The sequence below is a fragment of the Streptomyces sp. NPDC093260 genome (assembly GCF_040683715.1).
In the GTDB taxonomy this organism is placed as follows: Bacteria; Actinomycetota; Actinomycetes; order Streptomycetales; family Streptomycetaceae; genus Streptomyces; species Streptomyces sennicomposti.
Genome location: NZ_JBFBEK010000011.1, coordinates 114,015 through 169,556 on the forward strand (window position 1 = coordinate 114,015; position 55,542 = coordinate 169,556).

Annotated in this window: 54 protein-coding genes and 5 pseudogenes (2 of these 59 running past the window's edge); 33 read left to right on the forward strand and 26 right to left on the reverse strand. The window is 71.1% G+C overall.

Annotated features, from left to right (window positions below):
• Positions 1-142: the 5' portion of a CsbD family protein gene (locus tag AB0N63_RS16320; RefSeq protein ID WP_365529526.1), read on the reverse strand. It extends 32 nt beyond the left edge of the window; 142 of the gene's 174 nt are visible here — the first part of the coding sequence; its start codon is at positions 140-142; its stop codon lies beyond the left edge, outside the window.
• A 139-nt stretch (positions 143-281) separates the two neighbouring features.
• Between AB0N63_RS16320 and AB0N63_RS16325 the strand changes: the two genes are divergently transcribed.
• Entirely contained in the window at positions 282-452 is a 171-nt protein-coding gene (locus AB0N63_RS16325; RefSeq protein ID WP_027758556.1) for a hypothetical protein, read from the forward strand.
• A 432-nt stretch (positions 453-884) separates the two neighbouring features.
• Here AB0N63_RS16325 and abc-f read toward each other — a convergent pair whose 3' ends face one another.
• Entirely contained in the window at positions 885-2,504 is a 1,620-nt protein-coding gene (abc-f, locus tag AB0N63_RS16330; protein ID WP_365529528.1) for a ribosomal protection-like ABC-F family protein, read from the reverse strand.
• Between the two features lie 246 nt (positions 2,505-2,750).
• Here abc-f and AB0N63_RS16335 point away from each other — a divergent pair, with 246 nt between their 5' ends.
• Positions 2,751-3,320 carry a TetR/AcrR family transcriptional regulator gene (locus tag AB0N63_RS16335; protein ID WP_365529772.1) on the forward strand — a complete coding sequence of 190 codons (570 nt, stop codon included), beginning with the start codon at positions 2,751-2,753 and terminating at the stop codon, positions 3,318-3,320.
• A gap of 274 nt (positions 3,321-3,594) precedes the next feature.
• Here AB0N63_RS16335 and AB0N63_RS16340 read toward each other — a convergent pair whose 3' ends face one another.
• From AB0N63_RS16340 to AB0N63_RS16350, 3 genes are all read right to left on the reverse strand, one after another.
• Positions 3,595-4,011 carry a hypothetical protein gene (locus AB0N63_RS16340; protein WP_365529530.1) on the reverse strand — a complete coding sequence of 139 codons (417 nt, stop codon included), beginning with the start codon at positions 4,009-4,011 and terminating at the stop codon, positions 3,595-3,597.
• A gap of 503 nt (positions 4,012-4,514) precedes the next feature.
• Positions 4,515-5,939, reverse strand: coding sequence for an MFS transporter (locus tag AB0N63_RS16345; RefSeq protein WP_365529532.1), 1,425 nt, complete (start codon positions 5,937-5,939; stop codon positions 4,515-4,517).
• 80 nt (positions 5,940-6,019) lie between these two features.
• Positions 6,020-6,583, reverse strand: coding sequence for a helix-turn-helix domain-containing protein (locus AB0N63_RS16350; protein ID WP_365529534.1), 564 nt, complete (start codon positions 6,581-6,583; stop codon positions 6,020-6,022).
• 302 nt (positions 6,584-6,885) lie between these two features.
• On the opposite strand from AB0N63_RS16350, the gene AB0N63_RS16355 reads away from it, so the two are divergent.
• On the forward strand, positions 6,886-7,302 hold the full coding sequence (locus AB0N63_RS16355) for a GNAT family N-acetyltransferase (protein ID WP_365529536.1): 417 nt from the start codon (positions 6,886-6,888) through the stop codon (positions 7,300-7,302).
• 352 nt (positions 7,303-7,654) lie between these two features.
• Here AB0N63_RS16355 and AB0N63_RS16360 read toward each other — a convergent pair whose 3' ends face one another.
• A complete protein-coding gene (locus tag AB0N63_RS16360) occupies positions 7,655-8,881 on the reverse strand; it encodes an MFS transporter (protein WP_365529538.1) in 1,227 nt (408 codons plus the stop codon).
• A 54-nt stretch (positions 8,882-8,935) separates the two neighbouring features.
• Here AB0N63_RS16360 and AB0N63_RS16365 point away from each other — a divergent pair, with 54 nt between their 5' ends.
• The 3 genes from AB0N63_RS16365 (at position 8,936) to AB0N63_RS16375 (ending at position 10,915) form a co-directional block, all read left to right on the forward strand.
• Positions 8,936-9,298: a helix-turn-helix domain-containing protein gene (locus AB0N63_RS16365; protein ID WP_014670894.1), complete on the forward strand. Its 363-nt coding sequence runs from the start codon at positions 8,936-8,938 to the stop codon at positions 9,296-9,298.
• A gap of 178 nt (positions 9,299-9,476) precedes the next feature.
• Positions 9,477-9,623 (forward strand): hypothetical protein, encoded by a 147-nt coding sequence (locus AB0N63_RS16370; protein ID WP_365529540.1) that lies wholly within the window; start codon positions 9,477-9,479, stop codon positions 9,621-9,623.
• Between the two features lie 35 nt (positions 9,624-9,658).
• Entirely contained in the window at positions 9,659-10,915 is a 1,257-nt protein-coding gene (locus AB0N63_RS16375; protein ID WP_365529542.1) for an MFS transporter, read from the forward strand.
• Here AB0N63_RS16375 and AB0N63_RS16380 read toward each other — a convergent pair.
• Complete coding sequence (locus tag AB0N63_RS16380; protein ID WP_365529544.1) at positions 10,830-11,471, reverse strand: helix-turn-helix domain-containing protein; 642 nt, start codon at positions 11,469-11,471, stop codon at positions 10,830-10,832. The two genes, AB0N63_RS16375 and AB0N63_RS16380, sit on opposite strands and share 86 nt — an antisense overlap.
• A gap of 153 nt (positions 11,472-11,624) precedes the next feature.
• On the opposite strand from AB0N63_RS16380, the gene AB0N63_RS16385 reads away from it, so the two are divergent.
• Complete coding sequence (locus AB0N63_RS16385; protein ID WP_365529546.1) at positions 11,625-13,370, forward strand: MOSC and FAD-binding oxidoreductase domain-containing protein; 1,746 nt, start codon at positions 11,625-11,627, stop codon at positions 13,368-13,370.
• Between the two features lie 428 nt (positions 13,371-13,798).
• On the opposite strand, the gene AB0N63_RS16390 is transcribed toward AB0N63_RS16385, so the two are convergent.
• Positions 13,799-14,704 (reverse strand): helix-turn-helix transcriptional regulator, encoded by a 906-nt coding sequence (locus tag AB0N63_RS16390; protein WP_365529548.1) that lies wholly within the window; start codon positions 14,702-14,704, stop codon positions 13,799-13,801.
• 159 nt (positions 14,705-14,863) lie between these two features.
• Between AB0N63_RS16390 and AB0N63_RS16395 the strand changes: the two genes are divergently transcribed.
• The 4 genes from AB0N63_RS16395 to AB0N63_RS16410 all read left to right on the forward strand — a co-directional run bounded on the left by AB0N63_RS16395 (position 14,864) and on the right by AB0N63_RS16410 (position 18,239).
• Positions 14,864-15,646, forward strand: a complete 783-nt coding sequence (locus AB0N63_RS16395; RefSeq protein ID WP_365529550.1) for an SDR family oxidoreductase — start codon at positions 14,864-14,866, stop codon at positions 15,644-15,646.
• 42 nt (positions 15,647-15,688) lie between these two features.
• The gene (locus tag AB0N63_RS16400; protein WP_365529552.1) at positions 15,689-16,600 is read left to right on the forward strand and encodes an SDR family NAD(P)-dependent oxidoreductase; all 912 of its coding nucleotides are present in this window, start codon (positions 15,689-15,691) and stop codon (positions 16,598-16,600) included.
• A gap of 29 nt (positions 16,601-16,629) precedes the next feature.
• Positions 16,630-16,860, forward strand: a complete 231-nt coding sequence (locus AB0N63_RS16405; RefSeq protein WP_365529554.1) for a 4-oxalocrotonate tautomerase family protein — start codon at positions 16,630-16,632, stop codon at positions 16,858-16,860.
• Positions 16,861-17,447: 587 nt separating this feature from the next.
• A complete protein-coding gene (locus tag AB0N63_RS16410; protein ID WP_365529556.1) occupies positions 17,448-18,239 on the forward strand; it encodes a hypothetical protein in 792 nt (263 codons plus the stop codon).
• 25 nt (positions 18,240-18,264) lie between these two features.
• On the opposite strand, the gene AB0N63_RS16415 is transcribed toward AB0N63_RS16410, so the two are convergent.
• From AB0N63_RS16415 to AB0N63_RS16435, 5 genes are read right to left on the reverse strand one after another with little or no spacing between them, the layout of a single operon-like run.
• Positions 18,265-19,644: a HAMP domain-containing sensor histidine kinase gene (locus AB0N63_RS16415; protein ID WP_365529558.1), complete on the reverse strand. Its 1,380-nt coding sequence runs from the start codon at positions 19,642-19,644 to the stop codon at positions 18,265-18,267.
• Positions 19,641-20,303 (reverse strand): response regulator transcription factor, encoded by a 663-nt coding sequence (locus AB0N63_RS16420; RefSeq protein WP_365529560.1) that lies wholly within the window; start codon positions 20,301-20,303, stop codon positions 19,641-19,643. Before AB0N63_RS16420 ends, AB0N63_RS16415 begins: the two co-directional genes overlap by 4 nt.
• Positions 20,257-21,075, reverse strand: coding sequence for a phosphatase PAP2 family protein (locus tag AB0N63_RS16425; protein WP_365529562.1), 819 nt, complete (start codon positions 21,073-21,075; stop codon positions 20,257-20,259). The genes AB0N63_RS16420 and AB0N63_RS16425 overlap by 47 nt, the downstream gene beginning before the upstream one ends.
• The gene (locus AB0N63_RS16430) at positions 21,072-21,677 is read right to left on the reverse strand and encodes a phosphatase PAP2 family protein (protein ID WP_365529564.1); all 606 of its coding nucleotides are present in this window, start codon (positions 21,675-21,677) and stop codon (positions 21,072-21,074) included. Before AB0N63_RS16430 ends, AB0N63_RS16425 begins: the two co-directional genes overlap by 4 nt.
• Positions 21,674-22,342, reverse strand: coding sequence for a DedA family protein (locus AB0N63_RS16435; protein ID WP_365529566.1), 669 nt, complete (start codon positions 22,340-22,342; stop codon positions 21,674-21,676). The genes AB0N63_RS16430 and AB0N63_RS16435 overlap by 4 nt, the downstream gene beginning before the upstream one ends.
• A gap of 135 nt (positions 22,343-22,477) precedes the next feature.
• Between AB0N63_RS16435 and AB0N63_RS16440 the strand changes: the two genes are divergently transcribed.
• The 6 genes from AB0N63_RS16440 (at position 22,478) to AB0N63_RS16465 (ending at position 28,254) form a co-directional block, all read left to right on the forward strand.
• Positions 22,478-22,849, forward strand: a complete 372-nt coding sequence (locus AB0N63_RS16440; RefSeq protein ID WP_365529568.1) for a BlaI/MecI/CopY family transcriptional regulator — start codon at positions 22,478-22,480, stop codon at positions 22,847-22,849.
• The gene (locus tag AB0N63_RS16445) at positions 22,846-23,775 is read left to right on the forward strand and encodes a M48 family metalloprotease (protein ID WP_365529570.1); all 930 of its coding nucleotides are present in this window, start codon (positions 22,846-22,848) and stop codon (positions 23,773-23,775) included. The genes AB0N63_RS16440 and AB0N63_RS16445 overlap by 4 nt, the downstream gene beginning before the upstream one ends.
• A gap of 731 nt (positions 23,776-24,506) precedes the next feature.
• Positions 24,507-25,445: an ATP-binding cassette domain-containing protein gene (locus AB0N63_RS16450; protein ID WP_365529572.1), complete on the forward strand. Its 939-nt coding sequence runs from the start codon at positions 24,507-24,509 to the stop codon at positions 25,443-25,445.
• Positions 25,442-26,281, forward strand: a complete 840-nt coding sequence (locus AB0N63_RS16455) for an ABC transporter permease (RefSeq protein WP_365529574.1) — start codon at positions 25,442-25,444, stop codon at positions 26,279-26,281. The genes AB0N63_RS16450 and AB0N63_RS16455 overlap by 4 nt, the downstream gene beginning before the upstream one ends.
• A 27-nt stretch (positions 26,282-26,308) precedes the next feature.
• Entirely contained in the window at positions 26,309-27,589 is a 1,281-nt protein-coding gene (locus AB0N63_RS16460; protein ID WP_365529576.1) for a sensor histidine kinase, read from the forward strand.
• Positions 27,586-28,254, forward strand: coding sequence for a response regulator transcription factor (locus AB0N63_RS16465; protein ID WP_365529578.1), 669 nt, complete (start codon positions 27,586-27,588; stop codon positions 28,252-28,254). Before AB0N63_RS16460 ends, AB0N63_RS16465 begins: the two co-directional genes overlap by 4 nt.
• Positions 28,255-28,329: 75 nt before the next feature.
• Here AB0N63_RS16465 and AB0N63_RS16470 read toward each other — a convergent pair whose 3' ends face one another.
• Both AB0N63_RS16470 and AB0N63_RS16475 read right to left on the reverse strand, forming a co-directional pair.
• Positions 28,330-28,473, reverse strand: coding sequence for a hypothetical protein (locus AB0N63_RS16470; protein ID WP_365529580.1), 144 nt, complete (start codon positions 28,471-28,473; stop codon positions 28,330-28,332).
• Positions 28,474-28,696: 223 nt separating this feature from the next.
• Positions 28,697-29,731: a sodium-dependent transporter gene (locus AB0N63_RS16475; RefSeq protein WP_365529582.1), complete on the reverse strand. Its 1,035-nt coding sequence runs from the start codon at positions 29,729-29,731 to the stop codon at positions 28,697-28,699.
• Between the two features lie 91 nt (positions 29,732-29,822).
• On the opposite strand from AB0N63_RS16475, the gene AB0N63_RS16480 reads away from it, so the two are divergent.
• Entirely contained in the window at positions 29,823-30,662 is an 840-nt protein-coding gene (locus AB0N63_RS16480; protein ID WP_365529584.1) for a hypothetical protein, read from the forward strand.
• Positions 30,663-30,705: 43 nt separating this feature from the next.
• A pseudogene (locus tag AB0N63_RS16485) lies at positions 30,706-30,887 on the forward strand (hypothetical protein); the annotation flags it as partial.
• 34 nt (positions 30,888-30,921) lie between these two features.
• Here AB0N63_RS16485 and AB0N63_RS16490 read toward each other — a convergent pair.
• From AB0N63_RS16490 to AB0N63_RS16500, 3 genes are all read right to left on the reverse strand, one after another.
• Positions 30,922-31,389, reverse strand: a complete 468-nt coding sequence (locus tag AB0N63_RS16490) for an SRPBCC family protein (RefSeq protein WP_365529586.1) — start codon at positions 31,387-31,389, stop codon at positions 30,922-30,924.
• A 316-nt stretch (positions 31,390-31,705) separates the two neighbouring features.
• A complete protein-coding gene (locus tag AB0N63_RS16495) occupies positions 31,706-32,356 on the reverse strand; it encodes a response regulator transcription factor (protein ID WP_365529588.1) in 651 nt (216 codons plus the stop codon).
• The gene (locus AB0N63_RS16500; RefSeq protein WP_365529590.1) at positions 32,344-33,600 is read right to left on the reverse strand and encodes a histidine kinase; all 1,257 of its coding nucleotides are present in this window, start codon (positions 33,598-33,600) and stop codon (positions 32,344-32,346) included. Before AB0N63_RS16500 ends, AB0N63_RS16495 begins: the two co-directional genes overlap by 13 nt.
• 135 nt (positions 33,601-33,735) lie before the next feature.
• Between AB0N63_RS16500 and AB0N63_RS16505 the strand changes: the two genes are divergently transcribed.
• The 4 genes from AB0N63_RS16505 to AB0N63_RS16520 all read left to right on the forward strand — a co-directional run bounded on the left by AB0N63_RS16505 (position 33,736) and on the right by AB0N63_RS16520 (position 38,511).
• On the forward strand, positions 33,736-34,251 hold the full coding sequence (locus AB0N63_RS16505) for a hypothetical protein (protein WP_365529592.1): 516 nt from the start codon (positions 33,736-33,738) through the stop codon (positions 34,249-34,251).
• 343 nt (positions 34,252-34,594) lie between these two features.
• Positions 34,595-35,098 (forward strand): fasciclin domain-containing protein, encoded by a 504-nt coding sequence (locus AB0N63_RS16510; RefSeq protein ID WP_365529594.1) that lies wholly within the window; start codon positions 34,595-34,597, stop codon positions 35,096-35,098.
• 280 nt (positions 35,099-35,378) lie between these two features.
• Positions 35,379-35,810 carry a hypothetical protein gene (locus tag AB0N63_RS16515; protein WP_365529596.1) on the forward strand — a complete coding sequence of 144 codons (432 nt, stop codon included), beginning with the start codon at positions 35,379-35,381 and terminating at the stop codon, positions 35,808-35,810.
• A gap of 994 nt (positions 35,811-36,804) precedes the next feature.
• Positions 36,805-38,511: a TlrC/CarA/OleB/SrmB family ABC-F type ribosomal protection protein gene (locus AB0N63_RS16520; RefSeq protein WP_365529598.1), complete on the forward strand. Its 1,707-nt coding sequence runs from the start codon at positions 36,805-36,807 to the stop codon at positions 38,509-38,511.
• A gap of 122 nt (positions 38,512-38,633) precedes the next feature.
• On the opposite strand, the gene AB0N63_RS16525 is transcribed toward AB0N63_RS16520, so the two are convergent.
• A complete protein-coding gene (locus AB0N63_RS16525) occupies positions 38,634-40,106 on the reverse strand; it encodes an MFS transporter (RefSeq protein ID WP_365529600.1) in 1,473 nt (490 codons plus the stop codon).
• 118 nt (positions 40,107-40,224) lie between these two features.
• Here AB0N63_RS16525 and AB0N63_RS16530 point away from each other — a divergent pair, with 118 nt between their 5' ends.
• Positions 40,225-40,788 (forward strand): TetR/AcrR family transcriptional regulator, encoded by a 564-nt coding sequence (locus AB0N63_RS16530; RefSeq protein ID WP_365529602.1) that lies wholly within the window; start codon positions 40,225-40,227, stop codon positions 40,786-40,788.
• 650 nt (positions 40,789-41,438) lie between these two features.
• Here the strand turns inward: AB0N63_RS16530 and AB0N63_RS16535 are convergent.
• On the reverse strand, positions 41,439-42,899 hold the full coding sequence (locus tag AB0N63_RS16535; protein WP_365529604.1) for an MFS transporter: 1,461 nt from the start codon (positions 42,897-42,899) through the stop codon (positions 41,439-41,441).
• 175 nt (positions 42,900-43,074) lie between these two features.
• On the opposite strand from AB0N63_RS16535, the gene AB0N63_RS16540 reads away from it, so the two are divergent.
• The 7 genes and pseudogenes from AB0N63_RS16540 (at position 43,075) to AB0N63_RS16570 (ending at position 48,945) form a co-directional block, all read left to right on the forward strand.
• Positions 43,075-43,725: a helix-turn-helix domain-containing protein gene (locus AB0N63_RS16540; RefSeq protein WP_365529774.1), complete on the forward strand. Its 651-nt coding sequence runs from the start codon at positions 43,075-43,077 to the stop codon at positions 43,723-43,725.
• 222 nt (positions 43,726-43,947) lie between these two features.
• Positions 43,948-44,392: pseudogene (locus AB0N63_RS16545) on the forward strand (VOC family protein).
• 244 nt (positions 44,393-44,636) lie between these two features.
• The gene (locus AB0N63_RS16550; RefSeq protein ID WP_365529606.1) at positions 44,637-45,485 is read left to right on the forward strand and encodes an oxidoreductase; all 849 of its coding nucleotides are present in this window, start codon (positions 44,637-44,639) and stop codon (positions 45,483-45,485) included.
• Positions 45,485-46,099, forward strand: coding sequence for a TetR/AcrR family transcriptional regulator (locus tag AB0N63_RS16555; protein WP_365529608.1), 615 nt, complete (start codon positions 45,485-45,487; stop codon positions 46,097-46,099). Before AB0N63_RS16550 ends, AB0N63_RS16555 begins: the two co-directional genes overlap by 1 nt.
• Positions 46,100-46,118: 19 nt before the next feature.
• Positions 46,119-46,268: pseudogene (locus AB0N63_RS16560) on the forward strand (IS5/IS1182 family transposase); the annotation flags it as partial.
• A 265-nt stretch (positions 46,269-46,533) separates the two neighbouring features.
• The gene (locus tag AB0N63_RS16565) at positions 46,534-46,884 is read left to right on the forward strand and encodes a hypothetical protein (protein ID WP_365529610.1); all 351 of its coding nucleotides are present in this window, start codon (positions 46,534-46,536) and stop codon (positions 46,882-46,884) included.
• 435 nt (positions 46,885-47,319) lie between these two features.
• Positions 47,320-48,945 carry a multicopper oxidase family protein gene (locus AB0N63_RS16570; RefSeq protein ID WP_365529612.1) on the forward strand — a complete coding sequence of 542 codons (1,626 nt, stop codon included), beginning with the start codon at positions 47,320-47,322 and terminating at the stop codon, positions 48,943-48,945.
• A 147-nt stretch (positions 48,946-49,092) separates the two neighbouring features.
• On the opposite strand, the pseudogene AB0N63_RS16575 reads toward AB0N63_RS16570, so the two are convergent.
• Both AB0N63_RS16575 and AB0N63_RS16580 read right to left on the reverse strand, forming a co-directional pair.
• Positions 49,093-49,254, reverse strand: a pseudogene (locus AB0N63_RS16575) (IS5/IS1182 family transposase); the annotation flags it as partial.
• A gap of 429 nt (positions 49,255-49,683) precedes the next feature.
• Positions 49,684-49,920, reverse strand: a complete 237-nt coding sequence (locus AB0N63_RS16580; protein ID WP_365529614.1) for a hypothetical protein — start codon at positions 49,918-49,920, stop codon at positions 49,684-49,686.
• A gap of 80 nt (positions 49,921-50,000) precedes the next feature.
• Between AB0N63_RS16580 and AB0N63_RS16585 the strand changes: the two are divergent.
• Positions 50,001-50,159, forward strand: a pseudogene (locus AB0N63_RS16585) (IS5/IS1182 family transposase); the annotation flags it as partial.
• 75 nt (positions 50,160-50,234) lie between these two features.
• On the opposite strand, the gene AB0N63_RS16590 reads toward AB0N63_RS16585, so the two are convergent.
• The 4 genes from AB0N63_RS16590 to AB0N63_RS16605 form a co-directional block, all read right to left on the reverse strand.
• A complete protein-coding gene (locus AB0N63_RS16590; protein ID WP_365529616.1) occupies positions 50,235-51,323 on the reverse strand; it encodes a GDSL-type esterase/lipase family protein in 1,089 nt (362 codons plus the stop codon).
• A gap of 418 nt (positions 51,324-51,741) precedes the next feature.
• Complete coding sequence (locus AB0N63_RS16595) at positions 51,742-52,578, reverse strand: carbohydrate ABC transporter permease (RefSeq protein WP_365529618.1); 837 nt, start codon at positions 52,576-52,578, stop codon at positions 51,742-51,744.
• A 5-nt stretch (positions 52,579-52,583) separates the two neighbouring features.
• On the reverse strand, positions 52,584-53,531 hold the full coding sequence (locus AB0N63_RS16600; protein WP_365529620.1) for a sugar ABC transporter permease: 948 nt from the start codon (positions 53,529-53,531) through the stop codon (positions 52,584-52,586).
• A 10-nt stretch (positions 53,532-53,541) separates the two neighbouring features.
• Positions 53,542-54,804: a sugar ABC transporter substrate-binding protein gene (locus AB0N63_RS16605; protein WP_365529622.1), complete on the reverse strand. Its 1,263-nt coding sequence runs from the start codon at positions 54,802-54,804 to the stop codon at positions 53,542-53,544.
• Positions 54,805-55,507: 703 nt separating this feature from the next.
• Between AB0N63_RS16605 and yicI the strand changes: the two genes are divergently transcribed.
• A protein-coding gene (yicI, locus tag AB0N63_RS16610; protein WP_365529624.1) for an alpha-xylosidase crosses the window boundary here: on the forward strand, positions 55,508-55,542 show its start. It continues 2,236 nt past the right edge of the window; 35 of the gene's 2,271 nt are visible here — the first part of the coding sequence; the start codon lies at positions 55,508-55,510; its stop codon lies off the right edge, out of view.

Below are 55,542 nucleotides of genomic sequence, written 5' to 3' on the forward strand. Positions count from 1 at the left end.
TGGCTTCGCGGGCGTCGCCGGTGCTCTTGTCGGCCTGTCCCTCGGCGGCCATGCGGTCGTTGCCGAGGGCGCTGCCCGCGGCCTCCTTGGCCTTGCCCTTGGCCTGCTCGGTCTTCGCCTTGGCCTTCTCGCCGGCACTCATGAAAGACAGCCTCCTCGAAGTCTCCGCTGACTGTTGCGGTGAGCGCTCTCGTGCCCCGGCTTTCCCACCACAAACAAAGGCGCTGGGGGTGAATGCGCACAGCAATGCAGGGCACACGGCGGTCAGGAGGTTGATAACGATGGTTCCCCTTTTGCTCGTCCTGCTTCTGGCGCTCATCCTCTTCGGTGCGGGCTTCGCCCTGAAGATCCTGTGGTGGGTGGCGCTGATCGTTCTGGTGGTGTGGCTGCTCGGCTTCGTGATGCGTTCCACCAACGCGGGCGGCGGTCGCGGCCGCTGGTACCGATGGTGACCTGACACCGAACACACCCCTGGCAGGGCCCGGCCGAGACATCGGCCGGGCCCTGCCCGCTTGTCCGGCGGATTGCCGGGCGGCCGCACCGGGCGAACGCGTCCGGGACGGAATTCGGGACAGGTTCGGTGTCGCATAGCCAGCTTCCCGGGCCGACGGCGGACCCCGATGTCCCGAACCACGTCCGAAGTCCCGGCGTTCATGTCTTCGTCGCGGCCTGCTTCACCGCGACCGCACCTGTCACCCGAACCTGTGTCCGACCCAGTTCTGGCTGCGGGTTCACAGCGTGGCCGCACGCGTTCCCAGCACGATCGCCAGGTGTGCGCAGAGCGACGCGGTCCCCAGCAACCCGGCCCCGGCCGCGTGGTCGATCCACAGCGCCAGTCCGATGTGCTTCCTTCCTGAAGGGAGGTTCGCGGGTCTGCCGGGACCTCAGGCCCTGGCGGCGGACGTCACCGTCGCCCGCACGGCCAGGTGAGCGCCCTGCCAGCGCCGACGCAGTCGACGGTCGTGGCTGACGATGACGAGGGCGCCGTCGTACCCGGTCAGGGCAGTCTCCAGCTCTTCGACGAGCGCGGGCGACAGATGGTTGGTGGGTTCGTCGAGCAACAGGACGTCTGACGGCTCGCTGAGCAGCCGCGCCAGGGCCAGACGCTGCCGCTGCCCGGTGGACAGCCACCCGACCGGCACCGTGAGGTGGTCGCGGTCGAACAGGCCGAGAGACAGCAGCTGTTCGGCGTGTCCGGCGGCCTCACCCGCCCGTCCACGGGCGAAGGCGGCAAGAACGGTCTCGTCCGGCTCCCCGGGGCGCGGTTCCTGGGGGAGGTAGCCGGCCCTGCCGCGGCAGGTGACACGCCCGCTGTCGGGGGCGACCTCCCCGGCCAGGACGCGGAGCAAGGTGGTCTTGCCCGCTCCGTTCGGCCCGGTGATCAGCAGGCGCTCGCCCGCCGCGAGGCTCAGGCTCGTGGGGGCGAGCCGGTCCGTGACGGCGATGTCGACGGCGTCGAGTACGGCGCCCTGCCGGCCGCCGGTCCGCAGCACGGGAGCGAAGCGCAGCGGCTCCGGCGGGGGCGGGACCGGGGTGCCGAGGAGACGGCGCAGCCGTTCTTCGGCGTTGCGAACCCGGCTGGCCAGTGATTGCTGCACCCGGGCGCCCGCCCGGTCGTACGCCATCTTGTTGCCGTCCTTCATCGCACGGCCGGGGGCCACCTGACGGGCGGTGGTCGCGGCGGTTTCCCGGAGCCGGTCGACGTCGGCCCGCCACTGCTCGTGCGCCTGGACCCACCGCTGCCGGGCGGCCTTCTTCTCGGCGAGGTAGCCGGTGTAGCCGTTGCCGTACCGGACGACACCGCGCCGGTCGGCGTCCACCTCAAGGAGGCCGGTGGCGACGCGTTCGAGGAAGTCCCGGTCATGGGAGACCGCCACCGTGGTGCCCCGTCGGGTGCGCAGGTGTTCTTCCAGCCAGCTCAGGGCGCTGTCGTCGAGATGGTTGGTCGGCTCGTCAAGGAACAGCACCTCCGGCGCGGCCGCCAGGACGGCCGCGAGCCGCAACCTGACCCGCTCTCCACCGGACAGGCCGCCCACGGTGCGGTCGCGGCCCACCAGACCCAGGCCGAGACCGTGCAGGGCACGCTCCACGCGGGCGTCGGCGTCGTAGCCGCCGCGCAGTTCGAAGACGGTCATCAGTTCGCCGTACTCGGTCATGCCCGACTCGTCGCCGTCGGCCATCGCGGCCTCGAGACGGCGCATGCGCCGCTCGACGGTGCGTAGGTCACTCAGGGCACGGTCGATGACCTGCTGGACGGTCGCGCGCGGCTCCATCCGCTCGTCCTGGGCGAGATAGCCGACACCGCCGGGGGCCTGGACGACGACCTCGCCCTGATCGGGCCGTTCACGCCCGGCGAGCAGGCGCAGCAAGGTGGTCTTGCCCGATCCGTTCTCACCGACGATCCCGGTGCGCTCGCCCGGGGCGAGCGAGCAGGTCACCGAGTCAAGGACGAGCCTGCCGTCGAAGGACTTGCTGACAGCGAGCGCGGAGATCTGTGTGGGCATGCGGGGACTCCGAAGCATTCGAGAACGAGACGGCCGTCAAGGGCCGTGCGGCCGTGCGAACGCTTTGGATGAGCATCGATCACTCCACTAGTGCGACGGTTGCTGCTTTAAGATGGTGCCACAACGCTGTGCCCACGATCAATCGGACCACCTGTGACGACTCCCACACCCCCAGGACAAGAACAAGAGCCAGCAGGCGCCCGGCCGTCGCCGACCCGACGCCGCCCCGGGGGCCGCACCGCCCGTATTCGCACGCAGGTACTCGACGCGGTCCTCGCGGAACTCGGCGAACACGGCTATGACGCGCTCACCACCGACGCCGTCGCCGCTCGCGCCGGCGTGCACCGCACCACGGTGTACCGGCGCTGGGGGGACGTCGGCGGCCTGCTCGCCGACGTGCTCGACGCGGCGAGCGACGACGACTGGCAGCCGCCGGACACCGGCTCCCTGGAAGGCGACCTGGCAGCGCTCAACCGGGAGATCCAGACAGCCCTGACCGCAGAGCCCCCGATCGTGACGGCGCTCATCGCCGCCTCGTTCCGCTCCGAGAAGGCCGCCGACGCGCAACAGCGGCTCTGGGAGGACCGGTACGCCCGATGCGAGGTCGTCGTCAGCCGGGCTGTCCGGCGCGGCGAACTCCCCTCAGGCACCGACGCCCGGCGTCTGCTCCTCGCGGCCACCGCACCGCTGTACCACCAGCTGGTGCTCCTTCGCACGGCACCTGACCCGCAGCTGCCCGGCGACGCAGCCAGGACCGCCGCCCTCGCCGCGGCCGCCGGCGCCTTCGCCGAGACCCCGCCAGCAAGCGATGCCTGAGGTGTCGCTGACTGGGACGTCTGGAACGCCCTCATGAAATGGTCCGGGGCTGCGGGGACCGCCTTCACGCGCGTGGAGTCGCACGGCTGCCCGTGGCCGCGCTCGGCGGCAGAGGGTGCCCCGGGCGATGGCATGGGGGATCTCTCCCTGTCCCTGCGTCTGGTGGTGCAGGCGGACTTCGCGTGCCGGATCGGTGGTGTGGATGGGGCGTGGCGGCGTCCGGGCGCGGGTCCGCCCACGGGCTCGTGCCCGTGGGCGGTGGTACTGCCGCCGGTCACATCACGTGGACGGTGACGGTCCTGGAGTGCGTCGGGCCGGACACCACACGCAGGTGCTCGGTGCCCTTGGCGGCCAGCTTCGTGGTCACCGTGTAGGTGTCGCCCTTCTTGACCACGGTGGTGGCGCGCAGGGTGGTCCACTTGCCGTTGCGCAGGTGCTGGACGGTGAGTTTCGTTCCGGCCGCCAGGTGCGCGGTGCGCCCGGTGAGGGTCACGCTCTGTCCGGCCTTGACGCTGCTGTGGCTGGCCTTGACCGAGATGCTCTTGGTCATCGTGTGCGTGGTGTGCGTGGGGCTCGGCGTCGGTGCGGCGCCGGCGGCGAAGGCTGCGGCCGTTCCGGCCGACACCAGGGCGGCGGACAGGGCGCCCGCGGCGAGGGTGCGCACACAGCGGTGGCGGAGGTTGGCGTGCATGGTGGTCTCCCGTTGTCCGACGGATTTCCCCCTGCGAGGCGCGAGGCCACCCGATCGGGGGGACCTCGCGCCTCTCCAGGTTTGCCCGGACCGGCCCGCCCGGCGACCCGGAGAAGGTGAGAAGCACTGGCGAGGTCCCTGTGTTTGATGAGGAAAACGCAGGTCAGGGCGCCCAGAGTCGCTTACCTTTTTCTTACCTTGGTTGGGGTCGCTCACCTCAAGCCGCCACCCCGTACCCCCCCTGCTCACCGAAGGCGGCACCGGACGGCCCATGGGCAGCGCACGCATACGACTGCTACGAGCATGGTCTGGGGGCTCGGTGACGCGACGCGTGCGACTCCGAGAGGACTGTTGCCTGCCGCGTTACCGCGCATGGTCGATGAGGCGGTGAGGGGACTACGGGCCTCCCACTGCCCCGGCGGCGCTCAGACGGACCAGCAGCTGTCCGGGGCCGGTCACGGATCGGACGTTCACCGGGGACGGCCCGATCTCGGAGGTGGGGCTCAGTCGGTCTCCTTGCGCGGCACGTAGGCGATGCTGAGCCCGATGATGGCGACGAAGCACAGCGCCACCAGGACGACGCTCACGCGCAGGCCCAGCAGCGTGTCGTGCATGCCGATCAGGGAGCCGAGAAGCGCCACGCCCATCGCCATGCCGACCTGGCGGGCCGTGTTGAGGACGCCGGAGCCGAGACCGGCGTAGGCGGGGTCGATGGCCAGCAGGGCGGCGGCGTTCAGGCTTGGGGAGAACACCCCGCAACCCAGGCCGGCCAGGGCGGTGCCGGCGACGAACAGCGGCCAGGTGCCCCGGCCGTCGACGCCCAGGAGCAGGGCGGTGCCGACGAAGGAGGACAGCGCGCCGGTCCACAGCAGGAAGCGCGGCCCGCGGTGGACGAGGCGGCGGTTGAGGACGATGGTGCCGAACACCCAGGCGACGGAGAACGGCAGGAAGTAGACACCGGTCCTTTCGGCGCTCAGTCCCCATTGCTGCTGGAGGTAGATGGCGAGCATGAACTGCATGCCGTAGCCGCCGAACTGGAAGGCGAAGCCGTTGGTGACGGACGCGGAGAACGCGGCGCGGCGGAAGACGGCCAGGGGCAGCATCGGGTGGGAGGTGCGGGCCTCGACGGTGAGGAACACGGCTGCGGTGATGACCGCGAGCGCCAGCAGGCCGAGCGGGATCGGTGCGGTCCAACCGAGCGAGCCGCCCTCGATGAGGTAGGCGACCACGGCGGAGAGTGCGACGATGCCGGTCAGTTGGCCGGGCAGGTCGGGGTGGGCGGCGCGGCGCGGGGTCTCGGCGGCGTAGCGCCGGGCCAGGTGGAGGGTGATCAGGCCGACGGGCACGTTGATGAGGAAGATCGAGCGCCAGCCGAGCAGTTCGGTCAGGACACCGCCGCCGATCGGGCCGGCGACCAGGGCGAGTCCGCCGGTGGCGCCCCACACGGTGATGGCCTTGGCGCGCTCGATGGGGTCGGGGTGGGTGTGGGCGATGATCGCGAGGGTGGTGGGCAGCAGGCCGCCGGCCGCGACGCCCTGGAGGAAGCGGGCCGCCACCAGGACGCTCAGGTTCGGGCTGACCGCGCACAGCAGGGACGCCGCGGTGAAGCCGGCGAGGGAGCAGACGAACAGGCGGCGGGCGCCCCATCGGTCGCTGATGCTGCCGGCGGTCAGCAAGACGGCGGCCAGCGGGATGGTGTAGATGGTGACGACCCATTGGAGGGCCGCCAGGGAGCCGTGGACGTCCCGCTCGATGGCGGGCAGGGCTATGTTCAGCGCGCTGCCGTCCAGCAGGATCATGAAGAAGCCCAGGCAGACGGCGGCGAGGGCGAGTGCGGTATGGCGCGGGGAGCGCCTCGGCGCCGCTGGTGCGGACACCCCTGCGCTCTGGTACGCCCTGCTCGTCGACGTCTCGGGGACGGCGGTCATGGCGGGAACCTTCTTTCGGTCGCGGTGCGGAGGGTGGGTCCAGCGAGCAGAAAGGGTGGTGCGGTCACGGCGGAGGTCATTCAGACGGTGAGGCCGACCAGGGCGGCCTTGGCGGCCTCGGCGGCCCGGCGGAACGCCTCCTCGTCCTGCTGGGCGCGGGCGAGGACGTAGCCGCCCTGGACGGTGGCGATGACGAGCGCGGCCGTGGCCGCGACATCGGTGTCCTGGCGCAGTTCCCCGCTTCGTACTCCCTCGGCGAGCACGTCGGCGATGCGCCGCTCGAGCCACGTGAAGAACTCGGCGACGGGGGCGCCCAGTTCGTCGTCGGTGACGACATCGGGGTCCTGGGCGAGCCGGCCGACGCGGCAGCCGGCGAGCGGGCTGCGTTCCATGTCCAGATAGGCGCCGACGCGTTCCACCGCCGTGTCGCCACTGTCGAGCGCCGCCTCGACGGCGGCCTGCAACTGATGCGCGGAGTGCCGCATGGCGGCGACGGCCAGCTCCGTCTTTCCGGAGAAGTGGTGGTACATGCTGCCCTGTCCGGCATGGGAGCGCTTCTGGATCATCGCCGGGCTGGTCGCCGCGTAGCCGCGCTCCCACAGCAGTTCGGCGGCGGCTCTGACGAGTGCGTCCTTCGTAGTCACGCACATCACTGTACCTAATAGTAGGTACAGGCGCGATGGAAGCCCCCACCACGTTCCGGCCGGGGCTCCTGCAGGGGAGGGGTTCCGAGGGTCAGGCCGGGTCGGGTTGCCTGGTCAGCTCCTTGCGCAGCGCCGGCAGCGAAACCGTCCCGGCGCAGTCGCAGGGGACGCGGTCGGCCTCGGTGACACGGGTGGTGCCGGTGAACCGCCCGAGAACCTCCGGGCGGCACCGGGCAGTCGCACTGAGAGGGGCGGCGAGTCACGCTGCCGCCGTCGATGCCGAGACCTGACAGGATCCCCCCATGGAGATCCGCCGCATCACTCGCCCCGAGGCTGTCCAGGACGCCGGGCACCTCTTCGACGTGTCCCCTCTGCCGGAGGCGACTGAGAGGTTTCTGGCGGACGAGCGCCACCACCTCCTGATCGCCTATGTCGACGACGCCCCGGCAGGGATGGTCACCGGCGTCGAGATGACCCACCCGGACAAGGGCACCGAGATGTTCCTGTACGAGCTGGGTGTGGCCGAGCCGTTCCGTGGTCGCGGTGTTGGCAGGGCCCTGACGTCGGCGCTTGCGGACCTGGCGCGCGAACGGAACTGCTACGGCATGTGGGTGATCACGGACGAGGACAACGTGGCGGCACGGGCGACTTACTGTCGTGCCGGAGGCGTACCGGAAGAGAAGCAAGTGGTGCTCGTCTGGACCTTCGACCAGGCGTAGCGCCAGCCGCCACTTCTCGCGGTGCGCGACCTCGGGCGGAACACGGTGTGGTGCGGCGGTCGGTGTCGCGTCCCGCTCTCTGACCGGAAAGGCCGCCACTGCGGCGGACAGGAGGCGCTGTCGTCGGCGGGGTGGACGCTGACAGCGACCCGGCAGTCGACTTGCGGCGACCGTCCAGCATCCGTTCGGCACGTAGCACTCGCCCTTGGTCCGCTGGTCCTCGCGCGGCACCGAAGTGAGCACATCAGCCACGTACGACGCCAACTGCGCCCGGAAACAGTTCACTTCATGTGCTTCCGTCCGTCCAGCACGCCCAGGAACAGACGGAACTCGAAGACCGGACGGAGGCCTGTCAGACTCCTCCGATGCGGCTCCGCACCGCTGGCACCACCTTGCCGGACGTAGTGGCGAGCGTGGCTCCGACGACGCTGACGCTCACCAGGGTGAGCCAGAGCGAAGCCGCCCCGGTGGACAGCAACCCGGAGAGCGCGGCCGGAGCGACCGCTCCCGCGACGGTCACGGCGAGCTGGTTGAGGGCCAGGTACCGGCCGCGGAGAGCGTCTGGGGCGCTCTCCGCGGCGACAGTCGATGTGATGGGGCCGCCGAGGATTTCCCCGAAGGTGTAACTGCCCGCACCGAGCAGCACGACGCCGACCGCGAGGGCCGGCGCGGCCACACGGTCGGCGGCGAGGAAGAGGACGTAGCCGGCGGCGAAGCAGGCGTGCCCGGCGACGAGGACGCGGCTGCGGATCCGCCCGCTGAGCCGTCCGACGACGACGCCCTGGCCGAAGCCGACCATCAGGGTGTTGAGCGTGAAGACCGCGCCGGCTGTCCAGGCAGGCAGTCCCAGCACGTCCACGGCGTAGACCGGTATCGCGATGTTGAGGGCGAACAAGGAGATCGCGAAACACAGTTGATGCGCGACCAGTGACAGGTACCGCCGGTCCCGGAGCACGCGCATCCAGCCTCCAGCAGCGTCCTTGCCCGCCTGGGGACGGACGTCCGGCACGGCCCTCATCAGAAGGAAGGCGGCGACGTAGGACAAGGCGTTGACGACCACGATCGCGGTGTAGGCGCCGTGAGTACCGATACTGACGGCGACGGCGGAGAGGAGCCCGCCGAGCGCGTAACCGAGGTTGCGTGCCGACCCCAGCAGTGCGAACCAGCGCTCGCGTTGGCCGGGTGCGGCCAGCGCCGTGACGGTCACGCCGTAGCAGCTGAAGAACACTGCCCGCCCCGCACTGTTCAACCAGGCGCAGAGGGCGATCTGCCATGTCTGGCCCACGACGAGATACCCGGCGAAGCCGAGCGCCTGGGCCAGGTTGGCCGCCTGGAGCACCGGCTTGGCGCCGTACCGGTCGACCAGTCCTCCGGCCAGAGGGCCCGCTGGGAGCGCCAGCAGCCCGGCCGTCGTCAGTGCCGCGCCCACCTGCACCAGCGCCAGCGACGTCGTGGCCAGGAAATAGAGCATCGAAACGGGGATGAAGACACCGGTGCCGATCGAGTCGATGACGATCGCTGCGACGAAACGGCCGTGCGGAGCTGTCGAGGGACGGATCGTGTGATCGGGAATAGACACAGCCCGGACGGTATAGATTCGATACCGGTATCCACAACGCTACCGGGAGTCGTCATGGGTAAGGCCTACAACATCATGGCCGCGACCTGCCCCAGTCGCACCGTCCTGCACCGGATCGGGGCGCGCTGGACGGTGTTCATCGTCAACGCGCTGGACAACAGGCCGATGCGGTTCACCGAGCTCAAGGCCCACATCCGGGGGATCACACCGAAGGCGCTCACCGAGACGCTTCGCGCCATGGAGTACGACGGCCTGATCTCGCGCACGGAGATTCCCGCGAATCCCCCGCATGTCGAATACGCCCTCACCGACCTCGGCCGGTCACTGCTGACACCCCTGCGCGCCGTCCGGGAATGGGCCGAGAGCCACGTCCCGGACATCGAACGCGCCCGCGCACAAGCCGACGCGCAGCGGTGACCCCGTTCGCCGATCGGGCCACGAATCGCGCGGCGCGAGGCACATCCTGCGCACTACTTCCTGATCGGGCACAGCACTGCCGGACGCCGGGCGCTCGCAGCCACCGGCCGGTCACGAACTGTCCGTGATCCGAGAGTGAGCCCGGGGAGGAGAGGTACGCGACAGGAAGGCCGCACTGATGGAAGCCCTTCGGATCCTGCGCGAGAACCAGGAAGTCGCCCGGCTCGTACGGGCGCTGCTCGGCGTCCTGCGCGACACCGCACTCCGGGACGGCGTTCATGTCGTAGATCTGCCAGCCCTCTCCCCGCTGCGCCTGCTGAACTGATCAGGCAACGGCACGCCCAGCACAGGATGGAATCCATGGCTGCATCCACCACCGCCACCACGCGCGATACCGGCGGGACCGATTCACCGCACCGCTCCCCGGTGATCCGATGGCTGGCCGTCGTCGCGGTGATGCTGGGCATCTTCTCCATCGTCACCACGGAAATCCTCCCCATCGGACTTCTGACCGAGGTCGGTGCGAGCTTCACCATCTCCGACGGCATGGCCGGACTGATGATGACCATGCCCGGCTTCCTCGCGGCCATCGCCGCACCCGTCGTCACCGTCGCGACCGCGCGGATCGACCGCCGCCTGATGCTGTGCGCCTTCCTGGTCCTGCTCGCCGCGGCGAACTTCCTGGCGGCGGCAGCCCCCGCGTACTGGATGGTCCTGGTCTCCCGCGTCATCGTCGGCATCGTCATCGGCGGTTTCTGGTCCATCGGCGCCTCTCTGGCCGAGCGCCTGGTCCCCGCCGAATCCGTCGGCCGAGCCACAGCAGTGATCTTCTCTGCGGTGCCCCTGGGCTCCGTACTCGGCGTACCGGCCGGCACGTTCATCGGCGACCTGGCCGGATGGCGTACCGCGTTCATCGCCGTGGGCGGCCTCACCGTCGGCGTACTGATCCTGCTGCTGGTCGTCACGCCGCCACTGCCACCGCACCGGAGCACCCGCCTGGGCGTCCTGCAGGGCGCGCTCAACAGCGTCGCCACCCGCTTCGCCCTGCTCCTGACCGTTCTGGTCGTGCTGGCGCACTTCGGCACGTACACCTATGTCACACCGTTCCTCGAGCAGGTCACCGACGCGGGCTCCGGGCTCATCACCGTCTTCCTCCTGGTCTACGGCGCGGCGGGCATCCTCGGCAACTTCCTGGGCAGCTCCCTGGTCGCACGCCGTCCACGGGCCACCTTCGGCACCGCCGCCGGCCTGATCGCCGCCGCCACCCTGCTCCTGCCCGTTCTGGGGCAGTGGAAAGCCGGAGCGGTCGCTCTCCTGATCGTCTGGGGCGTGGCGTACGGGGCCGTGCCCGTCTCCTCCCAGACCTGGTTCATCAAGGCGAGTCCCGACACCCCCGAAGCCGCTTCCGTCATGTTCACCGCGTCGTTCCAGGCCACGATCTCCCTCGGTGCGCTGACCGGTGGAATCGTTGTCGACGCCAGCTCGCCCTCGACAGTCATGACCCTGGGCGGCATGACAGCCGTGCTCATGGTCATCGCCGTGCTCGCCGTACACCTCCAGGGCTCGGGCGCTCGCGCCGTCGACTCCGGTGGGCGTGGTCGGAAGCGTGCCCGGTAGGTTCCCGGCGTGATGCCGAGGTTGCGCGTGAAGGCCCGACGCAGGGACTCCGGTGACCCGAAGCCGGTGCGCCGGGGGCCACCGTGGCCATGGGGTCGTCGCTGTCTTCCGGCATCGCCTGCGCGGCCTCCATACGGACCTGCTCGACGTAGCGGGCCGGGGTCGTGTGCGTCTCGTTGTGGAACAGGCGTGTCATGTGGCGGGTGCTCACACCTGCCGGGCACGCCATGGCGGCAAGGGTGTGCGGGGCGGACGGGTCCTCGGCGACCGCGTCCAGGACCCGGCGCAGCATCTCCTGACCCGCGCGCGGGGTGTGGGTGCGGACGCTGAACTGGGACTGGCCGCCCGGCCGCTGCATGGACACGACCACGCGGCTGCCCCACGGCGTCCGTCTGCACCGGCGCCTTCCTCCTCGCCGCGGCCGTGCGCGGCGCAGACGCCTGTACTCCGGTGAGCGCTCGTCGGTGAATGCCCGATGCGGTCGGCGAGCCGGTCGTAGCAGGGGCCGGGCCGCCAACCGGCGCGGTTGAGCGTTCGCAGGCCGACCCGCACGCATGGGCACGGAGTGACGGATCCGCCTTCTGGCGGCCTGCCGTCAGAAGGCACGCATACGATGGGAGCGATGTGCGGCTGAGCGCGTTTCTCGGCGAGGCGGCGCGCAGCGTCATGAGGGGGGCTGTCCCGGCTACCACCGCGCAGGAGGTCGACCATGGCGACGCTGTTGTCCGTCAACGTAGGACTGCCCAAAGATGTGCCCTGGCAGGGAAGGACCGTGCACACCGGAGCCTGGAAGGCCCCTGTCCAGGGCTCCCGCATGGTCCGGCGGCTGAACGTCGACGGAGACGGTCAAGGAGATCTGGCCGGGCACGGCGGCGAGATGCGAGCCGTCCTCGTCTACCAGCTGCAGTCCTACCAGTACTGGCGGAATCAGCTCGGACGCGACGACCTGACCTTCGGGATCTTCGGGGAGAACTTCACGGTCGACGGACTGCCCGACGACGAAGTACGCATCGGCGACCGGTACCGCATCGGCGAAGCGGAATTCGAAGTCTCCCAGCCCCGCGTCACCTGCTACCGGGTCGGCATGCGCCTGGGCGAACCCACCATGGCCTCCTTGCTCGTCGCCCACCACCGGCCGGGCTTCTACCTCCGAGTGATCACCGAAGGCCGCGTCCGGGCCGGTGACGCCGTCACCCTCACCCGCAAGGGGCCGGAACAACTCAGCGTCGCCGACGCCGACGCACTGCTCTACCTCCCGGACCGCGACCCCGCGAAGCTGCGCAGAGCACTGAACATCCCCGCCCTCAGTCCCGGATGGCAGCAGTCCTTCCGCGAACTCGCCGCGCCCGAGCAGCCCGCGCAGGAGCCGGGACAGCCGGGCGAGCAGTCTGGCGAAGAACCGGGATGGCCGGGCTTCAAGCCCATGCGCGTCACCCGCATCGTCCCCGAGACCCCCACCGTCTCGTCCCTCTACCTCACCACCACCGACGGCACATCCCTGCCCGAGGCCCGCCCCGGCCAGTACCTCTCCATCCGCCTGGTCACCGACCACGCCGCCCCCGAAGTACGCAGCTACTCCCTGTCCTGCGCGTCCACAGCCGGCACCTACCGCATCAGCGTCAAGCGCGAACCCCATGGGAAAGTCAGCGGTTACATTCATGCGAGGCTCCACCCCGGCGACCTCGTGGACATCGCCAGCCCCCGCGGAACCTTCGTACTGCAAGAGCGCCCCGGCCCGACCGTGCTGATCTCCGCGGGGATCGGTGCCACACCCGTGCTCGCCATGCTCCACCGACTCGCCGCCGCGCGAGATCCGCGCGCCGTCTGGTGGATCCACACCGCCCACGACCGCGCCCACCACGCTTTCGCGGACGAGACCCGTACCCTTCTGGCCCGACTTCCGGGCGCCGGCGAGTACATCTACTACACCGGGGAAACCCCACTCCCCGACGAGCCCCACATCACTCACGGCCGCCCGACCGCTGCCTCCCTCAGGGCCATGGGCATCCCCGCCGAGGCCAACGCCTACCTGTGCGGCCCACCCGCCTTCATGGACGACCTCGCGGGCTTCCTGCGCGATCTGGGTCTGCGCCCACAGCAGATCCACACGGAACGGTTCACCGCTCTGCCCGCCGTCACTCCGGGCGTGACCGCCACCGCCGTGATCCGGCCGCACCAGCCACCCGGTCCCACCGCAACCGGGCCCCTCATCACCTTCGCCCGCAGCGGCATCTCCACCCCATGGTCACCCGCTCACGCGACCCTCCTCGATCTTGCCGAAGCCTGTGACATCCCCACCCGCTGGTCCTGCCGCACCGGCGTGTGCCACACCTGCGTCACCCACCTCGTCGCAGGCGACATCACCTACACCACGCCGCCCCTCGAACTCCCCGAGCCCGGGACCGTCCTGGTCTGCTGCAGCAGGCCGACCACCGAGGTCGTCCTCGATCTGTGAGCGGCCGACGAAGCGGGTGAGGAGCCGGCTGACCAGCCACGCAGCCGTGGTGGATCGCACGCCGGACCTGGTGCAGGAGGTGCGGGCACGGGCCGCTCGCGGGGCGGGCGCGTCACGTGGACTGGATCCCGGTGCCCGTGACGAACGAGAACGCCCACGGGTTGAGGTCCGTCACGGCGGTGGAGAGGCAGTTGAGTCGGGGCGGGCGCAGTCAGCCGCACCCGTAAGCGGGCGGAGTGGACCGGGGTGAGTTCCCGATGGGCGACATGCTCACCCGCCGACTTCACGATGCGCCCCCGACAGGAGCGGTAGCCCAAACAAAGCGACACGCGCGGGGCGCAAGCCGGCAGGTCGCACCGGCCATCGGCGTGATCCTGGACGATGGGCCCGGCTTCGCCCGTCGGGGCCCTCACCCCCTGCGGCGCGGGTCAGCGCTGCGATCCGGATTCCGCCGCGGACGACCTCTCCGGTGCCATGCCCTCCGGGACGCTCAGCTCCTGGGTCCCCACGACAGAGAGCAGTTCCAGCTGCTCGGCTCCCGGGCTTCCGGGCGGGGCGGTGAGCCACAGCAGGCGCTGCCGTCCGTCCTCGCTGAGGAGGTTGTAGCAGTCGAGTTCGATGACGCCGAGCAGAGGGTGGACGATCCTCTTGTGGTCCATGCGGCGCACCGCGACGTCGTGGGTGTCCCAGAGGGCCGCGAACTCCTGGCTGCGGCGGCGTAGCGCGGCGACCATCTTGGTGGCCTCCGCGTCCCGACCGCGCCGGGCGGCCGCCGCCTGGAGGTCGGCCACGAACACCCGGGAGTGGTGCGGGTGGTCCTCGGGCGGGTAGATCTCGCGCGCCTGCGGGTCGGTGAACCAGCGGTACACGAAGCTCGCCGACGGGCCGCCGTGTGCCGGGGACTTGCCGAACAGGGCCAGGGCCAGGTCGTTTTCCACCAGGGTTTCGTGCAGGTCGGTGATGACGCGCGCGGGGGTGTTGGACAGCCGGTCCAGGAGTCCGAGGAGCGCGGGCTGCACGTGTGCCGAGGGTCCGTGGACCGACGGGGGGACCGGCCGTTCGGCCAGGTGGAACAGGTGGTCGCGCTCGTCGCCGTTCAGGCGCAGGGCTCGGGCGAGGGCGGCGAGGGTCTGGGTCGAGGGCTGCACGCCGTTCTTCGCGCTGCCGCGTTCCAGCTCGGTGTAGTAGTCGGCTGACAGTCCTGCCAGCTGGGCGACTTCCTCGCGGCGCAGCCCGGGGACGCGCCGGCGCGGGCCTTGGGGGAGACCGACCTCGGTGGGGCGGATGCGGTCGCGGCGTGTCCTGAGGAAGGCGCCGAGTTCTGGAAGGTTCACCGCTCCATGGTCCCTCGTACGCCGGAGCGCAGCCAGGGGGTGGCGTCCCCTGGGTGAACACAGCCCTGGCCGGGGATGGGGGACCGGCCGATCGTGGGAGGGCGCAGCAGGGCGACGGCAAGGCCGCGGCCCGACCCATATCCACCACAGGAGTCAGCTATGCCCAGCCCCACTGCCCTCGACGGGACCGCTGCCCCGGTCCAGTCCTCCGCCTCGGCCCGTGTCGCGATCGTCACCGGCGGCTCTCGCGGCATCGGCCGCCGGACCGTCGGCCGGCTGGCCGCCGACGGATACGCCGTCGTGGTCGGCTATGCCGGTAACAAGGACGAGGCCGAGGCAGCCGTGAAGGAGGCTGTCACCGACGGTGGCCGGGCGATCGCAGTACGCGCAGACGTCGCCGACGAACACGCCGTCGCGGCCTTGTTCGACGCGGCCGAAGACGAGTTCGGCGGCGTCGACGTGGTCGTGCACGCGGCCGGACGGATGCACCTGGCTCCGATCGCCGAGCTGGACCTGGCCGCGCTGGACGACCTGCACCGCACCAACGTCCGCGGCACGTTCGTCGTCGTCCAGCAGGCCGCCCGTCGTGTGCGCCCCGGCGGCGCGATCGTGACGTTCTCCACGTCCGTGGTGGGGCTGGCCTTCCCGGGCTACGGCGCGTACGCCGCCGGCAAGGGCGCGGTCGAGGCGCTGACGCTGATCCTGGCCCGGGAACTGCGGGGCCGGGACGTCACCGCCAACACCGTCGCGCCCGGCCCCACGGCCACCGCCCTGTTCCTTGACGGCAAGGACGAGGAGACCATCGCCCGCCTGGCTGCCCAGCCCCCTCTGGAGCGTCTCGGAACCCCGGCCGACATCGGCGAGGTCGTCGCGTTCCTGGCCTCCCCGGCCGGCCACTGGATCAACGGGCAGGTCATCCGCGCCAACGGCGGAATCATCTGAACCGCCCGCAGCCACCCGTATCGATCGACGAAAGGCCCTGTCATGAGGAACGACGAAACAGGGAAGGTCATCCTCGTCACCGGGGCCTCCAGCGGCATCGGGGCACTGTCCGTGCGTGCTCTGGCCCTCGCCGGTCACACCGTGTACGCGGGTATCCGCCAGATCGCGACCCGCAACGCGACCGCAGCGGCCGACCTGATGCGCTACGGCGCCACTCACCGGATCGAGGTGCACGCCGTCGAGCTGGACGTCACCTCCCAGGCCTCCGCCGACGCGGCAGCCGACCGGGTCCTCGCCGAGTGCGGCCGGCTGGATGTGGTCGTGCACAACGCCGGGCACATGGTCCTCGGCGCCGCCGAGGCGTTCACCGCGGAGCAGTTCGCGGACCTGTACGACGTGAATGTTCTGGGCGCCCAGCGCGTCAACCGCGCCGCCCTGCCGAAGATGCGTGAGCAGGGATCAGGGCTGCTGGTGTGGATCGGCAGCTCCAGCACCCGCGGCGGTTGCCCCCCGTTCCTGGCCCCGTACTTCGCGGCCAAGGCAGCGATGGACGCCCTGGCCGTCAGTTACGCCGCCGAGGTGCTCCCGTTCGGCATCGACAGCGCGATCGTCGTGCCCGGCGCGTTCACCACCGGCACCAACCACTTCGCCCACGCAGGCGCCCCCGCCGACGTCGACTGCGCGGAAGCCTACGACCAGCGTCACCGACGCCTCATGGGCGATCTGGGCAAGCGCCTGGCCGCGCTCATCCCTTCGGACGCCGATGTGACCGAGGTCGCTGAAGCCGTCGCGCGGCTGGTCGCCATGCAGCATGGCACTCGGCCGCTGCGCACCCACATAGACCCCAGCCGGGACGGCAGCGAAGTCGTCTCCGCGGTCGCCGACCGCGTCCGCGCCGACTTCTTCCGCCGCATCGGACTGGACAGCCTGCTCACCGCGGGCAGCTCCCTTTGACGCCCCACTGAGAGAAGGAACGACCAGCTATGCCTTTCGCGAACTTCAAGGTCCCCGAGAAGACCCTCACCCCGAAGCAGAAGGAGGAGATCGTCACCCGCACCACCGAGCTGTATGTCGAGATCTACGGCGAGCGCGCCCGCAACAACACCATGGTTCTGGTCGAAGAGGTCGCCGACGGCGGCTGGGGCATCTCCGGCAACGTGCTGACCCTCGCCATGCTCGGCGAGGCGACACCGGCCGACACCGGCGGCGCCTGACCGCACCGGCCGTCATTCGGCCGAGACAGCACCTGGAAGCCGAGGACCCCCGGGTCGAGCGTCCGCCGACACGGTCTCGTTCGCCCGGGGGTCGACGAGATCAGCGAAGCCCTTCATCGCTTCCCCGCACTCGATCGATCGGCTGTGTCCATCGGGGCACGGCACGGTCACCCCCGGGTCGAGCCGCTCGTCCACGTGTGGGCGGAAGGCGCCGTACGGGTTGATGTCCGACCGGAACAGCGCGGTCGGGGCCGCGCCGTCCCGGCGGTCAGCTTCCAGAACGCCGGCGTCACCGTGCTTGTCCTCGTCGTCCGTCGACGACCGTCCCGTCGTCCTTGCCCAGCGGCGTTCAGACGCACCTGGACGGACTGCGCCGGCCGACGGGCTCGTCCTGCTTCTCAGTCGCCGGACCGATGCCTGCAGCCAGCCGATATCACTGGCCGCACGCTGCTGACCAGCGCATCGGCCTCTGCGTTCAGGTCGCGTTCAGGTTCGGCCCGGCCTCGGGCAACTCCCGTACCGGAAGCGCCAAAGCTCTGGCAAAGGGGTCTGGAGCGAGGGCCGGGCACCATGTCATGGTGCCTGCCATGTCGACTGATCACCTCACTCACAACCGGCCCGCGGGCCACATCCGTCACGCGGCGAGCAAGGTGCCGGAGGTGACCGTCTACTTCTGGATCATCAAGGTGCTGACCACCGGGATGGGCGAGACGGCGTCCGACTTCCTGGCCCACCTGCTCGGCCCGATCCCCGCCGTCGGCCTCGGCGGCATCGCCCTGGTGGCCGCTCTGGCGGTGCAGTTCGCCGTCCGCCGGTACGTGGCCTGGATCTACTGGACGGCGATCGTCATGGTCAGCGTGTTCGGCACGATGGCCGCCGACGTCCTGCACGTCGGCCTCGGCGTGCCGTACACGCTCTCGACTCCGTTCTTCATGGCCGCGCTGGCCGCCGTCTTCGCCCTCTGGCACCGCAGCGAGGGCACCCTGTCCATCCACAGCATCCACACCCGGCGCCGCGAGGCCTTCTACTGGGCCGCCGTACTGGCCACGTTCGCGCTGGGCACCGCGGCGGGCGACCTCACCGCCACGATCGGCCTCGGCTACCTGGGCTCCGCCGTGCTGTACGCCGCCGCTATCGCTGTCCCGGCCCTCGCTCACCGGCGGGGGAGCCTGAACGCGGTGGCCGCGTTCTGGGCCGCGTACGTCATCACCCGCCCGCTCGGCGCCTCCGTCGCCGACTGGATGGCCGTCGGCCGCGGCAGGGGCGGACTCGACCTGGGCCTGGGGCCGGTCACGCTGTCCTGGACGGTGGCGATCCTCGGCTTCGTCGGTTACCTGGCCGTCTCCCGCAAGGACGTCCGACGCGACGTCACGCCGTGATACGCCGGTGGCGAGTGCGGCGGGGTCACCCGGCAGGCAGGCTGACCACGAACCGTGCCCCGGGAGTGTGTCCGGGGTCGTACGCCACCTCGCCACCGGCGGAGCGGGCCAGGCGTCGTGCCAGCGGCAGGCCCAGGCCCGCTCCGCTGTGCCCGTCGCCGGGATCCGCGCGCCGGCCCGGCTCGAAGAGCTGTCCGGTGAACGGGGGCGGTACGCCGGGGCCGTCGTCGATGACGTCGATGCGTACGCCGTCGGGTGCGCGGTAGGCGCGGACGGCGACCTTGGAGCGGGCGTAACGGCAGGCGTTGGTCACGAGCGGGCTGACGATGCGTTCGAGGAGGGCGGGTGGGACTCCGGCCGTCAGAGTCGGGCTGTCAGCGGCGACCGTCAAGTGATGCGACGCGTCGAGGGCTTCGGCGAGGCGTCGCAGCGTGGGGAGGACCTCGGCGGTGCCGGGAGCGGTGAGTGTGCCGTCGCGGGCGTGGTCGAGGAGGGTGTCGCAGATGGTGCGCATGGACTGGGCGGCTTCCGCGATGACCTGGTGGGTGGCGTGGGTCTGGTCGGCGGTGCGGGGGTGGGTCCGCCACCAGTCGAGTTCGGCGGTGATCCGGCTGAGGGGTGTGCGCAGCTCGTGCGAGAGTTCCCCGGTGAGCTGGCGTTCGTGGCGCAGGAGGGTGCGGATGCGGTCGAGCAGGGCGTCCAGCGAGGTGCCGAGGCGCGCGAGTTCGGCCGGGTGCCGCGTATGGCCGAAGCGTTCTTCGGAGGCGACGGCGCTCCACTGGGTGGCCTGGTCGGTCATCGTGCGGACCGGGCGCAGCGCGCGGCCTACTGCCAGCCGGGTCAGGGCGTAGGTGCAGGCGAGCATCATGACGTCCAGCGCGAGCGATCCCAGGAGCAGGGTGGCGGCCGAACTCCGGTAGGGGGAGAGGTCGAGCGCGGTGACCACCCGGGCACCGCTCCTGTCCGCGGACACCGGCTGCGAGCACAGCCGGAGAGGGCCGTCCACGTCGGTGGTGACGCACTGCCGCCCGCCGCGCCCGGCGAGGGCGTCGGCGACGCGGGTCAGGGACCCGGCGTTCGGCGGCTCTTCCAGCAGGCGTCGGCCGGCGTAGATCCAGACGTTGGCGTCGAGGAGGGCGTCGTTGGGGGTATCCAGGACGCGTACCGTCCTGCGGCTGGTGTCGATGGTCGTCGCGACGGCGGCGGCGCGGGTGCGCAGTTCGTCGTCCGCCTGGTGCTGGAGACGGTGCTGGACCACGGCGTTGAAGGCGACGGTGAGGACCAGCATCAGCAGCGCGGCCGTGGTGAGGGCCACTAGGGAGAGCCGGCCGCGCAGCGTGCGGGGGGCCAGACGGTGGAGGAAGGCGGTCACAGCGGGCCGCAGCGGGTGGCGGGTGCCGCTCATGACAGCCGGTGGCCGATCCCGCGGGCCGTGCCGATCGTCCGGTCGCTGCCCGCCTCGCGCAGCTTGCGCCGCAGGCGGGTCAGATACTGGTCGAGGGTGTTGTCGTGGACCTGGGCGCCCTCGGGCCAGGCCGCCCGGACCAGCTCGCGACGGCGCACGATGTCGCCGGAAGCCGCCATGAGGGCGGCCAGGAGACGGAACTCGGTCGGTGTCAGGTCGACTCGGGTGCCTCGGACGCTGACCACGTGCCGGACCGCGTCCAGTGCCAGGTCTCCCGCGGTCGCGGCACGCGGTGGTGCGGCCCGTTTGAGGGACACCCGCAGGCGGGCCGCGAGTTCGGTGAGGTGGAACGGCTTGGGCAGGTAGTCGTCGCCTCCGGCCGAGAACCCGGACAGCCGGTCGCTCAGCCGGTGGTGGGCGGTCAGGAAGATGACGGGGAAGAGGAACCCGTTCGCGCGCATCGCCTGGCACACGTCCCTCCCGTCGGCATCGGGCAGCCCGATGTCGAGCACGGCGGCGCAGATGTCGGGGGTGGCCAGTCGCAGGGCGGTGGCGCCGTCCGGTGCGGGCACGGGGTCGAAGTCCTCGTCGCGCAGTCCGCGGATCAGCACGTCACGCAGGGCGTGATCGTCCTCGACGACCAGGATCGTCTGGTGCATGGCCCTCCCTCTGCTCTCGTGCCACGTCCGTCTGTGCCGGTGCCGTGTGCCGTCGGCCTCCTGCCGTGCCGCCCGTCGGCTCTGCCGTCCCGCGCGCCGAGCCGGTGTCCGGGGCCGCCGCGCCGGCGGTCAGTCGCTCGGGAAGCCAGTGGGCCACGGCCCACAGGCACAGGCCGAGCCACCCGAGGGCGAACAGCCAACCGCCGACGACGTCGGTGAACCAGTGCACTCCGAGGTAGACGCGGGTCAGGCCGACCGACGCCCCCCAGACGCCGATGACCAGGGTGAGCGGGGTCGCGCCGCGCGGACCGCGCACGCGGACGGCGATGATCAGCAGTCCCGCGGTGAGGGCGGCCGTGGTGGTGTGACCGGACGGGAACGACCATCCCGAGGCATGCGTCGCCCAGTCCGTCAGGGGTGGTCGCGGCCGGGCGACCTGTGCCATCACCACGTACCGCAGCGCCTGGCCCGCCCCGAGGCAGCCCAGACAGAGCGCGACGGCGAGCGCGCGCTGCCGTGGGGTGCGCCCCGCGATGAGCGCGGCCAGCACCGCCAGTGCGTACGGGATGACACCGGTCCCGGTGTCGGTCAGCCCGCGGGCGAGCGCCACCGCCACGTCGGGCCGGTGGCCGACGGACCAGGAGAGGGAGTCGGCGTCCGCGAACAGCGGTATGCCGTCGTGGCCCACCACGACCATGGTCAGCACGCCGAACGCCGTCCACGCCCCGAGCCCGCAGCTGCCGGCCAGTTCGGCGACCTCGTCGCGCTTCACGACACCACCAGCAGCGGACGCAGACGGGTGGCCGTGAGCCGCAGGGCCGCGGCCTCCGCACGCCTGCGCAGTGCCGACATGGCGAGCAGGGCGGCCACGGCGCCCACCACGACTCCGGCCAGCACGTCGTGGGGGTAGTGCGCCCCCACCCAGACCCGCGAGACGGCCATCGCGCAGGCGGCCACCACGGCGACCGCGCCGAGTCGGCGGGAGACGAACAGCAGGGCGACAGCCGCCGCGGCGGCGATGGCCGCGTGGTTGCTGGGGAAGGACCAGTCGCCGGGCGCCGGACACGCCTCCAGCGTGGTCACCCGCAGGCTCTGGCAGGGCCGGTCCTCGCGCACCAGCAGCTTCAGCACCGCGTCCACGCCGAAGGCCACGACCACGACGAACGGCACGGCGAGCGCCGTCACGGACGCGGTGGCGCCCACACGCCGGGCGTGCCACCAGCCGACGGCCACGAGCACCGCGAACAGGACGAGCCCGTACGTCGACCAGGCCGACACCGTGTCGTCCAGCCAGACGGGGGAGCGCCGGGCGAGGTTCACCACGGCGGTGTAGGCCGAGCCGTCGACCGGCGAGCCGTCAAGGGCGATGATCATCCGCGTGCCTCCTTCGTCTTCGCGTCCCGGCGCGAGCGGTACACCTCGGAGGCGACCGGAATCAGCGACAGGGCCACGATCACCGCGACCATCGGCAGCAGATAGCGGTCCACGTTCGGCACGGAGGAGCCCAGCGCGTAGCCCGCCAGGGTGAGCCCGAGGCTCCACACCAGCCCGCCGGTCACCTGCCAGAGGGTGAACGTGCGCACCGGCACCCGCAGGGCGCCCGCCATCGGGTTCAGGACCGTGCGCACCACCGGGACGAAGCGGGCCAGGACGATCGCCTTCGCGTACCCGTAGCGTTCCAGCAACTCCTCCGCGCGTCTGGCCCCCTCGTGCAGGCGGGCCGAGCGGCTCCGGGCGAGCAGGGCGCCGCCCGCTCGACGGCCCAGGAGGTACCCGCACTGTGAGCCGGCCAGCGCCCCCACCGCCGCGGCGACCAGGAGCGGGCCGAGCGACAGCTTCAGGCCGCTCCCGGCGGTGCCGGTGCACAGCAGACCGGCCGTGAACAGCAGGGAATCACCCGGCAGGAAGAAGCCGATCAGCAGCCCGGTCTCGGCGAACAGCACCACCCCCACGCCCAGCACGCCGAAGGCGGCCAGCAGCGACCGGGCGTCCAGCACATTGACGGCGAGCTGCGACGATAGGTGCATGGCTGTGGTCATCGTCGGGAGCCCCTTCATCGTTCTTCCGGACTGTCGGATGCGGCGGAACGCTGGCGTGGCGTCATCCGGCGTCCGACTACAATCTTGTAGACGGTCTACTGAACTGTAGACGATGGCGGAGTGAGGAACGTTCCCATGAAGGACGCGAGGGACGAGAGGCGGCCGGCCGGCGAACTCGAGGCCGCCGTCATGGCCGCGCTGTGGGCCGCCGGGGCCCCGCTCACGCCAGGGCGGGTGCAGGCCGAGCTCGATTCAGGCCTGGCCCGGACGACGGTCGCGACGATACTGACCCGGCTGCACGAGAAGGGCGTCGTCGACCGGGAGCGGCAGGGCCGCGGCTACGCCTACTTCCCCGTCCAGGACGCACCCGGCCTGACCGCCCGGCGCATGCACACCGAACTCGACCGGGACGCCGACCGGGAGACGGTCCTGGCCCGCTTCGTGGCCCAGCTCAGCCCCGGTGACGAGCAGCACCTGCGCCGACTCCTGGAGGGTGACGAGCGATGACCGCTCTGCTGCTCCTACCGCTGATCCTGCCCTTCCTCGCGCCGACGCTGGCCCGCCGAACCCTTCACCGGCTGGCTCCCGCCACCGCGCTGCGGGTCCTCACCGCCTCGACCCTGGCGCTGGCGGGAGCCTGTATGGCCGCACTCGGGGCGCTGGTCCTGACCGGACTGCTCAAACTCCCCGCCTTCGCCGCCCTCGGCGAACTCGTCCACCCCCTGCGGACCCCCTCGGACTACGTCGTCCTCCCCGCCGCCATGGCGGCCACCGGGGTGCTCACCCTCAGCGTCTGGACTCTCGCACGCTCGGCCTTCCGGCAGACCCGGGCCTTCCGGACCGCCCGCACGCAGGCCGACCGCCGTCCCGCCGCAGGTGACCTGTGCGTGATCGAATCGCCCGATCCGGACGCGTACGCTCTGCCCGGCCGGCCCCACCGCATCGTCGTCACCACCGCCATGCTGCGGAGTCTGGGACCTGCCGAGCGTGAGGCCCTCTTCGCCCATGAGCGCGCCCACAACCGGGCCGGGCACCACTACTTCCTGGCCGCCGCCGAACTCGCCGCCCACTGCCACCCCGCCCTGCGCGCCACCCGCGCCACCATCCGGTTCGCCGCCGAGCGGGCCGCCGACGAGGCCGCCGCCGAGGTCACCGGAGACCGGCGGCTGATCGCCACGGCCATCGCCCGCGCCGCCCTCGCCGCGAACGCCTCCCCCTCCACCCGACCGGACTTCGCACCCGCGGCGACGACCGGACCGGTGCCGCAACGCGTCGCGGCGCTTCTCGCACCCACCCGGCCGCGCCCGCGCACCACCCGCCGTACCGCGTTCCTCCTCGTGGTCTGCACGGTCCTGTCCGTCGCCGCCGGAGCGGCAGGTGTCGTGGACTTCCACCACGAGGTCGAGGTCGCCCAGGGCGAGGAGACGCCCTGACCGGTTCGGCCCCGGCCCACCGCCGGATGCATGACCGGGCCGCCGCGTGATCGTCCTCGGACGAGGACCGGCTCCAGCAGCCGGAGCGGGTCGCAGGCTGCGTCGGCGGCGCCCAGCGCGGTGCGGGCGCCAAACGCCGGAACGGTCATCTCCAGCGGCCTCGGGCGTGGGAGTCGGGCGGCCTGGAGGGCGGCGACACGGCGGGAGGCCCGGTCGCTGAAGCCGAGTCCGTGCGGCAGCTTCCGGCCGGCCGCGAGCGCTGCCCGAGCGAGGGCACGGGCGGTGGACGCGCGGTCCCCGACCGCCGCGGCCGCCCGTGCCCCTCCTTGCCGGCGGCACCGCCGTACTGGTGCCCACCCCCGGGGGCCGGGCTCGCCGGCGCGAGCGCGGGGCCCGCTGGTCCCGCTTCCCCGCGCCGCACACCGCACGTCATGACGAGCGCATTCCCGGATCCCTGTGAGACGCGGATACCGGCCGACGCCGCCTCGGACCGTCGCGAGCCTGGTCGAGGGCGGGCCCGGGACGCAGCAGGCGCCGGCAGGACGCCTGCTGTGACGGCCGTGGAGCTGACGAACACGGAACGCGGGGCAGGTGAACGCGTAGTACCGCGGTACTACGCGTTCACCGCGGTTCAGCCTCCGGGTACCACCGGATCCGGGTGACTCGGCACCTAGCGTTGCCGGTGAGGCGTCCGAAGTGACGGACGCCGAAGCCCGACAGGGAGAACGCGAATGATCGACGCACGGCGACTGACCAAGAGGTACGGCGAGAAGACGGCCGTCGACGGGCTGGACTTCGTGGTGAAGCCCGGCACGGTGACCGGCTTCCTGGGGCCCAACGGCGCGGGCAAGTCCACGACCATGCGCATGATCGTCGGCCTCGACGCCCCGACCAGCGGCTCCGTCACCGTGAACGGCCACCGCTACGCTCACCACCGGGCGCCGCTGCAGGAGGTCGGCGCCCTGCTGGAGGCGAAGTCGATCCACCCGGGCCGCTCGGCGTACCACCACCTCAAAGCGCTCGCGCTCACCCACGGCATCCCCGGCAGCCGCGTCGACGAGGTCATCGGCCTCGCCGGACTCGACAGCGTGGCGAGGAAGCGGGCCGGCGCCTTCTCCCTCGGGATGGGCCAGCGGCTGGGCATCGCGGCGGCGCTGCTGGGCGATCCGCAGACGGTGATGCTCGATGAGCCGGTCAACGGGCTGGACCCGGAAGGGGTGCTCTGGATCCGCAACCTTCTGAAAGGGCTCGCCGACGAGGGGCGGACGGTGTTCGTGTCCTCCCACCTGATGAGCGAGATGGCCCTGGTGGCGGACCACCTGATCATCGTGGGGCGCGGGCGGCTGCTGGCCGACACGACCGTGGCGGACCTGATCCGCGAGGCGGGCGGCGACACCGTGAAGGTCGCCACGCAGGACCCGGCGAGGCTGCGCGACGTGCTCGCCGGACCCGGCGTCGACGTCACCGGCCGGATCGGCTCCGAGGAGCTCCAGGTGACCGGCCTGACCGCCCGCGAGATCGGACTCAGGGCCGCCGAACACGGCATCGCGTTGTTCGAGCTGAGCGCGCGAAGCGTGTCGCTGGAGGAGGCGTTCATGGACCTGACCAGGGATGCCGTGGAGTACCACGGCACCACGACCGGCATCGACACCCTCGGGAGGCCCGCATGAGCACCCTCACCGCAACCGCAGAGGAACCCAGGACCACTCCCGCCCGCCCCGCGTACCGGGTGACCGGACGGCGCGTGCTCGCCTCCGAGTGGGCCAAGCTCTGGTCCCTGCGCTCGACCTGGATCACCCTCGGCCTCGGCCTGCTGTTCCTGGTGGCCTTCGGCCTGATCTCCGCGAGTCGCTACAAGTCGGGGATCGACTCCGGCCACATGGACCGGGACTTCGCCGATTCGACGGCCGTCAGCCTGTCCCTCTTCGGCACGAACTTCGCCCAGCTGGCCCTGGGCGTGCTCGGCGTGCTGGTCACGGCGGGCGAGTACTCGACCGGCATGATCCGTTCCACGCTCGCGGCGGTGCCCCGCCGGCTGCCCGTGCTGTGGTCCAAGGCGGCTGTCTTCGGACTGGTCGCACTGGTCGTGGGGACGGTGGGTGGGTTCGTCGCCTTCCTGTTCGGCAGTGGAATCATCGCGGGCACGCCCGCGGCCATGAGCCTCTCGCACGCCGGTGTACTGCGGAGCCTGCTGGGCGCCGGGCTCTACCTCGGCCTCGTCGGCGTGGTCGGCGCCGCGCTGGGCGCGCTGCTGCGGTCGGTGGCCGGGGGGATCTCGGTGCTGGTGGCCGCCCTGATGCTGATCCCAGGGCTGATCTCCCTGCTGCCGAGTTCCTGGCGGGACGACATCAGTCCCTACCTGCCGTCCAACGCGGGGGAGTCGATGTTCGCGCTGACCCACGGCTCGACGACCCTGTCGCCGGGCACCGGACTGCTGGTCTTCCTGTGCTGGACGGCGCTTGCGCTGGGCGGCGCGGCGTACCGGCTCGCGCGCACCGACGTCTGACGCCCGCACCATGGACAGGTGACGTCCTTGACCACCGATGACCTCAGCGGGATGGGACCGCTGGTCGCCCGGCTGTCCCGGGGCGGCCAGCGGTTGCGGCAGGCCGACCGGACACATCCCTGGGTGCTGGACACCGCGGTCGTGATCGTGGTCTTCCTCATGTTCTGCCTGCCCGACCTGCTGCGCGGCGGTGTGCACGACGGCGACGGCCCGCGCCGCTTCCGGCTCGCCTTCACCGAGCTGCCCGTCGCGGGGATGCTGGCACTGCAGGCGGGACTGGTGCTGCCCCTGCTGTGGCGGCGGCGCAAGCCCATGGCGACCTTCGGCGTCATCGCCGCGGTGTTCGTCCTCCAATGGTCCCTGGGGGCGGCGCTGCGCGCGGACATCGCCCTCTTCATCGCCCTGTACAGCCTGGCCCTGCACGGGCGGCTGCGACAGCTGCCGTGGGCCGGTGCGGTCATGGCGGGCGCCATGCTGCTGGTCGCGGTCCGCGCGTCCTCGGCCGTCTCCGTCTGGGACGCCCTGTTCTTCCTGCTGAGCACGGCCACGGCAGCCCTCGCGGTCGGCCTGATGATCCGGATCCGACGCGCCCAGCTGGCCGGACTGCGGGAGAAGGCGACCCGGCTGGAGATCGAGCGCGACCAGCGCAGCAGACTGGCCACGGCCACCGAACGCACCCGGGTCGCCCGCGAGATGCACGACATCGTCGGCCACAACCTGGCCGTCATCATCACGCTCGCCGACGCCGGCGCCTACGCCACGGACATCGCCCCCGAACGGGGCGAGGAAGCACTGCGGCTCATCGGCGACACCGGCCGGCAGGCCCTCGGCGAACTGCGGCGCGTGCTCGGCGTACTGCGCGACGCCGGGGACACCCCGGCCGGCGGGCCCGAACTCAGCCCGCAGCCCGGCATCGCGGACATCGGTGCCCTGTGCGCCACCGTGCGCGCCGCCGGACTGGAGGTCGTCTACCGGACCTCCGGCGACGTCGAGGCCCTGGACGGCGGGGTCCAGCTGACGGTGTACCGCATCGTCCAGGAAGCCCTCACCAACACCATGAAGCACGCCGCCGACGACGCCCGGGTGCACCTGGCGGTCGTCGTGACGGGCGCCCGGCTGAGCATCCGGGTCCAGGACACCGGCCCGGCCACACCGTCGGGACCGCCGAACGAGGAAGGACACGGCCTGGTGGGCATGCGGGAGAGAGCGGCTCTGTACGGCGGAACCGTCAGCGCGGGGCCGACGGGTGGCGGAGGATGGAGCGTCGAAGCCGTCCTCGACCTCACGCCCCGGGACGGTGACCGGTGACCACCGTTCTCATCGTGGACGACCAGCCTCTGCAGCGCTACGGCTTCCACCTGCTCCTGGACTCCGTCCCCGAGACCGACGTCGTGGGGGAGGCCGCGCACGGCGCCGAGGCCGTCCGCAAGGCCGCCGAACTGCGCCCGGACGTCGTCCTGATGGACGTCCGCATGCCCGGCATGGACGGCATCGAGGCCACCCGCCGCATCGTCGCCGCCGGTGGCCGCTCACGCGTCCTCGTGCTCACGACGTTCGACCTCGACGAATACGTCCACGCCGCGCTGCGGGCCGGCGCGAGCGGCTTCCTGCTCAAGGACGCACGCCCCGAGGAACTGCTCGCCGGGATCCGCGCGGTGGCCTCGGGCGACGCCGTCATCGCACCGGCCCTCACCCGCCGTCTGCTGGAGGAGTACGCCCGCTACGTCCCCGCCCACCGGAGCGACTCCGCCGAGGACCCGAGGCTCGGCTCGCTCACCGACCGCGAGCGGGAGATCCTCGTCGCCGTCGGCAAGGGCTGGACCAACGGTGAGATCGCCGCCCGGTTCGTGCTCTCCGAGTCGACCGTCAAGACCCACGTCGGCCGCGTCCTCGCGAAGATCGGCGCCCGCGACCGCGTCCAGGCCGTGATCTTCGCCTACGACATCGGCCTGGCCCGGCCCGGCGTGGACTGAACCGGGCGGCGGCCGGCAAGACCGGCGGCCTGGTCGCTGCCGGCGTGCCGCGGGGCCCGTGAGAGTTCCGGGCGGTTAGCCGCGCCCGCGCGGGGTGGTGACGCGCAGCCGGCTGCCGGAGCGGACCGAGGCGTCGGCGGCCCGCGTGAGGCGGCGGCGCAGGCCGGCCATGGTGACGTCGAGGATCTTGGTGGAGCCGGACCAGTTCCCGTCCCGCACCCCGGCCCCGCCGTCTCCCGGGAGACGGCCTCCCCGCACGCCGGGCCAGGACGGCCAGCGGGTCGAACTCCTCGACTCCGCCCGCCGGGACGCCTCTACGCCCAGATCCTCTTCCTCGGCGTCCCCGGCGCCCGCGCCGGGCAGCCGTACGCCGATGGTGTCGCCGGGGGCGGCGTGCAGGTTGGAGGGTGTGCTGGGCCCCGGGGCGGCGGCTGAGGACCGCTCAGGCGCCTGCCGCGGTGGGAGCCGGTCGCAGCCGGGTGACGATCCGGTTCGCGGTGGTCTTCTGCAGCAGCCCGTAGGCGAGGACCGGCAGCAGCAGGTGCGGTTTGTCGGGCAGGGACGCGGTGATCAGCACCGCGCTCGCGCTGCTGTTGTTCATGCCGCAGGCGAGCGTCAGCGACGAGGCGGGGCCCGCCTCCAGGCGCAGCAGGCGGGCGGCGACCCGGCCGAGGACGAAGGAGAGCAGGCAGACCAGGGCGGCCACTGCCAGGGCGGCGGCGCACAGCAGCGGGCGCGGCCGGGTGAGGACGGATCCCAGGGCCCCGCTGGCGTTGACGTAGGTCAGGACCAGCGAACCGGCCATGGCCGACGGCGCCACCGTCGTGACCAGGCGGCCCAGCCATCGCCCGGACAGGACGAGGGCGCCCAGCAGGCCCGCCGCGCACGGAAGGACCACGGCGGTGAGGGCGAATCCGCCCTGGGCCAGCCGGCCGGCGCCGGCGAGGGTGCGCGCGTAGCCGCCGCTGAGCAGCGGCGACAGCGTTGCCAGCAGCAGGGGAGTGGTCAGTGGGCTGAGGAGGGTGGAGGCCAGGACGAGGCCCACCATGGTCGGCTGGTCGCCGTCGCCCTTGTCGGTCCACACGGTCGCCCCGGCGGCGACGGGCATCGCGACGACGAGGATCACCGCGGTGAGCAGTCCGCTGCCGCCGTCGGTGTCCGGGGTGCGCCGCAGCAGGAAGGCGACGAGCGGCACGACGGTCAGCGGGATCGCCAGGTGCAGCACGAGGCCGGCGAGCAGGGCCTTCGGACGCCGCAGCAGGGCGCCCAGCGCGCGGACGGGGACCTGGAGCCCGGCCGAGAACAGCACCAGGGACAGCAGGAACGGTGCGGTGTGCAGGGTCAGGTGCGTCGGCGGCAGGGGATGGGGGCGGCGCAGCCACTGGCCGGGGGCGGGCAGGACCAGGGCGAGGGCGTAGGACAGGACGACGGCGCGGCCGAGCCGGTGCCGCAGCCAGGACGCGGCGCGGGTGTGCATGTCCCCATCGTGATCAGGCCGGACCCGGCGGGCCGGCAAAGCCGCGCGGCAGTCAGGATGCGTTCAGGTAACCGCTGGCAACGTCCTGCGCATGACCTACGAACTCTCCGAGACGCCCGGGGCCGAACCGGGCACGAGTGACTCCGCTCGCCCGTCCCACCGTCTGCGCTGGAACAAGGTCCCCGAGGTCACCGCCTACTTCTGGATCATCAAGGTGCTGTGCACGACGGTCGGCGAGACCGCTGCCGATCTGCTCGACGAGAAGGCCGGTCTGGGCCTGACCGGCGTGTCCGTGCTCATGAGCGCGCTGCTCGCAGTGGTCCTCGTCGTCCAGTTCCGCACCAAGGCGTACCGCGCGGGCGTGTACTGGCTCGCCGTCGCCCTCATCAGCGTCGTCGGCACGCTGATCAGCGACAACCTGACCGACAACATGGGCGTGCCGCTGGAGACGACCACCGTCGTGTTCGCCGTCCTCCTCGCCGTCGCGTTCGCCGTCTGGTACCGGCGCGAGCGCACCCTCTCCATCCACAGCATCGACACCACCAGCCGCGAGGCGTACTACTGGCTGGCCGTACTGTTCACCTTCGCCCTCGGAACGGCGGGCGGCGATCTGCTCTCCGAGCGCATGGACCTCGGCTACTGGCTCTCGGCGGTCCTGTTCGCCCTGGCCATCGCCGCCGTGGCGATCGCGCACTTCGCCCTGGGCCTGGACGCAGTGTGGAGCTTCTGGATCGCCTACATACTCACCCGCCCGCTCGGCGCCTCGATCGGCGACTACCTGTCCCAGCCGACCGGCGACGGCGGCCTCGGGTTCGGCACCGTCGTCACCAGCGGGCTCTTCCTGGCCGTCATCCTCGGCCTGGTGGTGTACCTGGCCGTGACCCGCAAGGACGTCGCGGAGCCCGCGCGCGTCGCCCGGCAGGCGGCCTGAACGGCTGGGCAGGCCTTGAGGAAGCGTCAGCGCCGGGATCCAGCAGGCGGAGCTGGCCAGACTCGGCCCCGTCGCCGACTTCCTCCAGGTGGTGCTGCGTGACTCGGCCAACCCGACCATGTTCTCGGCCGGCTACCGGACCGACGTGTTCCGGGCCGGTCCACCGCCCGCGTCGACGGCCGTTTCCCGCCGGGTCACGAACGGGAGCTGATCGACACCGTCGACGACGTGGCCGACCCAGCGCAACGGCCGAACTGAGTCAGTCGGCCGCTTCGAGGTAGGACGCCAGGTTGGCCAGCGAGGAGGCGATCCCGGCCTCGTGGTCCGCTTGGTTGATGCCGGGTGGCACGTCCGTGGCGGTGACGGTCACCTCGGTCCCCTCACCGGCGGCAGTGAGATGCCAAGTCATCGTCATGGTGCCCGCGTACGATGGGTCGTCAGCCTGGAACACCGCCCGCTGCACCACGCGCTCCGGTGGTACCAGAGCGGCGAACCCGACGTCGACGACATCCGTCGCATCTGACGTCTTGCCGGGGCTGTCGGCGGCCTCGAGATAGGTGAGGACCATCCGGAACCCGCCACCAGGCCGGGGATCCCACCGCTCGACCCGACCACGCATGCCGTCCGGCGGCAGCCAGGCCTCGAGGGACTTCCGGTCGAGGAGGGCTCCGTAGACGGTCGCCGGTGGCGCGGCGATCACCCGGCTGGCGCGATCTGTCCTACCCATGGCCCGATTCTAGGACCGAGGCTCCGCCAGTCCGTCCTCATCGACCAACCCGCCGGAGGAACCGTCCAGGAACCAGGACACGACCAACACGTCGCATGACACGACGCTCCGCAGGCCTTGACTGTTCGTCCCGCTCCTGAGTCCGCGACGTCCTCGTGACCGGCCCCGCACATGCCATGCCCTGCGCACGACCGCCCCCGCCTTCGACTCCCAGTGCGGGAAAGCCTGGTGAAGAGCACCTGTCCGCAGGTGCCGCGTTCCCCACCGAACGGCGATCAGCACGGTTGTCGACTGGGCGTACGGGCAGGATCGCGTACTACGCGGTCGCGACGCCCAGGAAGCGCAACACCGCCAGGACGCGGCGGTGGTCGGCGTCGGCCTTGGGCAGGTCGAGCTTGGTGAAGATGCTGTTGATGTGCTTGGCGACAGCGCTCTCGCTCACCACCAGCTCGGCGGCGACGCCGGAGTTGGACCGGCCGCCCGCCATCAGCTCCAGCACCTCCCGCTCGCGCGGTGTGAGCCGGTCGAGTGGATCGCTGTGCCGGCGCACCAGCAGCTGCGCGACGACCTGCGGGTCGAGCGCGGTGCCGCCGGCCGCGACCCGGCGTACCGCCACGGCGAACTCCTCTACGTCGGCGACGCGTTGCTTGAGCAGATAGCCGACGCCCGAGGTGTTGGCGGCGAGCAGATCGGCGGCGTACCGCTCCTCCACGTACTGCGACAGCAGGAGCACGGCGGTACGCGGGTACTGGCGGCGGATCACCAGCGCAGCGCGTACTCCCTCGTCGGTGAAGCCGGGCGGCATGCGCACGTCGACCACGGCGATGTCGGGCCGGTGCTCCTCGACGGCCGCCAGCAGCCCTTCTGCGTCGGTGACCTGCGCGCACATCTCGAAACCGGCCGCCTCCAGCACCTTGACCACGCCGATGCGCAGCAGGAGGGAATCCTCGGCGATCACGGCGCGCACGGCAGCTCCACGGTGATGACGGTCGGGCCTCCGGCGGAGCTGCGGCAGGTGAACGTGCCGTCGACGGACGCGACGCGCTTGGCGAGCCCGGCGAGCCCGGTGCCGTCGGCCGCCGCGGGATCCGCGCCGCCCGCTCCGTCGTCCGCGACGACCACCAGCAGTGTCTCCCCGATCCGCTCCACGGTCACGTCCGCCCGGGTCGCCTGGGCGTGTTTGACCACGTTCGTCAGGGCTTCGGAGACCACGAAGTACGCGACGGCCTCGACCGTGGGCGAGGGGCGCTGCGACAGGTCCACCGCCACGCGCACCGGGATCGGCAGGCGGGCGGCGACCCCGGACAGCGCGGCGTCGAGGCCGCGGTCCTCAAGGACGGCCGGATGCAGGCCGCGCACCAGGTCGTTCAGCTCGGCGATCGCCTCCTTCGCCTCGCGGTGCGCCTCGTCGATCACCTTGCGGGCATCCGTCGGCAGGTCGCCGAGGGTGGCCCTGGCCAGGCCCAGGTTGACGGCGAGTGAGACGAGGCGCTGCTGCGCGCCGTCGTGCAGGTCGCGCTCGATCCGCCGCCGCTCGGCGTCGACGGCGTCGAGCACGCCGGCCCGGCTCTCGGCGAGGTCGGCGACCCGGCGGGCCAGCTTCTCCGTGCGGCTGGGGCCGAGCAGGACCTCGGCCGCACGGGTCTCCAGCCGCACCAGAGCGCCGGTCAGCCGGGGCCCGAGGAGGAGCAGGGCGAGACCGCCGGCGGTGATGTAGGCGGCCTGCGTGGTGTACCCGAGGTCGGTGACGCGCCACTGCGGGGGCAGCGCCCAGATCCACACGTAGATGGAGGCGCCCACGAGAGCGCAGACCCAGACGGCGAGGACGGCGAGGTCCAGGACGGCGAGCAGCGGACCCGCCACGGCGTGGTAGCAGGCCTGCCGCCACAAGGTGCGGCCCGTCAGCCGGCGCACCGCCGACTTCCAGCTGCGTCCCGGCCCGGGTACGTCGGGGCGCGGGAGGTCCTTGCCGACGAGCGCCCGGTAGCGCAGCCGCTGCCCGACGGTCAGCAGAGGTGTCACCACGAGCGTGAGCAGCACGGGCAGCGGAGTCAAGGCCGGTACCAACGCCGCCAGCGTGCCGAGCAGCCAGAGCCACAGTGGCACCACGGCGAGGTGGAGCGGCAGGCCGGCGGCGACGAGCGCGGTCCGGTGTCCCGCCCTGCGGAACGGGCGGCCCAGCACCGGCTGCGGCCACGTCGTGAGTTGCATGCGTCAAACGGTAGAGCCGCGGGCCGTCCCCGTGCCATGACGTTCCCGCCCGGCTCGGGGCTGTACTTGTCTCCACCCCGGGTCGGAACCCTGCGTGACTGACGGCGCCCTGGTGCGCGGCGGAGGGTGGAGCACGTGAAGGAGACAGCTGACGGGAAGCGGGGGAAGACGATGCGTCAACCGGTCTTGTGCGATGAGGAAGTGGCCGGTGCCGGGGGCTTCGACCGCGCCGAGGTCATTGCGCTCCACGAAGAGGCGGAGGAGCCGCGCCCGGCGCGGGGCATGCGGCGGGCCGGGTGGCTGCTGGTCGCCTGCGGGCTCGCCCTGCTGCCGTGGCTGTGCGTGCTGGCCACCGGCCTGCCGGCCACCGCGACCGCGGAGCACTGGCCGGTCGCCTGGGTCGGGCTCGACGCGCTGGAGGCGCTCGGCCTGATCACCACCGGCCTCCTCGCCGCCCGCGGCGACCGGCGGCACGCCCTGACAGCCGCCGCGACCGCGACGCTGCTCGGGGTGGACGCCTGGTTCGACACCACGACCGCGGCCCCGGGCGGCGACTTCGCCACCGCGGTCGCCATGGCGCTCGGCGCCGAGTTGCCGCTCGCCGCGCTGTGCGGTCGGCTGGCGCTGCGGACGCTGAGCCGGTCCGCGTGACGCCGACCGCCCGACCACGTGACCGGTCCCGGCGCGGCGACCGGGCGTCGGACCCGTCAAGCACGCGTGCTCCGGCGCTGCCTCCGGCGGGCGGAGCGGATGCGGTCATCGGGACGCCTGGATACGCTGGGGGAGTGGGACGGGAACGAAGGCCCTCGCACCTGCCGTGTCCCACCCGGCCCGAAGCGGCGATTCCCGCGGTCACAGAGCTATGACTCCCGCGGTGCAGACCCACAGCGTTCACCTCTCGACGGAAAGACGGTATGTCATGAGGTCCACTGGTGTCCGAACGGCGAAAGCGGCCACGGCGACCGCTCTCGCGGTGCCCCTGATGTTGGGTGGTGTGGCGACGCAGAGCCACGCCCTGAGCCCGTCGCCCAGTCCCTCGGGACCGTTCGGGCCCGGGTGCTCGGCCCTGTCCCAGAAGGCCGACACGGCCAAGGACAAGGTGGTCGAGGCGGCGGCCGCGTATCCGCAGCTCAGCCAGTTCGTCGCGGCCTCGGTCAGGGCGAGGCTGAACGGCACCCTGGACGGGAAGCCCAGCATCACCGTGTTCGTACCCAACAACCAGGCCTTCCAGCAGGTCGACAAGGCCCAGCTCGCTTCCCTGCTCGGCAACGACGGGCAACTGAAGAAGGTGCTCACTTACCACGTCGTGGACAAGCGCATCACACCCGACGAGCTGTCCAAGGGTTCGTTCAAGACGGTCGAGGGAGGCAAACTGACCACCTCGGGATCGGGCACCGACTTCACGGTCAACGGCAAGGCGCACATCGTCTGCGGGAACATCAAGGTCGCGAACGCCACCGTGTACGTCATCGACTCCGTGCTCCGACCGCCCTCCTGACACGCCCTTCGACCTGCCCCGCGGACGGGGCAGGTCGCCTCGGCGTGAGAGCCCCGGCAGACGGTCTTCGAACAGCGGATCCGTGTCCGTCGAGGGCTTCGTCCGCCGCCCCGCCGAAGCCGCGGGCACCTCGGCGCGCGGTCACCGCACCGGCCGCATGCTGAGGCGCCGCTCGTGAACGGCCGTCGCAGCACGGGGAGTCCGCCTCGGGGCCCCCTGGCGGAAGGGCCCTGACCGCGACCTGTCGTGCCGGTGTGGACGGAAGAGGGGACACCACCGCATGTCGGACCACGCTGTGGAACCGCCCGGGGCCGGTTGGGCGGCCAGGTGGGCGGGAGCGCTGCTGTGCCTGGTGGTGGCCGGGGTCCATGTCGTGGACCAGGGCGGCATCACCGCCACCAGGGACCCCTACTACATCGGCATCGCCTACCACGTCCTCGAGATCGCGGCCGTGGTCGCCGCGGTGCTGCTCCTGGCCGGTCGTGTCCGGGCGGGATGGCTGCTGGCGGCCGGAATCGCCGCCGGTCCCATACTGGGTTACGTCCTCTCCAGGGGGCCTGGCCTGCCCGATTACCGGGACGACGTCGGCAATTGGACCGAGCCGCTCGGACTGGCCAGCCTCGCCGTCGAAGGCGCTCTGTTCCTCCTGGCCGTTCCGCTTCTCGTCCACAGCCCGCGCCGCAGGCCCCGACGACACACTGCTCGTCCATAGCCGTGTGACCGCGCCGCCTCGCCACGCGCGGTACGGAACCGCTTCTGGGGATCGAAGGCGATGATGCCTGCTCCGTGCGAGGGCGGGGACGCGGTGCCGAACTGGTCCGACACCGGCTTCCTGGCCCTCGTCCAGGGGTACTTCCACGTCCGCGAAGTGCTGGAACGGGTCCCGAGGCCTTCGTTGCGTGTGGCGGTCGCGTCGTGCATCCGCCCTGGCCGGCGTCGGTCAGAGAGTGCGGCCCTGATGGTCGGCGACGAGGTGCCGCCTGAGCGGGCAGGCGCGAGGGGGCGGGCGCGGGCTACCAGGGTGGCCAGACACGGGACCTGGGTGAGGCCGACGGTGGCCTCCTCCCTGCCCCGCGCCGTCTGCCACCGAGGTCGCCAGCGGCACGGTGCGCGCCAACCACCTCACCGCGCTGTCTCACACCCTCGTCGTGGTGCGGTGATCAGGCGGAGGTCGCCGGCGAAGTCGGCGAAGAAGCCACGCGTCGGTGCGCCCCCTCCGGGCAGTGCGCCGCACCGCTCGAAGGGGGGCGGACACGGCGAACGATGAGCCGTGCACCGGGACTTCGCGGTTCGGCTTTAAGGAACACACCGGCGCGGGCGAGCCGGCCCACGTTCTCTTCAGCGCGCTGGTCGTCGTGCCCCGTGGCGGTTCACCGGCCCATCCGGCGCCCCTCCTGCCCGCCGCCGGGGACTGGGTCCCGCACGTAGCGGCGGCCCCTGTGGCTCTCCGTCCCCGATCAGGCCGGGACCGGCCGTCGGTGCGCTTGCTCGCGGCTTCGGGCGCGTGCCACCCCACCCGAAACGAGGCGAGACGTATCGTCTTGCCGGATCGCCTGTTCTGACGTAGCCTTCCGCACATGGGTTCCCTGTGACATCACCGGTGCCGACCGCGTAGAGCTTCGCTCCGCCGTCGCCGCGCCCAGCCGTGCAGCCATCCGCCCCGAACCGGCCCGGGCTCGTACCCGCATGGCCAGGAGGACCCTGATATGCACACCTCACAACTCACCCTTGACCACGTCACCAAGCGCTACCCCGGCCGCGTCGTTCTCGACCAGATCTCCTTCACGCTGAAGCCGGGCGACAAGGCCGGGCTCATCGGGGAGAACGGTGCGGGCAAGTCCACTGTGCTGCGCCTTGTCGCGGGGCGGGAGCGACCGGACAGCGGCGAGGTGGCCGTGACCGCCGCCGGCGGCGTCGGCTATCTGCCGCAGAGCCTTCCCCTGTCCGCGACCGCCACCGTGCAGGACGCCGTCGACCTGGCCCTCGCGGACCTGCGCGCCCTGGAGGCCGAACTGCGCCGGGCCGAGCGGGCGCTCGGTGGCGGTGCGGACCCGGCGGCCCTTGCCACGTACGGGGCGCTCCTGGCGCGCTACGAGGCGCGGGGCGGCTACGACGCCGACCACCGGGTGGACGTCGCGCTGCACCATCTCGGCCTGCCGGGGCTGCGCCGCGCACGCCTCCTGTGCACCCTCTCCGGCGGTGAGCGCTCACGTCTCGCCCTGGCCGGTGTCCTCGCCGGCCGGCCGGAACTGCTGCTCCTGGACGAACCGACCAACGACCTGGACGACCAGGCCATCGAGTGGCTGGAGGCACAGTTGCGGGCGCACCGCGGCACGGTGCTCGCCGTCACCCATGACCGCGTCTTCCTGGAACGTCTGACGGACACGATTCTGGAGGTCGAGGCGGGACAGATCACCCGCTACGGCGACGGCTACAGCGGCTACCGCACGGCGAAGGCGGCGCAGCGCCGCCGTCGGCTCCAGGAGTACGAGGAGTGGCGGTCCGAGCTGGCTCGCAACGAGCGGCTGGCCGTCGGCCACGCGGTCCGCCTCGCGGCCGTCCCGCGCAAAGCGGCGCTGGCCAACTTCGGCCACGGCGGGTTCCGTGCCCGCGGCCGGGCGCACGGCGCGATGGCCCGCGTCCGCAACGCCCGTGAGCGCCTGGAGCGGCTGACCGCGCAGCCGGTGACGCCGCCGCCGGACCCGCTGGCCTTCACGGCGCGGCTGAGGACGGGGACGGGGACGGCGGAGCCTGTCACGGACGGCACGGGGACCGCCTCCCCGAAGACGTGCGCCGTGGAGCTGTCGGGCGTGCGCGTGGGCGATCGCCTGCGCCTGGAGTCGCTGGTCCTCGGTCGTGACAGCCGGCTTCTGGTCACCGGTCCCAACGGCGCCGGCAAGACGACGCTGCTGAAGCTCCTCGCCAGTGAAGTGCGGCCCGACGAGGGCTCGGTGCGGGCGCCGGGCCACGTAGGCCATCTGCGCCAGGACCAGACGCCGTGGCCGCCGGAGCTGACGGTGGCCGAGGCGTTCGCGCTGAACCGGGTGGGCTCCGCCGACGAGCACGCGGACGCGCTGCTCGCCCTCGGGCTGTTCCGCCCCGCGCAACTGCGGCTGCGGATGGGCGAGCTCTCGTACGGTCAGCGCCGCCGTGTGGACCTCGCCCGTCTGGTCACGGAACCCGCCGATCTCCTGCTCCTCGATGAGCCGACGAACCATCTGTCACCGGCGCTCGTCGAGGAGTTGGAGGAAGCGCTGACCGAGTTCCCGGGGGCAGTCGTGCTGGTCACACACGATCGAGCCCTGCGTGCCCGGTTCCGGGGGGAACATCTGGAACTGGCGAGCACAGCTCACGGACAAAGGAGCGGGAAGTCCGCCCGCTTCTCAAGGGCCCTCACGGCGGCGGGCGGGTGAGGGGTGCCGGTGCCAAGGGGATACCGGGAACGGCGACGACATCGGCGGCCGTCCGCATCCCCCGCACCGAACCGTTCCTCGTCTTGACGACGTCCACATCGATCGCCTCTCGTCACACGCCGTCAACGGCGGTTCGCCGGGTCCTGGTTCGTGGTGGCGAGTGCGGCTTCGACGGTGGGCCGTCGCGTCGGCGCCGGGGCATGCGCGGGGTCGGACCTCGTCAGTCGGAGGCCGGTGAACACGGCGGTGGCCAAGGTGACGGCGCCGGCGGCGAGGAAGGCGCTGTCGAGGCCGGCCTCGAAGGAGGCGCCGCCGGATTGCCGGGTGCGGACGACGGCGCCGAGCAGGGCGACGCCGAGCACCGCGCCGATCTGCCGGGTGGTGCTGCTGACGCCTGAGGCGAGGCCGCCTTCCTGCGGGCTGACCGCCTGGATGGCGGCCCCGGTCAGAGGGGACAGGGTGAGGGCGAAGCCGGTGCCGACGAGGGCGAGGCGCCACCACACGTTCGTGTAGCCGGTGTCGGCGTGCACCGTGCCGAGCGCCAGCAGTCCCAGGCCGGCCAGGGCCAGGCCGGTGGTGACCACGACGCGGAAACCGTACCGCGCGGCGAGCCGGCCCGCGTACGGGCTGACGACCACCATGGCGAGGGACATCGGCAGGGTCTGCAGGCCGGCGCGCAGGATCGAGCTGCCCTGGACGTAGACGAAGAACTGGGAGAAGAAGAACGACGAGCCCATGAGCGCGAACCCGACCACCACCATGGCGGTGTTGGAGACGGTGAACAGGCGCTGACGGAACAGTCGCGGCGGCAGCATGGGAGCGGGATGGCGCGCTTCGACGGTGAGGAAGGCGGCGAGGAGGAGCGCCGCGGCGGCGAATCCGGACAGGATGACCGGCGAGGTCCAGCCGCGGGCACCGCCCTCGATCAGCCCGTAGGTCAGCGCCCCCACCGCCAGGACGGACAGCACCGTGCCGGGGACATCGATCGCGGGGGCGTTCGGGTTGCGGGTCTCTTCGAGGTGGCGCCGGCCGAGCAGCAGCAGGAGCAGGCCGATGGGCAGATTGACCAGGAAGATGGCGGGCCAGCCGAAGGCCTGCGTCAGTACGCCGCCGGCCACGGGGCCCGCGGCCAGGCCGATGCCGCTGAGTCCGGCCCACAGTCCGATCGCCTTGACGCGTTCCCGCGGTACGGGATAGGCGGCGGCGAGCAGGGCGAGCGAGGCGGGGCTGAGCGCCGCGGCCCCGATGCCCTGCAGCAACCGGCCGGTGACCAGCCAGCCGAGCGAGGGCGCGAGGCTGCACACGAGCGACGCGACGGTGAACACCGCGACGCCGGTCAGGTACACGCGCTTGCGGCCGAACCGGTCGGCGAAGACGCCGCCGGACAGCAGCAGCATGGCGACCAGCAGGACGTAGGCGTCGACGATCCATTGCAGACCCGTCAGTTGCGTGCCCAGCCGGCGCTGCATGTCGGGCAGCGCCGCCCCGACGATCGTGTTGTCGAGCAGGACCATGAACTGGCCGAGGCAAGCCACCGTGAGCAGTACGGACCGGTTGGCCCGACTGCCCGGGGCCGCTGCGGGCGATACAGCCATGCGAGTTCCTCCCGAAGAGCAAAGCTACTAACGCAGTCGTCGACTGCGTTAGTCGAACCGTACGGGGGTGTTGACCCAAACGCAAGTAGTGGCTGCGTTAAGGGGTTACAGTGGGGGCATGAATGAGCCACAGCCAGCCCGGCGGCCCGGCGGGCGCAGCGCCCGCGTCGGCGCGCAGGTGCACCAGGCCGTCACCGACCTGATCAATGAGCGCGGCTACGGCAACTTCACCGTCGGCGACGTCGCGGCTCGCGCGGGCGTGGCCGACAGCAGCGTCTACCGCCGGTGGGGCGGCCTGGAGGCCCTGCTCACCGATGTGGCGCTCACCCGCCTCAACGCGCGGTCACCGATGCCCGACACCGGGAGCCTCGCCGGTGACCTGCGCACGTACGCGGCCCAGGTGGCCCGCGAGATCACCGGGCCCGACGGACTGGCGCTGCTCCGTCTGGCCGTCGCCCTGGCGGGCACCGGCGACCAGGGCGCGCAGGCTCGTGACGCCCTGCGCGCCGAACGCACCCGGCAACTGCAGTCCATGTTCGATCGCGCCCGTGGACGGGGCGAGGATCCGCCCGACGCGTTCGACTTCCTGGACCATGTCCTGGCACCGATGTACATCCGCGTCCTGTTCGGCATGGAACTCACCCCGGGGTACGTGGACGGGCTGGTCGACCGGATGCTGTGAGCAGGAAGGCCCTTCGTTCGGGCTGCCCTGGACGGCGCCAACGGGACGACGTTGCCGGCCGCCTCACGGACACAGGGCCGGGCCCGGCCGCGCGGAGCGGCGTGCGCCTGCACGCGGGCCTCACTGCCTCCAGGTCCTACACCTGTGACTGCGCGTGGCGATCGGGCCCTCGCTCATGATCTGGGGCCGGTCCGCCTGGTTCGGCACACCCTCAGCTGAGTAGCTGTCGTCGTTCCGATGTTGAGGGGTGGGTGGCGAACGGGAGTCTCGACCGGGTGGTCGTGGCTGGCTGTGGGCATGGGAACAGGGCCTCTTGGCAGCTCGGGGTTGCGAAACCGACCGAGATCCAGGAGACCCTGTCGCCGCGGTTGTGCGTGCTCGCGCCGATCGAGTTCAACTCGGCCGCTCTGTCGTGTGATGGTGTCGCTCACCGGTTACCGCGCAGCGGCATGACACGGTCACAGCCGCTACCACAGCTCCTGACACACCTGATGAGTGAACACTGACGGGCGCCTGCTGCCGGATCGCCGAGCTGGCCCAGGGCGCCACGTCAGAGACAGGTCGGCGGGTAGCACGACGCTTCGGACCCGGCCGTTCTCCCGACAGGTGGCCGGCTGTCGCGTGTCCCGTTCGACCGGCCCCGGCCGCGATCAGGCCGGCTCCTCGACGGAGTGGGAGTCGGTGAGCGTAAGCGCACCGCCTGTCGCGATCAGACCGACGATCACCGCGAGTACGGCGTACGTGATCCGCTCGCCGTGGAAGAAGGACTGCACGAGGTCCGCGCTCCACACGCCCGCGGGCAGTTGAGTGGTGACCAGTGCCGCTATCAGGGTGCCGACGGCGGCGGTGCCGACGCTGGTCCCGACCTCCTGGGCGGTGTCGTTGAGGGCGGTGCCGATCGACGTGCGGTTGGCCGGCATCGCGTCGACCAGGGCGATCGCGCAGATCGTCATGACGGTGCGCAGCCCGATCGTCATCACGACCATGGAGACGGCGATGGCGGCGTACCCGTGGTCGACGCCCCAGGCGAGGCCGGCCAGGGCGGCGGCCAGACAGGCCGCGCCGACCAGGCAGGCGACCCGGTGCCCGAACCGCTTGCCGAGCCATTCCGACAGCGGCGTCGCGACGATCATGGTCACGATGATCGGCAGGTTCGCGAGGCCCGCTCGCACGGGGCTCCATCCGTAGGCGTACTGGAAGTGGAGGATCAGCCCGAACATCACGCCGGCCATTGCGATGGACGTGCCGGTCTGGGCGATGGCCGCGCCGCGGACGGTGCCGCTGGCAAAGATCTTGAGGTCGAGCATGGGCGCGGCGCTGCGGCGCTCGTGCCACACGAACGCGGCGCCCGCGGCCACGGTGCCGAGGATCGACGCGACGGTGGCCGTGGAGAGCCAGCCGTGCTCGACGCCACTGGTCAGGGAGTAGCAGGCCAGGCCGATGGTCAGGACGCTCAGGACGGCGCCCGGCAGGTCGAGCCGGTCCTTGGTCAGGTCCTCGGGCCGGTCGGCGGCCACCCCGAGGCGCACACCGATGGCCGCGATCAGCGCGATCGGCGCGTTGACCACGAGCAGCCACTCCCAGCGCACGTGGGCGAGGGCCGTGCCGCCCAGCAGCGGGCCGAGGACGAAGCCGGACATGCCGACGACGATCATGAGGGTCATCGCGCGCATGCGCAGCGCCTGGTCGTCGAAGAGCCGGAAGACGAGGGAGTTGGTGATGGGCGCCATGGCGGCGGCGGCGATGCCGAGCCCGGCGCGCAGCGCGATGAGCTGCCCCGCGGAGTTGACGGCGATGACGCAGAGGCTGAGCAGCCCGAACGCGGCGAGGCCGACGAGCAGCACGCGCCGTCGCCCGAGCCGGTCGGCGAGCGACCCTGCCGTCAGGAGGAGGCCGCCGAAGGTCAGCGAGTAGGCGCCGGTGACCCATTGCAGGGCGGTCGTGCCGCTGCCGAGGTCGCGGCCGATGGTGGGCAGCGCGATCGAGAGCAGCGTGTTGTCGACCATCTCGACGAAGAAGGCCAGGCAGAGCGCGGCCAGCGGGATCCAGGCCGCGCGCAACGACGGATAGGAACGGCTCGAAGGTGAAGCGGAAGTGGCGACGGCGGTCATGACCGGCCCCCCTTTCTGAACGCCGTAACGAACGACGTTCGATGTTGGAACGAGGTTCGATAATAGAACGAGGTTCGATGTACCGCCACACTGTGGTTGGATGGATGCCATGACAGGCCCGGGCGCACTCTCCACCGAAGGCTCTCCTCGCGGACGCAAGCGTGGTTCGCACTCGCTGGAGGCGGTCCTCGGCGCCGCCGTGGCCCTGCTAGACGAGGCGGGCGCACCGGCACTGACGTTCCGTGCGCTCGCCGCCCGTCTCGGCACCGGCGTCGGCACCATCTACTGGTACGTCTCGAACAAGGACGAACTGCTCGACCGCGCCACCGACCACGCGATCGGCGGGGTCCTGGCCCTCGTCGAGGGGCAGCCGGAGAGCGACGACCCGATCGCAGACCTCCGTGCGATGGCCATCACGCTGTTCGACGCGATCGTCGACCGGCCCTGGCTGTCGGCCTACTTCATGCGCAACACCGACGTGCAGGGCAACTCGCTGCGACTGTACGAGAAGCTCGGTCAGCAGACCCTCCGCCTCGACCTCACGCCGCGCCAGCGCTTCCACGCAGTGTCGGCGATCACGGGCGTCGTCGTCGGCACGGCCGCCGACCTGGGCGTGGAAATCCCGCAGGAACTGCTCGACGGCCACGTGGACCGCCACGCGTACCTCGACCGCTTCGCCGAGCAGTGGCGGTCGCTCGACGGCGCCGAATTCCCCTTCGTGCAGCAGATCGCCGACGAATTCGCGGTGCACGACGACAGAGACCAGTTTCTCGCCGCGCTGGACCTGACTCTGTCAGGCCTCCGCCTTCAGGCCGGAACCAGGTGACCGAACCGTCGCTGCCGTCGGCCTGCGTGATGCGGGCCGCCGAACACCCGCCTCATCTGCCACCTCGCCTGACCAGCGCGAAGCAATCCGCATCTCCAGCACCACGACCCGGCAGCCTGCACATCGCTGGATACTCGGTTGACCCAGGTGAAACGACCTCTCAGGGTCTCTTGCGGAAGTGGGCCGTCTGTCACACCTGCCGGGGATGCTCCGAGGACGGAGATGACAGTGCAGCTGACAATCGACTGCTCCGATCCGCGGAGAATGGGCACCTTCTGGGCCGAGGTCCTTGAGCTACGTGCCTGAGCCTCCGCCGGGCGGGCGCACGACGTGGCGTGCCTACTGGGCGGCGATGGGGGTTCCCGAGGAGGAGTCGCCGGCCGGTGCCGGGGATACTCCGGAGTCGATCGTCGATCCCGCGGGACGGGGACCGAGGGTGTGGTTCCAGCAGGTTCCGGAGCCGAAGGCCGCCAGGAACCGGTGGCACTTCGACCTGAGGGTCGGTGGGGGCCGTGACGTCCTGCTGGAAATCCGCGCACAGCGGGTCAGGACCACAGTGGAGCGGCTGGTCCAAGTCGGGGTGCTGCGGATCAAGGACGAGCCGTACATGGGGCTGTACGCCGCCGCTATGCAGGACCCCGAGGGCAACGAATTCGACGTCGTCTGAAGGCGTCGTGACGTTGCTGGTCACAGCCACTCGTCGACGGCTGCGCCCAGCAACGCCGCTTTGTGGCGGACGGCAGATCCGTCGTACGGGGCGGATGCGCCACGAGGCGCCAGGGAATCGAGCGAGATGGGCGACCTTCACCACCGGGTAGCGGAATCGACGTAGCGACGATAAAAATCGACACCCTGTAGACTTTTGCTCAAGGGGGCGACCCGGCTCCTCGTGAGACCTCTCTGGAGGGACAATGGAGAAGCGGAACTGGCTCATCACCGGCGTCAGCACGGGCCTGGGGCGCGCTTTCGCCCAAGCCGCCCTGGCCGCCGGGCACACCGTCATCGGCACCGTCCGCTCGGAGAAGGACCTGCGGGCCTTCGAAGAGTTCAGGCCCGGTCACGCTCACGGTCGCATCCTGGACGTGACGGACAGTGACGCCGTCTTCGGCGCGGTCGCGGAGGTCGAGCGGAGCGTCGGCCCTCTGGACGTCGTCGTCGCCAACGCCGGCTACGGCCTGGAGGGAACCTTCGAGGAAACCCCGCTGGCCGAGGTGCGACGGCAGTTCGAGGTGAACGTGTTCGGGACGGTGGCCACCCTGCAGGCGGCGCTGCCCCACATGCGCCGCCGCCGCCGCGGACACCTGATGGCCGTCACCTCCATGGGCGGGCTCATGGCCGTGCCCGGCATGTCCGCCTACTGCGGCAGCAAGTTCGCCCTGGAGGGAATCCTGGAGGCACTGGGCAAGGAAGTCGCGCAGTTCGGAATCCACGTGACGGCGATCGAGCCCGGCTCCTTCCGCACCGACTGGGCCGGACGGTCCATGGCACGTGCCGCGCGGACCGTCGACGACTACGACGAGTTGTTCACCCCCATCCGCGAAGCACGGCAGAAGGCCAGCGGGAACCAGCTGGGCGATCCGGCCAAGGCGGGGGAAGCGGTCGTGCACATCACGACGGTCGAGCAGCCGCCGGCCCACCTCGTCCTGGGCTCGGACGCGCTGCGGCTGGTCACCACGGCGCGCACGGCCGTGGACGAGGACATCCGTGCGTGGGAGACGCTCTCGCGTACGACCGACTTCGCTGAGGGCGCTCAGCTCTGATGCCCGGCCACCATTCCGCGCGCAGCCGCCGCACCACCGAGCGCAAGGGGGATGTCCGGGAGCGGGCCATCCTCGACACCTGCGAAGCCCTGCTGACACACAGGGGCTACGACGCCATGACCGTCGGCGACATCGCCCAGGGCGCCGGCATCACACGCGGGGCCCTGTACTTCTACTTCGGCTCCAAGCAAGAAGTGGTCACGGCACTCGTGGCCCGGACCGTCGAGCACCTGTGGGAACGGTCCCGGGTCACCGCGCAGACCGACGAGCCACGCCAGGCCGTCTCTGCAGCCATGCAGCGCACGGTCGAGCTGTGGAACGAACACGGCCCGGTCATGCGCACGGCGATCGACCTGTCGTTGACCGTGCCGGAGATCGGTGAACTGTGGCAGCACACTGCTGACCTGTTCATCGCGGCCATCACCGCCGTCCTGCAACGCGCCGGCATCCAGGCCGGCGCCGCACCGGACCAGGCCCCGGCAATGGCACGCGCCCTGTGCTGGATGATCGAGCGGACCTTCTACCATGCTTCGCAGGAATCCCGCGAGAAGCTCCAAGAGGCGTCGGCGACATGCGAACACATCTGGCTGACCAGCGCCGGCCTGAACACGTGAGGTGTCTGCCATGGACGCGGTGAGACAGCGGACGATCTCCTGGCTGCACGGCTCCCGCCGCCTGCGCATCCGCTGGGACAGACGCGACGACATCCGTGAAGCCTTCCTCGGCCTCGCCACCTGCCTCATCACCCACCGCCACGTCCAACACCTTTGTCAGGACCTCTGAGCGCCCGTCGCACCCCCGCACCTGTGCGAGGACTGCCAGGACCGGGCCGTCGCAGTACAAGCGCAGGCCGAAGCCGACGAACGCGAGCACCAGGAGCGGGAGCGCCTGCGGCAGGAGGCAGAACAGGCCGCCGGGCAGAAGGCCGGCGGCTGGCTCTCCCGCTTCCGCGCCTGACCCGGGCAGCCCGCGGCCACGGCCACGCGAGCAAGCCCAGGCGGTGCTGGGCAAGCCCGCGTTGTCGGTGACGGCCGCAAGGCCTGGGCGAATGAACGGCGATGAGCAGCTGCTGAACGGTCGGGTCCACGGCGCGGAGCACGGCGACCCCAACCCCGGCTCGCTCCCACACCGGACCTACGCCGAACGGGTTGGCGGGCCGCTGGACGGTCTGCTGCCGGACATCCAAGGGCGGCGGACCGCGGAAGTCGACGACGGCGTGGCCCTGTCCGCCAAGCTGTCGCGGTGGCCCGGCGGCCGCGCCCTGAACGACCCGCGCCCCGGCGAGCCCCGCACGCCTGGCCCGGGCACGGGCTGCCGCCTCTCCTGCTCCGGCGACACACCCTCACCACAGGCCCCGACCACGGCACCGGCCGCCCCGATCACAGGCCGGACCACGTAAGTGAGGAGTCCCGGGTCTTCGCGGCGGAGCGCCGGCAGTTCCGCCGTGCGGGGGTGGAAGTCGCCCGTGCCGTGCTCGACTTGATCCGTCGTCGTGTCGAAGACGATCGTCTCCACGCAGGCCCACGCCCCCTCTCCGCTCCGGGCAGGCGTCAGGACGCGCCGACAGCCGACGATCCGGCACGGCACAGCACAGCACAGCACGGCACGGCGGCGCCGGCGGCCGGAGCAGCACAAGACGCCGACGAGACGGCAGTGATACCAGCCACTGCCACAGTGAAGCCGCACAGCTGATGACATCCGGACTCGTCCGGCGACAACCACCCGACGCGACCGCTCCGAGGACGCTGTGCCCTGTCAAGCCGACGCCCATGTCTGCGTGCGGCGTTCGGCGACAGACCAACTGCACCGCAGGACCAAACCAACAGGGGAACCGATGTCCAACTCAGCCGGCAACGTGCCGGATGCCAAGCGCCGCCAGCCGAGACGGCACCTCATAACCGTCCAGGCGCTGGCAGCCGCACTCCTGGTCATTGCCGCCGCGGTCGTGTACACCCGAGGGGCATCGGCCGCCCCGACCTTGGCGTCCACGACGGAGCAGCCGCTGTCGACGGCCCAGCAGCAGGCGGGCATGATCTCCGGACAGCCCTTCGCCGACCCTCCGGTCCTCGACACCGCCACCAGTCCGAACATGACGATCACCCTCGACGCGCACGACACGCGCTTCGAGGTGGCGGGAAAGCAGGTGCGGGGCCAGTCCTACAACGGCTCGTTCACTGCCCCGACCCTGCACCTCCTGCCGGGCGAACACGCCACGATCACCCTGGTCAACAACCTTTCGGTAGCGACCAACCTGCACTTCCACGGCTTGCACGTCTCTCCGACGAACGACTCGGACGATTCGTTCCTTTGCGTCGCCCCGGGCACCACGTTCCACTACCGCCTGAACCTGCCCACCGACCACCCGGTCGGCACGTACTGGTACCACAGTCACGCCATGGGCACGACCTGCCCCTCGGACAGCTCCAGCATGGCAGGCATGGAGATGACGCCGTCACCCAGCGCCGGCTTCTCCCCCGGCGACGTGGAGAACCAGATCTTCGCCGGCCTCTCTGGCGCCATGGTCGTCGGAGACGATCGGGCCCTGCTCCCGCCCGCCCTGCGGAACATCACCACGCACACCGTGAACCTGAAGGACGTTCAGCTCGACAGGACGGGGCACATCGTCCAGAACACCGCCACCACGTCGATCGACTCCGACGCCCCGACGGTACGTCTGGTCAACGGGCAGCTGCTGCCCGCGCTGACCATCAAGCCCGGTGAGACCCAGCTGTGGCGCCTGGGCAACGTCGGAGCTGACATCTGGTACCACCTCCAGCTCGACGGATACCGGTTCACGGTCATCGGCCAGGACGGCGTGCCGGCCGCCAAGGTGACGACGGCCGGCACCCTGTTGCTGCCTCCCGGCAAGCGCTACGACGTGCTGGTCACCGCCGGCAGGCAGCCCGGGGAAACCACCCTGCGCAGCCTTGCTTTCGGCAACGGGCCGGACGGTGACAACTACCCCGACACCCCCCTGTTCAAGGTCAATGTCGCCGGTCGCTCACAGGTCCAGCTTCCTACCGTCTCCGGCGCGCTGCCGTCCTCGCCTGCCGACTTGTCCAACGCCTCCATCGCGCAGAGCCGCAGTGTGACACTCAGCGGAGACGACTCGGCAGGCTTCCTCATCAACGGCCAGCAGTTCCGCATGGACTCCTCAGTGTTCAACACCCCCGCGAAGCTGAACACCGTGGAGGAGTGGACCCTCACCAACGAGGGCGGCGAGGACCACCCCTTCCACCTCCACACCAACTCCTTCCAGGTCATCTCGATCAACGGCGTCCGCCAGTCCTTCGTCGGCCGCCAGGACACCGTCCCGGTGCCCCACGCGGTCAACGGCGTGCCCGGCAAGGTGGTCATCCGCGTCCCCTTCTCCGACTTCACCGGCAAGGTCATGTTCCACTGCCACATCGCGGCCCACGAAGACAACGGCATGATGAGCTACATCGACGTCGTCGACTAGGACCTGTCCGACGGGTCGCGTGACGCTCCCGCTGAGCACTCGTTCCGTGGGACAGGGGGCGGGGAGATCTCTCGGATGAGGAGTGGGCCCGAGCCGGCACCCATGGCGCAGGCCGGCGACGCGGCCGGAAGACCTCGTGAACCCGTCTCGCGAGCGTCCCAGGGCCTCATCGGGACGGTGACGTGCCGGGCTCCTGCGCCGACCCGGGATCTTCGGGGCACGGGTGGAGGCACCAGCCGCGTGCTGATGAGCGCGGCAGGTCGTGGAATCGACGCCGACCATGCTCCAGTCGATCCGGCCGGGGACATTGTCCCCGGGCCTCACCTGTTGTCTGCAGGGACGATCGTTCGGCTGAAGCCCCGCAGAGCCTTCCGCCGCGTAGGCGACCGCTCTTCACGATCACGTGCTTGTCCGCGGCCCCGGCCGGCTTCCAGCCGGCCGGGGCCGCGCGGTGTCCCCTGTCCGATGTCGGGTCGCGTCGGCGGTGGCGCCGCCCTGGGTCTGATGTTGCCGGATCCGCGGATCGTTCTGTCCGACCCATGGCAGCGGCCGTGAGCCGGGCAGACGGCCGCGGCGCCGGACTGTCCAGTCGCGGCGGTGAGGCGGGTGTTCTCGCCGTGCGGCTGTCTGGTCGGGGTTTCGGTCCGGACGGCCACTGAGGCGCGACCTGGTGGCGTACTGCCCCTCTCGTCCGCCGACGGGGCGCCGAACGTGGCGCGGTACGCCTCGCGGACCCGTTCAGCGGCGGCGAGCCAGGAGCGACGTCCCGGCGACGACGCATCCGATCGCCAGGACTTTGCCGGCCCCGTAGTAGTGGGACCAGTCGCTGTCAGTCGAGTCTCCGCGCAGGACCAGCCACAGGAGCAGCCCTGCTCCGATCAGGGCGAGGACCACTCCTCCGGTCACCCTGAGTCCCCACCAGGCAACGTCCTCGGTGGGTGCGGCTCCGGTGTCCTGGTCTCGCTGGCGGTCCATCACCTTGGGTCCTCTTCCTGCGGTCGTGATCGTCGACGGAGAAGACGTGGGCCCGCTGCGAAGGGTTGCACGTCGCGCAGCGTTGGCACGTCGAGCGCACGCACGCCTGGCAGAACGCGTTCCACCGACTCGCCTGCTGCTGTGGACGACGGGCCACTGTTGTCAACGCCTTCTTCGACATCGCCGACACGATCAACACCGTGTGTAGCACCATCCGACGGGCATGGATGACGCACCGTCGCGCGTTCTGGAGAACCGCGCTGCTGGACAACGACCGGGAATGCGCCCTGGTCATCGAGAGTGCGCTGAAACCCTCAGGCGAATGGGCCCGGAGGCGTGAAGGCGATTCCGGCGAACCGTTCGGCGATGCGGCGGTGGCCTGCGGTGTTGGGGTGAAGGCCATCAGGAAGGTCGGGGATATCGTCCGTGCCGAACAGGTCACGGCCGTCCAGGTAGTGCAGGTTCGGGTCGTGCACCTGGCGAGCGGTCACGATGCGGGTCAGCTCGTCACGTACGACGTTGACAGTGAGCGCCCCGCTCGTGATGTCGGCGGGCGTGCCGAGCGCTGTGAAGCATCCGTCGGCGGTGAGGGTCACCGGGCCCGGGGTGTCCTCCACCGGGGGACAGATCACCGGGGAAACCACCAGCAAGGGGGTGTCCGGGTGGCCCTCACGGATGGTGTCGAGAAACCCGTGCACCGCTGGTCCGAAGGAACGCCGCCGGAACGACGCGCCAGTCACGACGTTGAGACCCAGCTTGAGGCTGATGAGGCTGACCGGCTCGTCCCTGATCGCACGGGCCACGAACGGATCGAGCCGGGCATTACCGGCCAGCGAGAGATTGACGAGTTCCACCCCGCCAAGGGCCGCGGCGATCACGGGCCAGGTGTCGGCAGGTGAGCCGGCCTCCGGGAAGTGGCTGACGGAACTTCCATGATGCAGCCAGCTGCGGCGACCGGTGGCCGGCGGCGGTACGACCGCGGCGTCAGCCCACAGGCTGATGAGCTCGGTACGAGACTGCTGCGGCAACCACAGCTCGATCTCCTTCTCTCCCGGCGGCAACTGATCGAACGTGACGCGGCAGGACGGACCCGGGACCGTCCTGCCGCGCCCGGCCGACACATGCAACACGTTGCCCGCGGGCAGAGGCTCCCTGCGCAACAAAGTCCCGTCGACTACGAGTTCCAGGGCTCCGGGCTCAGAGCGTTCGGTACTGCCCTCGTACTGCGTGACGGTCGTGAGCGCCTCGACTTCGAGCAATGTCGCAGTCGTCACGAAGGCCAGCCGTACTCCCGACGACAACGTAGCCATCCGCTCGACGGACTCATCCGGGAACTGCGCCCGTGTCCAAGTGGGCAACCGCCAGGGCAACACGCCAGTCTCGGTTCGCTCCAGATCCAGCACGCCGCGGAACCTCACTGGACCGCCGGTCAGTGGGATCTCACGTAGTTCGCCAGTCACATCCGCTCTTCTCGCCGCTGCGCCACGACCAACCGACATCGCCCAAGCAGCGTACCCATCTGCGCAAGCCCCGCTGGTGTGTACTGCCCTTCCGACTCTCGCGTGGGGGAGGGCACGCGCCGGCCGGGCAGACGGACAAGAGACGGGGTCGCTGCAGTTGCCGAGCCGGGCGGGCTTCGCCGCTGGGTGGCTGGCGGATGAGCCACCCGCCTCTTCGGCGTGCTCGATCGGACTCGTGGCAGGCGCAGCGATCGTCCCCCGTGCGGCGCCCTCGATCTGGTGCGCGACGGGCCGCGCCGAAGACGGAGCCCGCGGAGGCGGGGGAGGTCGGCGAAGGGCGTCCTTTCGCGGGGGCGTGCGGTCACTTGACGGAACCGCCGGTGATGCCGGCGGCGATGTACTTCTGCGCGAGCACGAGCAGGATCGCCGCGGGGATCGCGGCGAGGACGGAGGCGGCCATGACCGAGCCCCAGTCGCCGACGTGCGCGCCGATGTACTGGTAGATGCCGAGGGTGACCGGCTTGACGTGGTCGGTGGTGTTGAGGGTGAGCGCGAACATGAAGTCGCTCCACGCGTACAGGAAGGAGAACAGTCCGGCGGTGATCAGCGAGTTGCGGCTCATGGGCAGCACGACCTGGACGAAGGTGCGCAGCCGTCCGGCTCCGTCCACCTCGGCGGCTTCGACGACCTCACGCGGGATGGCCACCATGAAGGACCGCATGAGCACGATCGCGAACGGGATGCCCAGTGAGGCGTCCGCGAGCATCAGACCGAAGTAGGAGTTGACCAGGCCGAGGTCCACGTACGCGCTGTACAGCGCGTTGGCGATGACGATCCCCGGCACCATCTGCGTGATCAGGGTGCCGAACACCACGGTCTTCGCGCCGCGTAGCCTGAACTGGGCGAGGCCGTAGGCGGCCGGTGCGGAGAAGGCCAGGCAGATCACGACGGCGCCGAGCGCCACCGCCAGCGAGGTCAGAAGGTGGCCGCCCTGCTCGGACAGGGCAGAGGAGAAGCCGGACAGGTCCAGTCCGTGCGGGACCGGGGCCACCTCCAGCAGACCGGACTCGGGCTGCAGTGCGGTATTGATCATCCAGTACAGCGGGAACAGCATCACGCACAGGACGAGGACGCCGACGGCCGTCGTGCCCCAGCGACGCTTCGGCCGTCCGAGGGCTCGGTTGGTGGTGGTCGTCATGCCGGTCACTTCCCGTCGTTGCGGCTGGCCCGCAGGTAGAACACCGCGAACACGGCGGAGATCAGGATCAGGATGTCGCCGACCACGGCGCCGGCCCCGAAGTCCAGTTGGACGAAGGAGTTCTGGTAGGTGAGCGTCCCCAGGGTCTGCGTGGCGTCGGCCGGGCCACCGTCGGTCAGGGCCAGCACCAGGTCGAGGATCTTGACCGTGGACATGAAGCCCAGCACGAGTACGACGGTGATGACGGGCTTCAGCAGTGGAAGCGTGATCGAGCGGAAGGTGCGCCAGGCGGAGGCGCCGTCCAGCGAGGCGGCCTCGTGGACCTCGCGCGGAAGCTCCTGGAGGCCGCCGTAGAGGATCACCATGTTGAACGGGATGCCGATCCAGATGTTCACCAGGATCAGGGCGAGCAGCGCTACGTGCGTGCTGGTCAGCCATGGCGTGTGGGCGATGCCGAACAGGCCGAGGAAGGAGTTGAGCACGCCGGTGTCCTGGTCCAGGATGCGCCGCCAGACGATGCCGGAGACGACCATGGGCACGAGCCAGGGCAGCAGGATCAGCGCGCGCAGCACACCGTTCAGCGGGAACCTGCGGTTGAAGAACACCGCCATGCCCAGGCCGATGCCGAACTGTCCGGCCAGCGAGCCGATCGTGAAGACGATCGTCTGCCCCAACGCCTTGCCGAAGAGGTCGTCGCCGAAGACGTTGCGCCAGTTGTCCAGGCCGTTGAAGGGGGCCTTGCCGGTGAAGAAGGTCGACGGCGTGTAGTGCTGGAAGCTCATCACGACGTTGCGGACGAGCGGATAGCCGAAGAACAGCAGCATGAAGAGCACGGCGGGGGCCACGAAGCCCCACTGCGCGAGCGCGCGCCGCCGGCGGGCGCGCCCCGGGTCGGGGGCGCCTGCGGCGGCGGTGCCGGTGGCCGCGGGGACGGGAACAGTGGTGGTGGACACGGTGGTTGCCTCACTTCCCGCTCTCGACGCGCGCCTGCGCGTGTTTCAGCGCCGACGCGCTGGACTGGCCGGTGAGCGCCGACTGGAACGCGCTCTGCAGGGCGAGTGAGACGGAGGTCCAGCCGGAGCCGACCCTGGCGGTGCGCGAGCGTGCCACCGCGACCTGGTCGGCCAGTGAGCTGAGCGAGGGGACCTTCCTGCGCCACGTGGCGGCGGCCTTGTGGTTGGCCGGGATCATCCAGCTGTTGAGCGCGTAGGTCACTTCCTCCTGCTCGCTCGTCATACAGTTGACGATCCTCGCGGACATCTTCTCGCGTGCGATGTCGTCGATGTCCGGGATGGTCAGTTCACCACCGCCCAGCGGACCCACGGAGTCGTCCCCGGCCCTGGGGACGGGGATCCGCGCGATGCCCCAGTGCAGGTCCTTCTTGGTGTTGAGGGTCTCCACCTGCCACGGACCGTTGATCATCATGGCGGCGTTCCCGGCCATGAACTGGTCGTTGACGTCGGCCTGGGTCCAGTTGATCGTCGACTTGGACAGTGAGCCGTCGGCGAGCAGCGACTTCCAGTAGTCGAGCGCCTGCACGACCCGCGGGCTGTCGAGGTCGGTCTCGTCGCCGCCGTTGGACCACATGAACGGCGTGAACTGGTAGACGCCGTCCTCCGCGCCACCCGCGCTCAGGGCGATGCCGTACTGGTGCCCCCGGGTGAGCCTTTTGGCGGTCTCGCGCATCTCGCCCCACGTGGTGGGGACCTCGAGGCCGGCCTTCTCGAGGATGTCCTTGTTGTAGAACAGCGCGAGGGTGTTCACCGTGCGCGCAGCGCCGTAGTAGGTGCCCTTGTAGGAGCCGTAGTCGACGATGCCCTGCGGCACGTCACTGGTGTCGACGCCCAGCTTCCTCAGGTCCATCAAGCCGCCGGTCTCCGCGAAGGCCGGCATCTCGGAGCCGTCGAACTGGATGATGTCCGGCAGCGACCTGGAGGACGCCATCCTCAGTGACTTGGTCATGACCTGGTCGGCCGGGACCGACTGCTGTCGGACGGTGACGCCCAGGCGCTCGCTGCAGCGTTCGAGCGTCGCCGCGTCCCATCGGTGGTACGAGTCGTCCGTCGAGGAGTTCAGGACGGTGTACACGCCGGGGTCGCGGGACTGGCCGCAGCCGCTCAGCGCGGTGCTGCCGACGACCGCGGAGACGACGCCGAGCGCGACGAGGACGGGGCGGCGGGCCCGCCGGCGTCGTGGCCACGGTCCGTTCGGTGGGTGTGCTGTCACGATGATGCCCTTGGGTGGGAGGGGGGCCGGCTCCGACGAACGCCCGTGTCCGGCGGAGTGGCAGGGGAGGGAGCGGGCCGGGGGGCCCTGGACGCCGCTCCGGCGGACGCGGGTCCATGGGGGCGGCTCAGCCCCGTGCCTCGCGCGGGTGGCCTGGGCCACGGAACGGGTGAGGCGGATCACCGGGCGCCGCGGAGGTGGTCCACGGCGGGCCGGCCGGGGCGCCCGCGGGGCGTCCGGCGCGCGGCGGCGTCGGCGCAGGAGTCCTTGACGGCAGTTGGTCGGCCGGGCCGGAAACCGGCTGAACGCTCCTGGTGGGACGGGCGGTCGCGGCCCGCGACCCGTCTGCCGCCCGACGGATCCCATGCCGGAAGTGACGGGCCGTCCGGAGACGTGTTGAAGCGCTTCGACAGAATCGACATGTGCGGCCCTTGCTGTCGCGCAGTCCGGTCACATGTCCCGGACGGGTTTGTTTGATGGGATGACTAATACGCCAAGAGACCGCCCGCGCGCTAGCCCCGTACGGCCGCGTCTTGCTTCGCGGTTCGAGATGCAGCAAGGTGTCGCCTGCACAATCAAGCTTGTCCAGGGCCATTTACGCCTCGCCCGGGCACGTGCGCGGATGCGTTGTGCGCACCGTCCGACGCGTGGTGACGATGCCTGTGTCCCAGCTGGACAGCCTCCGCTACTCCCGAGGGAGATCATGAAGTTCACCAACGGCTTCTGGCGTGTTCGCGA

Bases quoted from the DNA above. Each gene is read 5' to 3' on its own strand.
- AB0N63_RS16325 (WP_027758556.1), top strand. From the start codon at position 282: ATGGTTCCCCTTTTGCTCGTCCTGCTTCTGGCGCTCATCCTCTTCGGT.
- abc-f (WP_365529528.1), bottom strand. From the start codon at position 2,504: ATGCCCACACAGATCTCCGCGCTCGCTGTCAGCAAGTCCTTCGACGGC.
- AB0N63_RS16340 (WP_365529530.1), bottom strand. From the start codon at position 4,011: ATGCACGCCAACCTCCGCCACCGCTGTGTGCGCACCCTCGCCGCGGGC.
- AB0N63_RS16345 (WP_365529532.1), bottom strand. From the start codon at position 5,939: ATGACCGCCGTCCCCGAGACGTCGACGAGCAGGGCGTACCAGAGCGCA.
- AB0N63_RS16355 (WP_365529536.1), top strand. From the start codon at position 6,886: ATGGAGATCCGCCGCATCACTCGCCCCGAGGCTGTCCAGGACGCCGGG.
- AB0N63_RS16365 (WP_014670894.1), top strand. From the start codon at position 8,936: ATGGGTAAGGCCTACAACATCATGGCCGCGACCTGCCCCAGTCGCACC.
- AB0N63_RS16370 (WP_365529540.1), top strand. From the start codon at position 9,477: ATGGAAGCCCTTCGGATCCTGCGCGAGAACCAGGAAGTCGCCCGGCTC.
- AB0N63_RS16375 (WP_365529542.1), top strand. From the start codon at position 9,659: ATGGCTGCATCCACCACCGCCACCACGCGCGATACCGGCGGGACCGAT.
- AB0N63_RS16380 (WP_365529544.1), bottom strand. From the start codon at position 11,471: ATGCGTGCGGGTCGGCCTGCGAACGCTCAACCGCGCCGGTTGGCGGCC.
- AB0N63_RS16385 (WP_365529546.1), top strand. From the start codon at position 11,625: ATGGCGACGCTGTTGTCCGTCAACGTAGGACTGCCCAAAGATGTGCCC.
- AB0N63_RS16395 (WP_365529550.1), top strand. From the start codon at position 14,864: ATGCCCAGCCCCACTGCCCTCGACGGGACCGCTGCCCCGGTCCAGTCC.
- AB0N63_RS16400 (WP_365529552.1), top strand. From the start codon at position 15,689: ATGAGGAACGACGAAACAGGGAAGGTCATCCTCGTCACCGGGGCCTCC.
- AB0N63_RS16405 (WP_365529554.1), top strand. From the start codon at position 16,630: ATGCCTTTCGCGAACTTCAAGGTCCCCGAGAAGACCCTCACCCCGAAG.
- AB0N63_RS16410 (WP_365529556.1), top strand. From the start codon at position 17,448: ATGTCGACTGATCACCTCACTCACAACCGGCCCGCGGGCCACATCCGT.
- AB0N63_RS16415 (WP_365529558.1), bottom strand. From the start codon at position 19,644: ATGAGCGGCACCCGCCACCCGCTGCGGCCCGCTGTGACCGCCTTCCTC.
- AB0N63_RS16420 (WP_365529560.1), bottom strand. From the start codon at position 20,303: ATGCACCAGACGATCCTGGTCGTCGAGGACGATCACGCCCTGCGTGAC.
- AB0N63_RS16430 (WP_365529564.1), bottom strand. From the start codon at position 21,677: ATGATCATCGCCCTTGACGGCTCGCCGGTCGACGGCTCGGCCTACACC.
- AB0N63_RS16435 (WP_365529566.1), bottom strand. From the start codon at position 22,342: ATGACCACAGCCATGCACCTATCGTCGCAGCTCGCCGTCAATGTGCTG.
- AB0N63_RS16440 (WP_365529568.1), top strand. From the start codon at position 22,478: ATGAAGGACGCGAGGGACGAGAGGCGGCCGGCCGGCGAACTCGAGGCC.
- AB0N63_RS16445 (WP_365529570.1), top strand. From the start codon at position 22,846: ATGACCGCTCTGCTGCTCCTACCGCTGATCCTGCCCTTCCTCGCGCCG.
- AB0N63_RS16450 (WP_365529572.1), top strand. From the start codon at position 24,507: ATGATCGACGCACGGCGACTGACCAAGAGGTACGGCGAGAAGACGGCC.
- AB0N63_RS16455 (WP_365529574.1), top strand. From the start codon at position 25,442: ATGAGCACCCTCACCGCAACCGCAGAGGAACCCAGGACCACTCCCGCC.
- AB0N63_RS16475 (WP_365529582.1), bottom strand. From the start codon at position 29,731: ATGCACACCCGCGCCGCGTCCTGGCTGCGGCACCGGCTCGGCCGCGCC.
- AB0N63_RS16480 (WP_365529584.1), top strand. From the start codon at position 29,823: ATGACCTACGAACTCTCCGAGACGCCCGGGGCCGAACCGGGCACGAGT.
- AB0N63_RS16490 (WP_365529586.1), bottom strand. From the start codon at position 31,389: ATGGGTAGGACAGATCGCGCCAGCCGGGTGATCGCCGCGCCACCGGCG.
- AB0N63_RS16500 (WP_365529590.1), bottom strand. From the start codon at position 33,600: ATGCAACTCACGACGTGGCCGCAGCCGGTGCTGGGCCGCCCGTTCCGC.
- AB0N63_RS16515 (WP_365529596.1), top strand. From the start codon at position 35,379: ATGTCGGACCACGCTGTGGAACCGCCCGGGGCCGGTTGGGCGGCCAGG.
- AB0N63_RS16520 (WP_365529598.1), top strand. From the start codon at position 36,805: ATGCACACCTCACAACTCACCCTTGACCACGTCACCAAGCGCTACCCC.
- AB0N63_RS16525 (WP_365529600.1), bottom strand. From the start codon at position 40,106: ATGGCTGTATCGCCCGCAGCGGCCCCGGGCAGTCGGGCCAACCGGTCC.
- AB0N63_RS16530 (WP_365529602.1), top strand. From the start codon at position 40,225: ATGAATGAGCCACAGCCAGCCCGGCGGCCCGGCGGGCGCAGCGCCCGC.
- AB0N63_RS16535 (WP_365529604.1), bottom strand. From the start codon at position 42,899: ATGACCGCCGTCGCCACTTCCGCTTCACCTTCGAGCCGTTCCTATCCG.
- AB0N63_RS16550 (WP_365529606.1), top strand. From the start codon at position 44,637: ATGGAGAAGCGGAACTGGCTCATCACCGGCGTCAGCACGGGCCTGGGG.
- AB0N63_RS16555 (WP_365529608.1), top strand. From the start codon at position 45,485: ATGCCCGGCCACCATTCCGCGCGCAGCCGCCGCACCACCGAGCGCAAG.
- AB0N63_RS16565 (WP_365529610.1), top strand. From the start codon at position 46,534: ATGAACGGCGATGAGCAGCTGCTGAACGGTCGGGTCCACGGCGCGGAG.
- AB0N63_RS16570 (WP_365529612.1), top strand. From the start codon at position 47,320: ATGTCCAACTCAGCCGGCAACGTGCCGGATGCCAAGCGCCGCCAGCCG.
- AB0N63_RS16580 (WP_365529614.1), bottom strand. From the start codon at position 49,920: ATGGACCGCCAGCGAGACCAGGACACCGGAGCCGCACCCACCGAGGAC.
- AB0N63_RS16595 (WP_365529618.1), bottom strand. From the start codon at position 52,578: ATGACGACCACCACCAACCGAGCCCTCGGACGGCCGAAGCGTCGCTGG.